This is a genomic window from Hyphomonas sp. J20-32 (genome assembly GCF_055808555.1).
Genome location: NZ_CM147873.1, coordinates 1,054,247 through 1,106,345, shown reverse-complemented (window position 1 = coordinate 1,106,345; position 52,099 = coordinate 1,054,247). Strand labels below are relative to the sequence as shown.

Genomic DNA, 52,099 nt, shown 5'->3' with positions numbered 1-52,099 from the left:
TTCCGCCCGATGCAAGGGCCATTATCGCCCCGTCGAGCCGAATCCGCCAGCCCCCCGGTCGGTTTCGTCAAGGCTTCCGACCGATTTCCAGTCGAGCTGCGTGACGGGCGCCAGCACGAGCTGGGCAATCCTTTCGCCCCGCGCGATGGTGAAAGGCGCATCGCCGAGATTGACCAGGATGACCTTGATCTCGCCGCGATAGTCACTGTCGATCGTGCCGGGCGTATTGAGGCAGGTAAGGCCATGCTTGGCAGCGAGGCCCGAGCGCGGACGCACCTGGATCTCATACCCTTCCGGAATCGCGACGCTGAGGCCCGTGGGCACCATGGCGCGGTGTCCGGGCATCAGGACCATGGGATCGGCCTCAGGAACGGCGGCGCGTACATCCATCCCGGCAGACCCGGTTGTCTCATAAGCGGGCAGGTCGAGTCCCTCGAAATGAGGCAACGGGCAGACATTTACGGCAACTTTTTTCATGACCGCAGGCGTGTTTGAGTCGCGCGGCCGAGTCAAGCCAGTGGGCGGGCTAGATACACGACTTCCTTCGTATCGTCAGCATAGCTTCGCCGGCCGATCTCCTGGAAACCGAGGCGCTGATGGAAGCGCAGCGAGCCGGGATTGGGCGGGCGCAAGTTCACTTCGCAGGTGATCCACGGCGTCTTGCCAGCATAGGCGTCGAAGGCAGCCGCATACAGCGCAGCGCCTACACCTTGGCCACGGCCCGTTTCAGCAATCGCGATCCGGTCGACATAGATGAAATCATCGCCCCAGGCTTCCAGCCAGCGCAGATTAGCGCTGGTATATTCCATCGTGCCGGGCGGAAGCAGGTTGATGAAGCCGAGCAGATTTCCCGCCTCGTCGACAGCGACGCGGGCATCGCTGAGGCCCAGCCATTTTCCGAGCGATTCCTGCGTCTCATCCCCCACGCCGGGCACGCCCGCCTGGTTGATGACATGGAGGGCCTGCAGGTCGGTCGGGTCATAGGGACGAATGATCATGGCGGGCGAGTGCGTCAGCCGCGCGCGCGAGTCAATGTGCGTTCCTACTCCGCCGCAAGGCGGACGCCGCCATCGTCGCCCGTCAGTTCGGCAGCGATCCTGCGCGCAAGGCGGCTGGCCACCTCGTCCTTGCCCATGCGGGGCCAGCGCTCAGCATCGTCATGCGAAATCAGCACGACTTCGTTTTCAGCGCCACCCATGACATCCCCGGACACGTCATTGGCGACAATCCAGTCGCAACCCTTACGGTCGAGCTTGGCACGAGCAAAGTCTTCAACATCGTGCGTCTCGGCGGCAAAGCCGATGACGAGACGCGGGCGATGCTTGCGCTTGTTGGACAGGGTTTTGAGAATGTCCGGATTTTCGGCGAGTTCCATGGAAGGCGCCTCGCTGCCGGCGCCCTTGATCTTGAGCTTCTTGGTGGCGGCTCGCGCCGGGCGCCAGTCCGCAACAGCCGCGACTGATACGAACACGTCGGCAGGCAAGGCCTCCTCGCAAGCCTTCAGCATCTGGCGCGCAGTCTCGACATTCAGCAGCGTCACACCACGCGGCGGCGAGAGCGAAACAGGGCCGGACACGAGCGTGACGCGAGCCCCCTGTGCAGCCAAGGCAGCGGCAATGGCATAGCCCTGACGGCCGGAGGAGTGATTTGAAAGAAAACGGACTGGATCGAGCGGCTCTCGCGTCGGCCCGGCTGTGACGAGCGCATGAAAGCCCGTCAGGGCGCCGTGGCCCTGGCCTTCAAGCTGCGCTTCGATGGCTGCAATGATGGCAGGCAGTTCCGGCAGGCGGCCGGGACCGAACTCGCCGCAGGCCATGGCGCCTTCGTCGGGCTCCATCACGGTAACGCCATCAGCGCGCAGCTGCGCGACATTGCGGATCGTTGCCGCATGCTGCCACATGCGCACATTCATGGCGGGCACCATGAGCACCGGCTTGTCGGTGGCCAGCAGCATGGTGGACGCTAGGTCATTGGCAAGGCCTGCATTGGCCTTTGCCATCAGGTCGGCCGTGGCCGGGCAGACAACGACAAGGTCGGCCGAACGCGAAAGCTGGATGTGGCCCATCTCGGCTTCCTCATCCAAGTCGAAGAGTTCGGTATAGGCCTTGTCGCCGGACAGGGCGGATACCGAGAGCGGTGTCACGAATTCCTGGCCTGCCCTCGTCACGATGCAGCGGCTGGCAATGCCACGCCGGCCCAGCTCGCGGATCAGCTCAAGGCTTTTGTAGGCGGCAATGCCGCCGCCGATGACAAGGAGGATGCGCTTCTGTTCCATGGACCTTCAAATAGGTTGCTGGCGCCTTCTTAGCGCAAAATCCTTGCACAAACCCGACAAAAGCCCGTGAAAGCGCAGCTACCGGTAAAGATTTGGGGCAATTCAGTCAGGATTCCGGTGTGCCCGGACCGCGCGGACCGACTGCGGCGCATAGACGATCACGGTCTTGTAGGGATTGCGCGGCGGCTTCTTGAGCCGGATCACGGTCTTTGCGGTGAGTGACGGATCAGCATTGTCGGTGCCTGCCCTGCCGGTTGGCGTGACTGAAGCGCCGCGGAACACGCGGATGCTGCTGGAGGCGCCTTCGCGCCGGGGTGAGACGGTAATGATCCGAGCCTGACTGGCCGCTGCCGGGTCCGTGCGGCCCGATCCGCCCTTCAGGTCTGGTGCTGACCAGACAGCTGATTGCGGGAACAGGCCGGCATGATCGACCGTCGGTCCAACGCGGATAAGGTCGCGCGCCAGCGCCTCTGGCGCCAGCAAGATGAGGCTCGCAGCGGCAAACAGGAATGGCTTCATGACGCGTCCCTTCCGACTCGGAAAGGCAAAGCCTACGGCATTCGTTAACGCGGATTAAGGACTTACACCCTGTGCGGGAGTGAAGCCTGCACATTACGCCATCGAAGGCCGGTCAGCTGAGGCTGGCGACACCGGCATAGGCGATCAATGCGAGGATGGTGACGAGGCCGAACCATCCCCACCAGGGGGCGAAGCGGTCGCGAGGGGGCGGTGCGGGCGTGGCAGGGCCGTCGAGCGAGGCCTCGAAACGGTCCATGACGTCTGGCAGCCGTTTCAGCCTGTTGGTCACTTCGCGCAGGTTGGCGCTGACAAGGCGCGCCGCACCCTCGGGCCCGAAACTGCGGCGCACCCACGCGCCGACCACAGGCTCAGACGCGTTCCAGATATTGTGTGACGGATCAATCGCCCGGGCGACGCCCTCGACCTGGACCATCGTCTTCTGGAGCAGGACGAGTTCCGGCCGCATCGCCATGCCGAACGTGTGCGTATAGTCGAACAGCTGCAGGAGCACGCGGCCCATGGAGACTTCTTCGGCCGGCTTGCCGTGAACCGGCTCGCCAATCGAGCGCAGGGCCTGGGCAAAGTCGCCGACGGACTGGCTGGGCGGCACATAACCCGCCTCAAAGTGGACTTCCGCGATACGCGTATAGTCGCGCTTCAGGAAACCCCACAGGATTTCGGCGAGGAAGCGTCGCTCGGTCATGCCGATGCGGCCGATAATGCCGAAATCGACAAGCGCGACCTTGCCTTCCGGCGTGATGATGATGTTGCCTTCGTGCATGTCTGCATGGAAGACGCCGTGCTCGATGGCATGGGTCAGGAACCCGCGCGTGATGTCATTGGCGAGCGCAGCCCGGTCGATGGCGGGATTGGCCAGCGCCTCAGGGTCAGTCAGCGGAATGCCTTCGACCCAGTCGGTCGTGAGCACGCGCCGGCCGGTGCGATCCCAGTCAACTTTGGGGACCTGGAAATAGCCGCTCTTCTCGCTGAGCTCGCGCATTTCGTCGGCCCCGCCTGCTTCGAGGCGAAGGTCGGTCTCGCGCATCATGGCCGCAGCGATCGTCTCGGTGAATGCGACCGGCTTCAGGCGGCGGCTGTCGACGGATACGCCTTCAATCGTGCGCGCCGCCCGCTTCATGGCGGACAGTTCGCGGATCAGCTGGCCTTCAATGCCGGGGCGCAGGATTTTCACCGCGCGGGATCCGCCCGCCGTCTCCATCCTGTGGACCTGCGCCAGCGACGCGGCGGCAATCGGCGGTCCGAGTTCCGGGAAGAGACGGTTTGCCTCCTCCAGCCCGAATTCCTCGACCAACGCTGCGCGGGCGAGCTTGTCCGAGAAAGGCGGCAGCTTGTCCTTGAGGCGGCTGAGATCGGTCGTCACGTCCGAACCGAACACGTCCGGGCGCGTCGCCAGGAACTGGCCGAGCTTGATATAGGCAGGCCCGAGTTTCTCTAGGGCGCGGGCGAGGCGTTCGCCGGGTCGTCCCCGCGCGCCACCACCGAATACGCGCAAAACGCCGCCCGCAATCCGCGCAGGAACCGGCAGGCGCGACTGGTACGCATCCGGGAGAATCACGTCATGCCGGGCAAGAGAGGTGCCCGCCCGCATCAGGCGCAGGTAGTCGGACAGGGCATTCGGCATCGCTAGACCGCCCAGCCGAAGTGAAGGGCTGCGATACCGCCGGAAAAATTGGTCACAGACACGCGGGAAAAACCCACGCCTTCCATTTCCGCACGGAATGTCTCCTGATCCGGGAACTGACGAATGGATTCTACGAGATACTGGTAGCTCTCCCTGTCGCCCGCAACGAGGCTGCCGAGGCGCGGGATCACATTATAGCTGTAGGTGTCATAGGCGGCCTGAAGGGCAGGCGCCGTCATATGGCTGAACTCGAGCACGCCGAGTCGGCCACCGGGCTTCAGCACGCGGCGGAATTCCCTGAGGCCAGCAACCCGGTCGGCGAAATTGCGGATGCCGAACGAGACGGTGACGGCATCAAACGTGCGGTCGGGGTATGGCAGGTTCTGGCCATCGGCGCAGACCCAGTCGAGCCGGCCTTCCCATTTCGCATTGTCGGCACGCGCCTTGCCGGCCTCCAGCATCGCATCATTGATGTCGCAGACAATGGCCGTGGCCTTGTCTGACACGCCACGCCGCTTGCCGGCCTTGTCGGCCAGTTCCAGGAAGGCCCGCGCAAGCTCGCCCGTGCCGCCCGCCACATCCAGGTGGCGCTCGCCCGGTTGCGGGTTCAGCTTGTTCATCGCGTCATGCTTCCAGAGGCGGTGCACGCCAGCCGACATGAGATCGTTCATCAGGTCGTAGCGCGAGGCGACCGAGCGGAACACGCCCTTGACCCGGGCGACCTTCTCGGCCTCCGTCACCTCTTCGAACCCGAAGGAGACCTTGCGCTCTGTTTTCGTCTCTGACATGCGCGCCACCATAGTTGCCCTGACTGCCATAGGCTATATGCGATAAGAATGCCTGAATTACCCGAAGTCGAGACAGTTCGCCGCGGACTTGCCCCTGTCATGGAGGGCCAGACGATCCTGTCCCTGCTGCAGAACCGGCCCGATCTCCGCTTCCCCTTCCCCGACCGCTTTGCCGAGCGCGTCAGCGGCGCGCGGATCGAACGGCTCGGGCGCCGCGCGAAATTCCTAACGGCCGATCTCTCGACAGGCGAAGTGCTGGTCATGCATCTTGGCATGACGGGGCGATTCACCGTCGGCGGCGGAACGACGGCGGACTTCCACCATGAGACCGGCGAGGATGCGCGCCACGACCATGTCGTCTTCCACATGGAGGACGGTCACACCGTTACCTACAATGACCCGCGCCGTTTCGGTTTCATGGAGCTGTGGCCCGCCGCGACGTTCGAATCCTATCCGCGCCTGAAGGCGATGGGCCCGGAGCCCCTGTCGAACGGGTTCTCGGCGGCTTACCTGGACGCCGCGCTGAAGGGCAAGGCGACTCCCATCAAGGCGGCCCTGCTGGACCAATCCATCATCGCGGGCCTCGGCAATATCTATGTCTGCGAGGCGCTTTACCGGGCGGGAATATCGCCGAAGCGAAAATCCTCCAGCATTCCAGGCCAGCGTGCCGCGCGGCTGGCGCCGGCGATCAACCAGGTGATTGCCGAAGCGATCGATGCGGGCGGATCGTCGATTTCCGACTTTGCCAGCGCCAGCGGCGAGCTCGGTTATTTCCAGCACCGGTTCGATGTTTATGACCGCGAACACAAGCCCTGCAAGACGTGCGGGGCCAATGTGAAACGGATCGTGCAGTCCGGGCGGTCGAGCTTTTACTGCAGCACCTGCCAGCGCTAGCGGCCCGGCTTCAGGCCCAGCCGCCAGAGCGGTGCGCCGAGCCCGCCTGAGACCATCGCCGCCAGAACCTGCGGGCCGGGCCAGATGCGGCTGACGGGCGCAGCCAGCCAGTCGCGCAGCCAGGGCAGGACACGTGAGTCCGACTGGTAGACCGGCGTGAACAGGAAACTCATCAATTGGAACAGGCGCACATGGCTCGCGCGCATGCGGGCATAGTCAGCCAGCGCCTCTCGGGCATCCGGCTTGCTGCCAATGGCCCGGGCGAGCGCACAGGCATCGAGCAGGGCCATGTTGGCGCCCTGCCCCAATTGCGGGCTGGCGGCGTGCCAGCTGTCGCCGAGGTGGACCAAGCGGCCCGACACGGCGGGCCAGTGCGTCCGGTGGCTGTAGCGGGCAAAGGTGAGGTCGGTGTGGGTCTTGAGGGGGGCCAGGAGGGGCTCGGTCTCCGGCCAGAGCGAGAGCGCGGCATCGCGCCAATGGTTGAGCGGAGCTGCCCGCCAGGCATCATGCCGGTCGCCACGAATGGACCAGAAATAGGTGACGGTCTTCGGCTGGCCGTCGGCAACGCTGCCAGACGGCATGACACCAGCCATGCGGCTGGCGGCCTCGTAGCGCTGTTCGAGCGCGTCGTTGCGGAACGGTCCGGACCTCGGCCAGGGCAGCGTGGCCCAGAGCGCGCCATAAGGCAGGTCCCGGCGCGGCGATGAGGCCAGAACCGACCGCACACCGAGGGCGTCGACGACCACATCGAACGGCCCGTGTACGCCGCCGCCGGAATCGATGAGTGTCGCATCGTTCGGATTGGCTGCCGTGATACGGGTCGATGGCACGAGGCGCGCGCCGGCGGCGAGCGCTGCGACATGGACGAGATTGAACAATGTTGGGCGCTGGATCGAAACGCCCATCAGGCCGGACCGGAGCGACCCGTAGCGCACATCCAGCACCGTGCGACCGGACGGATTCGAGCGGCCATAGAGGCGGCGGATGGGCGCGCCAAGCAATTCGGCCCCTGCCCGCAGGCCGAGTTCGTTCAAGACCGTGAGCCCTGTCTCCTGCAGGATCAGGCCCGAGCCGACTGGCCCGGCGGTCTCGAACTGGTCGAACACGGTGACGCGGTGGCCTTCCCGGGCAAGGAATGCCGCAGCTGCCAGCCCGCCAATGCCGGCGCCCGCAATTCCGATGCTGAGCGGCGTCGCCAAATCCTATCGCCTCCCTTTAGCGCCGCGCCCTTGGCATAGGTGCCACCCTAGGCGAGTGTTGCTGGCAGCAGCAAGAGGATGACAGGCCATGGCAGGTGCAGCACTAATAGTCGGCGCGGGCGATGCGACGGGCGGCGCGATTGCGCGGGCCTTCGCGAAAGAGGGCCTGACGGCTTGCGTGACACGCCGGGCACGGCGTCTCGACCAGCTGGAAGAATTGGTGGCGAGCATCGAAGCCGACGGCGGCAAGGGCCGGGCGTTCGGTGTCGATGCACGCGACGAGGACCAGACCGTCGCCCTGTTCGACCAGATCGAGGCGGAGGTCGGCCCGCTGGAAGTCTGCGTGTTCAATATCGGGGCGAATGTCCGCTTCCCGATCCGCGAGATGACGACGCGGGTCTACCAGAAGGTCTGGGAGATGGCGGCGTTTTCAGGATTCCTGGCCGGGCGCGAGGCGGCACGTGTGATGGTGCCGCGCGGGCGAGGCACGGTAATCTTCACAGGCGCGACAGCAGGCGTGCGCGGCGGCGCTGGGTTCTCGGCATTCGCAGGCGCCAAGCATGCGCTACGTGCGCTCGGCCAGAGCATGGCGCGCGAACTCGGCCCTCAGGGCATCCATGTCGCGCATGTCGTGATCGACGGTGCGATCGACAGCCAGTTCATTCGCGACAACCTGCCGGATGCGGCTGACCGCAAGGAACGCGACGGCCTGTTGCTGCCGGACGAGATCGCCAAGAACTATGTCTGGCTGCACGGCCAGCACCGGTCGGCCTGGACCCATGAAATGGATCTCAGGCCTTGGTGCGAGACTTGGTAGCGATAGCGGCCTAGAAGACCGCCTTCACTTCGGGCTCATCCATCATCTGCTGGCGCACCAGCGGGATCGGCGGACCGCCATAGGACAGGAATTCGTCGTGGAAGGCCTTCCAGCCCGAACGCGGATCGTCGGGGAAGTGTTTCGCCGTCCAGTCCTCGCGCAGCTTGCGGATCATGAGCTTGCCCATCGTATAGTTGAGATAGGCCGGGTCATAGGTACCGCGCGCGGCCTGCTGGGTAGAATTCCCTGCATCCTGATAGCATTCGTTGCGGAAGAGGTCGTAGCTCTCCTCGACCGTCATGCCCTCGGCATGGAGGCCGATGGCAGAGAGGTAGCGACAATCGCGCAAGAGGGCGTTGGAGAGCTGGCCGATATGAGTTTCCGGATCGCCGTCATGCAGGCCCGCATCGAACATCATCTCTTCGGTATAGTGCGCCCAACCCTCGGCGAAGGCATAGCCGACGAAGAGCTTGCCGAGTACGGACTCTGCCCGGTTCGAATGCAGGAAATTCAGGAAGTGGCCGGGCCAGACCTCGTGCACGCTGGTGCCGAGCAGGTCCATCTTGCCGGGGATGTAGGCGGCGCGGGTCGCCTCGTCCCAGGACGGGTCCGGCGGTGAGATATAATATACCGATGGCAGGCCGGTTTCGTAAGGCCCCGGGATATCGATATAGGCCGAGTTTTGCCGGTTATAGGGAGGCGACTCTTCGACGAGCGCCTGCTCGGTGCCCGGAATGGACACGATGTCGTTCTCAACGAGGAAAGCGCGCAGTTCAGGCAATTGTTCGCGAGCTTCCTCCACCGGGCCGATTGCAGGCTTGTTGGCACCCATCTTGGCCATGCAATCGCCGAGGCCGAGTCCCGGCGCATAGACGGTGCAAGCGGCCTTCAGCGCGTCCTGGTTGCGCTTCAGGTCAGCCTGGCCGATGGCCTTCAATTCTGCGAGCGGAACGTCGACCGCTTCGGTGAGGCGGACCATGTCGGAGAACTTCTCGGCGCCCAGGGCAAAGCCGTCCGGCGTGGCCGGGACAGAGCCGATATGATCGGAAAGGTGCTGCATGGCGCTGGCCGCCTTGGCAGCGGCGACGTCGAACTCGGCCTGCAGGGATTCATCTGTCACCTCGGCAAAAGCGGCCTTGGCATCGCCGGAATAATAGTCGGCAAAGCCGCTGAACCCGGCCTGGCCATATTTCAGGTAGGTTTCCGGCAGCGGCAGTCCGAGGTTCGCCTCGATCTGCGCGGCGGCGGCCGGCACGTTCTTCGCGTATTTGATGAAGGCTTTCATTCGCGTTTCTGCGTCGGCATAGGGCCGGGCGATGTAGACGTTCGGGTCGAGCGCGCCGACATAAAAGTCGGGGTTCCTGTGCGGCCAGTCGGCCTCGGTCAGCCAGAACAGCTCCCCCTGCAGGACGTGGATCAGGTAGGTGCGCTCGTACTTGTCGCTGTCGGAAAGGGCATCTGCGTCAAGCGCTTCGGCCGCTTCGATCGCCTGCTGGCGCTGGTCGATGGCGAGTTTCAGCCCGGCGGGCGACCAGTCGGGCAGCTGGCCGTCGAATTCGTGCCGGCCCTGGTAGATGGCGAAATCCGGATTGATCGGGAAATAGGACTCGAGAAAGTCGGACAGGTAGGCGCCCCAGGCCGTGCTCGTGTCGATGGCCATGGGGTCGGCATCAATGCGGGGCGGGGTCGGCGGCGTGTCCGGCGGTCCGGGCAGCTCGACATAGAGGTCCGGTTCCTGGCCCAGTTGCGCGCTCGTGCAGCCTGTCGCAGCGAGCGCCGCGAGCGAGACCGCCATCATCAATCCGTGAATTTTCATGGGACTTCCCTTTGAAAGGCAACGCACGATATGCGTGATGTTGTTACATTGGCACGGTCCCGCCGGGGCCCGCCAGTCACAATTTTAAATATTCTGCAGCCTGCCTGAGCCTGCCTGCGCGCGCCTAGACCATGCCGCCATCGGTCGGCAGGCCGAACAGGATGCGGCCGGTCAGTTCCCACGTCGAAGGGGCCGTCACGATATGCTGTGTCATGGCGTGAGCATCGCGGAAACGGCGTTGCAGGTCCGAGGATTCAAACAAGGCGGCGCCGCCGCCAAGGTCGTACAGCGTGCGACAGATATCGGCGCCTGTGCGCGTCATGTGGGTGCAGGCCATGCGCAGGGCTGCGCGCCGTTCCATCGGGATGGCGCCCTCCCCTGTCGCGACCGTCCATGTCTGGTCGATCTCATCGAAGAGATAGGCGCGGGCCGCGCGCCAGGCAGCTTCGCACTTGGCGAAATCGGCCTGCATGGTCTGGCGTTCGGCGAGGGTCTTGGACGAGCCCTGCGATTTCTTGGCCGTGGCAAGCGCGGCGAAGGCATCCAGCGAGCCGCGCGCATTGCCGAGAGCAACCGCGCAGACGCCAAGCGACAGGAGTCCAAAGGCCGGGAACTTGAACAGGGGGCCCTTTTCATGTGGCTGGTCAGCCACCAGCGAAACCGACCGGCCTTTGGGCACAAGGATGTCCTTCACTTCGAAGTCGCCCGAACCCGTGCCCTTCAGGCCCATGACATGCCACGTGTCGAGCAGGGTCGCATCTGATGCTGGGAAAACCATCATGCGCGCATCCGGCGCGCCGGAAGGCAGGCGCTTCATTTCGCCATTTTCCCAGATCGTGCAGCCGCCGCAGAGCCAGGTGCAATTGGCCGAGCCCGAGCCCCACTGCCAGCGGCCGGTCACGCGATAATGGTCGCCTTCCATCACCGCCTTGCCCATGGGCGCGAAGACGCCGCCGGTGATGATGCCCGGATCGGAATAGATCTCGCCTGCCATGGCCGGGTCCATATAGGCGGCGTTCATGGCGGTCGTGGCCCCGATCATGGCGCACCAGCCAGCGCTGGCATTGGCAGTCGCCACCGCTTCAACGGTTTCAACAAAATCGTGCGGTGCCAGCTCCAGCCCGCCAAGGCTTTTCGGCGTGATCATGCGGAACATGCCAGCCGCCGCCATTTTCGCGGCAAGGTCTGCCGGCAGACGGCGGACCTCCTCCATCTCGGCGGCGCGCGCCGCGAGTTCCGGCGCGAGGGAACGGACGTTGGCGAGGAGGCTGGCAGGCATGTGTGTATCAAGCATGCGTGAAGCCTAGACCGGAAACCCGGCGCGTCAAAGCGTCAGTTCGTCGTGGTATTTTGTCGGAGCTGCATGACGCCAGGACAGGGTCAGCGCGGAGCGGAGCGTGGCTTCATCGCATGCCGAAAGCCGGATCGACGTTGCGCCCTTGTCGCCCCATTTGTTCGCCACCTTGAAAAAGATATCCGGTTCGGCGCCGACCAGCATGGCCTGTTCCTCGGGCGTCAGGAAGACGTTGCAAGTCTCCGTGTCACCCGCCAGCGTGCAGAACATCTTGCCCTTCGGAACGTCGACGCGGAAGCCCGCCCGGTCGAAGTGCGGTTTCTCGAGGGCATGCGGGAAGCTGAGTGTGACAGCTCGGAACTGATCGATCGTGATCATTTGCTTGCTCCCCGCTCCCAGACATAACGCACGTCGGGTTCAGCTTCTTCATTGCGGGTGCCGTCGGTCAATTCCACCGCGCGGAATCCGTGCCGCTCGTAGAAATCACGGGCCACGGCGTTGCGCTGGAATGCCCACAATTGCAGGGCTGGCGCGCTGTCCATGGCCCGGAACAGCAAGACTGACCCCAGGCCGGACCGCCATGCATCTGGCGCGACATAGAGGTGATCGAGCCAGTCGCCCTTGCCTGCGCTGAAGGCAACTGGGGTGGAATTGATCAACACAACTTCGGTATGACAGGTTGGCAGGACCTGATCGCGAAAGAAAGCGAGGTCTTCCTCAGGCGAGTGCACGACGGCCAGCCAGGGCATCGCCTTTGCCCTCGCTTCCCTGTGAATGCGGGCTATGGCCGATACATGTTCTGGCATGGCCGACCGAATGTCAGGGTCGCCAGTCATATGCGCACCTCACAGCGACAAGGCCCCGAGGACGACAGCCGTCAGGAGCGCCGCCATTAGGATCACAAAATAGATGCTGTCGAGCGTCAGCGTTCGCACGACAGAGCCGAACTGGCCGCGCCCATAGACCACGCGGTTCAGGCGATAGAGGTAGACATTCGAGTAAACCAGCAGCCCAAGGAAGACCCAGCCGAAGCCGATAAAGGGTGCCAGCAGCGCGCCTATGGCCATCGCGAAGAACATCGCCGAGTGGAAATGCAGCGAGACGACCAGATGGTCAAAGAACAGGAATTGCCGCCGCCAAGCATAGAGCAGGGCCAGCAGGCAGGCATAGACCGGCAACAGAACGAACATCATCCGGGGAATCCAGCGCTGGGTCTGCTCGGCAAGCCGGCCCGGCTCGTCCATGACTTCGGCAAAGCGTGCGGCCTCCGGGTCGCCGTTCTCTCCGGCCTCCCGGATTGCGTCGAGCGCCTCTTGCGGCATGAAGCCAGCCCGTTCTTCTGCCGGGGCTGACGGGGCGCCGTCCTCCCCTTCCGGTACCGGAGGCGTGACAAGGCCCGGAACGTCGCCGCGCAACAGGTCCTCAGCCTTCCCGAGACCCTGGATCGAAGACTGGTATTGCTCCTCGGTCATGTCGCCGTCCTTGTAGGACTGCTCTATCCCTGCACGGGCTTCCTCAAAACTCTGCGCGGCCTTCGGGGAAAACGCGATGCGCTGGCCCATCAAGAGCGGCAGGAGCACGAAAAAGACCAGTGATGCGAAGACATAGAGGCGGAAGGGCGGAATGAAGCGCGCGCGCTGGCCGTCAAGATAGGCGCGCGTCATCCGGCCAGGGTGGAGCAGGAGGTCGGGCAGTGTGCGCGCAACGCGGCCATCGAGCGAGAACAGCGTTTCAACGCTTTCCCCGAGCAACGCCCAGAAGGGTCGCCTGAGGCTCTGGGTGCTCTGCCCGCAATTCGGGCAATAATTGCCTTCAAGCGCCTTGCCGCAATTCAGGCAGTTTGTGTCGTGCGGGCCACCCTTCCCGTCCGCGAGTCCAGCGGCGGCGTCTGCGGCGGCGTGCGCCATGGCCCCGTCGACGGCCTCCCCCAGCGAATCGCTCATGTTCGTCCCTCCAAAGCCTATCGAAAGACCAGCGGCTTCTTTGCCATGAACCGGCGTGTAGCTGCATCATATCGCAGGGTCTGGCCGAGGGGAGCAAGCCCGTAGGTTTGCGCGCGGAGGAATGTCATGAGGCCCTTGCGCCTGCCGGCATCCTTCAGGGCCTCCGGGTTGAGCGTCTCGCCGATGACAACAGGCAGGGCCGTACCCATGCGGCGTTTCACTTCGCGGAAAACGAGCGCAAGGCGCAGTTCCAGCGACATATGGCTCGCCAGCTGGAACAGGCGGGAATTCTGGCCCTCGAAATAGACTGGCGTCACGCTCGCGCCGGAATGCGTGATGAGCTTGGCGGTGAACGGCTTCCATTCATCGTCGACCGCGGTGCGGTCGAACGGGCGCGGGGTGGTGGCGACGCCGCCGCCGGGAAAGACGATGACGCAGCCGCCCGCCTTCACATGATCGAGCGCCGCCTTGCGCATGGTGACATTGGCGGCGAGGGCCTCTTTCGTGCCGGAGAAATCAACGGGCAAGATGTAGGGCCGCGCCTCGGGCACGCCGTCGAGCGCGGAATTGGTGAGGACCTTGAAATCCATCCGGCGCAGGCTGGTGAGCCAGCAGATGACCAGGCCATCGAGTACGCCGAAGGGGTGGTTGGCTACGATCACCAGCGGGCCCGTGCGCGGGATTTCGGCCAGGCGCGAGGCGGAGAACTGCACGTCGAGATCGAGCAGGCGCATGGCGGCCTCGAAGAAGGGCACGTCATGGGCGAGATGATCGCGATAGTGTTCGTAGAGTTTCTTGATCTTTGGCTGGCCGGACATGCGCTCAACCGTGCGGATGAGGCGCCGTTTCAGCGGATCGTCGAAATAGGAAGCGTAGGAGAGTTCGGGAGACGTCTGGGTCGGCGCCTGTGTCATTCTGTATTCTTTCGCCTGCTGAGCTGCTCAAGCTCCCACTTTTCCTTTTCCTCCCAGCGGCGGCGCCTGACGACGTGAACCTCCCATGCGGCGCGCACGATAAACACCCCGCCCGTCAGCACTAGTGCAACAACGAAGACGAATAAAACGATGCCAATCATACCTGTCCCCTACAGCCTCAGCATCCGCGCCAGATTGTTCTTCTGGATATCCGATGACCCGCCGACGATGGGCATGCCGAGGAGGTCGCGGACATTGCGTTCGATGTCATAGGCATCCGACAGGCCATAGGCGCCGATGACCTGTTGGCAGGCGAGGCCGATCTCGACGCCGGTATCGGCGACGAAGAGCTTGGCCATGGCGGTTTCGACGCTGCATGGCTGGTGCTCGCTGGCGAGCCAAGCGGCGTGGTAGAGCATGTGGCGGCAGGCCGCGAGCCTGGTGCGCGCGGTGACGAGCTTGTGGGCAATCGCCTGGTGCTTCGAGATCGGCTTGCCGAACTGGGTGCGTTCCTGCGCATAGACCCAGGCTTCTTCCAGCGCGGCGCGGGCGATGCCAAAAGCGACGGCGGTAATCTCGATCTTCTCGACATCGAGCGCGCGGCCAGCGAGGGCCTCCCAACCCTTGTTCCATTTCTCGGGGCCACCGACGATGGCGCTGGCCGGCAGGCGCACGTCATCAAGGAAGACATCCATGGACGCCGTGTAGCGCAGGTTCACGTGCTCGATGGGCTGCATCGAGACGCCCGGCGCATTGGTCGGCACAAGGACGAAGGTGAGATTGCCGTGACGGTCTTCCGGTCCGCCGGAGCGGCAGAGGCAGTAGATATAATCCGACCAGTCGGCGCCCGTGCACCAGCGTTTGGCACCATTGATGACGATATCGTCACCATCATGCTCGACACGCGTCTCGACGCTCGGCAGGTCGCCGCCAACATTGGGTTCCGACAGGCCGTAGCAAAGGAACATCTCGCCGCGCGCCAGCTTGGGCAGCAGCGCTTCCTTCTGCTCCTTCGACCCGTTCTCGGAGATGTTGAGGCCACCATAGAAGGCGGCATGGATGAACGGGCCTGCCATGCTGGGACCGCCCTGGCAAAGCTCATCGATCACGGCGGCAGCGGCATAGATGTCCTCGCCCTGCCCGCCATATTCTTCCGGGATGGTGAGGCCGATCAGGCCCATGGCCGCGAGTTCCTTGAACAGGCTCCGGTCCCACGTATGAGCCTTGTCCCATTCGCGGCGCTTCTCGCGCGGCATCTTGTCGGCCACCCAGCGCGAGAGCTGGCGGCGCAGTTCGGTGACGTGGTCCGGCTCGGGGGAAAAACTGTTCATGTCGGAATCCTAGAATGATTGTCCCGCGCGCGGAAGCCCGCTCAGCATTCGCTATCCGTGCCGATCAGCGCCGCGTCAAACGGCGTCGTCTGGTAAACCTGGTTGATCCAGTTGCCGAACAGGAGATGGGCGTGGCTGCGCCAGCGGTTGAGTGGCCGGGCGCTCGGGTCGTCATTCGGGAAATAGGCATGTGGCAGCCTGACAGGCTTTCCGGCGGATAGATCGCGTTCATACTCTTCTTTCAGCGAGGTGGAATCGTATTCGATATGGTTGAAGCAATAGAGATTGCGCTGGGCCGGTTCCGACAGGAGGCACGGCCCGGTCACGTCTGATTCCATCAGCAGCTTCAATTCCGGGGCATTTGCGATGTCCTCTGCGCGCACTTCGGTCCAGCGGCTGACCGGAATCTGGAAATCGTCGGAGAAGCCGGAGAGGAAGGGTGAGGCGGGCTCAAGATTGCGATGACGGTAGACGCCGAACGCCTTCTCGGCCAGCACGTGCTTGGGCACGCCGTGCAGGTGCCAGGCCGCCGCCATGGCGCCCCAACAGATGAAGAAGCTGGAATGGACGTTGGTGCGTGTCCAGTCGAGTATCTCGGTGAGCTCATCCCAATAGCCGACCTGCTCAAACGGCAGGGTCTCGATCGGGGCGCCGGTGACGATGAAGCCGTCGAACTTTCGATCGCGCACGTCGGCCCAATCCTGGTAGAAACTGATCAGGTGTTCTTCCGGCGTGTTCTTCGGCGTGTGGCCGCCGACCATCACGAGGGTCAGCTCCACTTGCAGCGGCGAGGCCCCGATCAGGCGTGCGATTTGCGCCTCGGTACGGATCTTGTTCGGCATCAGGTTCAACAGGCCGATCTGCAGCGGGCGGATGTCCTGACGGATGGCATCCGTCTCACTCATGACAGACACGCCTTCGCGCACCAGCACGTCGCGGGCGGGCAGTGTATCGGGAATCCTGATAGGCATCGCCGTTCTCCAATCCTACTCACATCGCATGAAAGGGAGGCGGCGGCAGGAACCTGCTGGCATGTCCGCGCGGCCTTTTAGCGACTTGTTTAACGTGGCTGCAAGCCGACCGGCCAAATCACCACGAAAACGCAGATAGCGCCGCAAAAGCGGCGCGTCAATTTCCCTCTGCTCAGTCGCCTGTCAGCTTGGGCGCGCGTTTGTCCTTGAAAGCCGCCACGGCCTCGCGCCTGTCACCCAGGTAATTGGACACGCTTTCCCAGCCGATGCTGGCATCCATGAGCTGGGCGGCCAGCGCGCGCAACGGGATATTTGCGGTCGTCTTGGTCCAGCGCACGGCCCATTTGGGGTTCGCCTGCAGCTTGGCGACGAGTTCTGCGACCTTGGCGTCGAGCTCGGCAGCCGGCACGGCATAGTTGATGAGGCCGAGGCGTTCGGCCTCCTTCGCGCTCAGGAGATCGCCCGTCATCAGCAATTCCTTGGCCTTGGCAAAACCGATCAGCTGCGGCCAGATCAGCGCGCCGCCGTCACCGGCGACAAGGCCGACCTTCACATGCGGATCACCGATTTTCGCAGTCTCGTCGGCAATGATGATATCGCAGAGAAGCGCGATGGTCGCGCCGAGGCCGGCCGCCGCGCCGTTCATTCGGCAGAGGATGGGCTTTTCCATGTTCAGCAGCGTGGTGACGATCTGCTTGGCGTCCCAGCCAATGGCGCGGAAGCGTTCAGGATGATTGATCTGCTCCTCGAACCAATCGAAATCCCCGCCTGCACAGAAGGCGCGGCCCTTGGCGGTGAGGATGATGATGTCGCTCTCGCTGTCGCGCTGCAGGCAGTTGAACACGAGCGCAAGTTCGGTGTGCATCTGCTCGTCAACGCCGTTGACCGGATGGTCCGACGTGATGGCAGCAGTCAGGACGCGTCCGTCACGGGAAAAGGTGAAGCGCTCCCATTTATCCTGCGTGATGTCATATGGCGTGCTCATGTGTCGTCTCCCACTTTCACCACGCGGCGCCCGAGATTTTCGCCCCGGAACAGGCCGCAAAAGGCTTCCGGCATTTTGTCGATGCCTTCGAAGCGTTCTTCATTGCTCTTCAAGTTCCCGCTCGCCAGCAGGCCCGCCATGGTCTGCAGCGCTTCGGGAAATTCGCGGGCGAAATCGAACACGACGAGGCCCTGCATGTTTACGCGGTGGGTGATGAAGGGCTTGGTATTGACGATGCCCGGCGTCTGTTCCGGCGTCAGGTTATAGTCGGCAACCTGGCCGGAAATGCAGATGCGTCCGTTCATGGCCATCAGCGGCAACACGCGGTTGACCATGTCATTGCCGACATTGTCGAAAAGGACATCGACACCCTTGGGAAACTGTTCGGCGATGGCAGTGGTGAGGTCGGCTGCCGTCTTGTAATTGATCGCGGCATCGAAGCCTGCCTCATCCGTCAGGAAGGCACACTTGGCATCGGAGCCAGCAATGCCCACCACTTTCGACGCGCCCCAGGCCTTGGCGAGCTGGCCTGCCGTCGCGCCGACCGGCCCTGCCGCCGATGTGACCAGCACGGCGTCGCCTTCCTTGAACTTCGCGACCGTCTTCATCCCGAACCAGGCCGTCAGGCCGGGTACGCCGAGCACGCCGATCCAGGCGCTGAGCGGCACAGGCGCATCCGGCACCTTGCCAATGAAGCCCCTGCCCGACTGGATCGAATGCGTCTTCCAGCCACCGGCACAGAACACTTTCGTGCCGACCGGGAACGCCTCGTTCTGGCTGGCATCCACAATGCCGACGCTGAAACCGTCAATCGGTTTGCCGAGCGGCAGGGCCATCGCATAGGAATCGCCACCCGACAGGCGCGAGCGCGTGCCGGGATCGACCGAACACCAGACATGCGCCACGCGGAACTGGCCTTCCTTCGGCTCTGGCAGCGGCGCACTCTCGAGCCTGAAATCTTCCGGAACCGGGGGGCCGTCGCAATAGCGGGCCAGCACGATCTGCTGCATCTCGGTCATGGGTGTCTGGTCCTCCGGCATTTTTCCCGCACTCTAGGGCGCGCCGCGCGCAAGTCACGCGCTGACGCTGCGCAAGCCCTTGCCCTTCCCGGCAATCAGCCGTCTTCTGGGAAAAACTCCGGAGGAAACATCATGGCCGCAAAGCCCGTTCGCACCCGTATCACCGACATGCTGGGGATCGAGAAACCGATCATCCAGGCCGCCATGGGCTGGATTGCCCGTTCGCACCTATCGTCTGCCGTCTCCAATGCCGGCGGCATGGGCATCATCGAAACCTCGTCGGGCGAACTGGATGCGATCCGCGAGGAAATCCTCAAGATGCGCGACCTCACCGACAAGCCGTTCGGCGTGAACGTGGCGCAAGCCTTCGTGCGCGATCCGAACATTGTCGATTTCATCATCCAGCAGGGCATCAAGTTCGTCACCACGTCTGCGGGCGACCCGATGAAGTATACAAGCTTGCTGAAGGAGGCAGGCCTCACCGTGTTCCACGTCGTGCCAAGCCTGCAGGGCGCGCTGCGTGCCATTGAGGCCGGCGTTGACGGCCTGATCGTGGAAGGCGGCGAAGGCGGCGGGTTCAAGAACCCGAAGGATGTCGCCTCCATGGTGCTGATCCCGCTCGTCTGCGAGCAGGTGAACGTGCCGGTCGTGGCCGCTGGCGGCATCACCGATGGCCGCACGATGGCCGCAGCCTTTGCGCTCGGCGCGGAAGGCGTTCTGATGGGCACGCGCATCCTGTCATCGGCCGAAAGCCCGGTTCACCAGAACTGGAAGGACGCCATCGTCGAGGCCGAGGCCACCGATACGGTGTTCCTCAACCGGTCAGGCCCGGGCCCTGCCCTGCGCGCCTTGCGAACGGAGCGCACGACCCGACTCGAGACGGAAGGCAGCCCGAATATATTCGGAGAATTCGCCGATACGCAGGCGGTTTATTTCGGCGGCAATCTCGAAGCCGGGATCGCCCTGACGGGCCAGGTCGCCGGGCGCATCCATTCGGTCAAACCCGTCGCGCAGATCTTCGAGGAAACGATTGCGGAATATCACGAAACGATTGCGCGGCTCGCGCGCTGAGTGGTTTCGAATGTCGCCCGAAAGCTGGTTTTTGCCCCGTATCCACGTTAGACGGGGTTAAATCCAGCCTGAGGACCCTTCATGACCACAAAACATTTCCTGCTCGGCACCGCTGCCGCGCTCGCCCTTACCTTGTCGGCCTGCGGCAAGAAACCAGCGGATGACTCGGGTAAAGCCGAAGTGACCCAGCCCGCCACTGCCGAACTGCCGGAAATCCTGGTCAGCGATGCCGAGCTCGTCGGCAACCCGTTCCGGAGCGACTGGACGTCCGAATATGGCGTGCCGCCGTTCAGCCAGATCACCGACGCGCACTACCTGCCCGCCACGAAAAAGGCCCTGCTGGAACTGCGCGAAGAAATTGCAGGCATCGTCAACAATCCTGACGCCCCGACCTTCGACAATACGATCGTTGCGCTCGACCAGGCCGGCGGCTCGCTCAACAAGGTATTTCTGACCTTCAACAACATCACCAATACTGACACGAACGACACGCTCAGCGATCTGGAAGCTGAAATCTATCCGATGCTGACGCGCGAAACCGACGCGATCAATTTCAATCCCGATCTCTTCAAGCGCGTTCAGGCCGTCTATGCCGAGCGTGACCGGCTGGGTCTCGACGAGCAGGACGCGCGCTTGCTGGAACTCACCAATCGCAACTTCGTGCGCAATGGCGCGGCGCTCAGCCCGGACGTCAAAGCGGAAGTGGCCAGGATCAATGAGGAACTGTCCGCGCTGACAACCGCGTTCGGCAAGAACCTTCTCCTGTCGACCAAGGCGTTCAAACTGGAAATCACCGACGAGGCCCAACTCGCCGGCCTGCCGGATGATTTCAAGAACGCGATCAAGGTCGAGGGTGAAAACAAATGGGTCCTGACAGTCGACCGCGCTGTCTACGAGACCTTCATGACGCAAGGCGAGAACCGCGACCTGCGCAAGCAGATGTTCGATGGCTACCGCCTGCGGGCGTCGTCCGGCGAATATGACAACGGCCCGATCCTCATCAAGATCGCCCAGCTGCGCGCCAAACGGGCCGAACTGATGGGCTATGCGTCCCACGCGGCCTACCAGCTCGAAACACGCATGGCGAAGACTCCGGCACAGGCCGAAGAATTCCTCGCACGCGTCCTCAAGCCCGGCCTTGAACGCGCCACCGAAGAGCGCGCCGACATGCAGGCCATGATCGGCGACGAATTCACGCTCGAGGGCCAGGACTGGTGGTTCTATGCCGAGAAGGTGCGTCAGGCGAAATACGCCTTCGATGGCGAAGTGCTGAAGCCGTATTTCGAATTGGGCGCGGTGCGTCAGGGCGCATTCGATGTGGCCACGAAACTGTTCAATATCAGCTTCACCCCCGTCGAAGCCGAAAAATGGAATCCGGTCGTCCAGTCATTTGACGTGAAGGACCTGGAGACGGGCGAACATCTCGGCCTGTTCATGACCGACATGTATTCGCGTGATTCCAAACGCGGCGGTGCGTGGATGTCGTCGTTCCGCGACACGTCGAATGTCGGCGAGAATATCCGCCCGATCATCACCAACAACCTGAACGTGACCCCGCCGGCCAAGGGTGAACCGACGCTGATGTCGTACGACCAGGTCGAGACCCTGTTCCACGAATTCGGCCATGGCCTGCATGGACTGCTGACGCAGATCAAGTATTCGACCTTTTCTGGTGTCGACGGCCCGCGCGATTACACTGAATTCCCGGCCCAGCTGCTGGAACATTGGGCCGGCGATCCGGAAGTGTTGGGCCAGTATGCCAGGCACTACAAGACGGGCGAGATCATCCCGCAGGACCTTGTCGACAAGATGAACGCGGCCTCGAACTTCAACCAGGGTTTCAAGACGACCGAATTCATCGCCGCCTCCCTGCTCGACCTGCGCTGGCACATGTTGTCGTCGGAAGAAGCCGCGAAGATTACCGATGCGCGCGCCTTCGAACAAAAGGTTCTGGAAGAATATGGAGTCCTGCCGGAGATCGAACCGCGCTATCGGTCGCAATATTTCAGCCATATCTTTGCCGGTGGATACTCGGCCGGTTATTATGCCTATCTCTGGTCCGAAATTCTGGATGCGGATGGCTTTATGGCGTTCAAGCAGACCGGCGACATCTACAACCCCGAACTCTCGGCCAAGCTCAAGAAATGGGTGTACGAATCCGGCGGCCTGCGCGAGGCTGACGAACTCTATCGAAATTTCAGGGGGGCCGACCCGACGATCGAGCCACTGCTCGAGAACCGCGGGTTCGCAGAGGAAAAACCCAGCGAGGGCTGATCCGCTCACGCCGCAAACAAAAAAAGCCCGCCGGCGAGACCGGCGGGCTTTTTTATTCAGTATAAAGCGGTCTCAGATCGGGGATTCGACCGATTCCTTGCAGATGATCGCCTTGACTGCCTCAACCGTATCGGCTTCGCGCAACGCGTCCCGCACCGGGGCCTGACGGAAGACCCGGCTGACTTGCGCCAGGGCTCGCAAATGGTCGGCTCCGGCTGACAATGGCGCCAGCAGCATGAAGATCAGATCACAGGGCCGGTCGTCGATGGCCTCGAAGTCCACGCCTGTTGCAAGGCGCATGAACCCGCCGATGGGGGCGTGAATACCCGCCACCCGCGCATGCGGGATCGCGACGCCTTCACCCACGCCGGTCGAGCCGAGGCGTTCACGCTCCATCACCGAGTCTTCAATGTCGCGTGCCGATATTCCCGTCACGCGACTGAGTTCTTCAGACATCGCATGTAGCGCCTGCTTCCGGCTTGTCGCCTCGTAACAAGGGATGATGATCCCACCTTTTAGCAGGGAGCTCAGATCGGTTGCCATATACGCTGCTTCCGTGTGCGGGCTTCAGTTCCTGGGTGAATCGGCCGGATCGACCCAGCCGATATGCCCGTCCGGGCGGCGGTAGACCATATTCAGGCCATCATGGCCAGCATTCCTGAACATCAAAGCCGGGACATCCTGTAGTTCCAGCTGCATGACAGCTTCGGATACCGACATCTTGCGAATGTTAACGGAGGTTTCTGCCACCGTGAGCGGCACGTCCGACACGTCGACAATTTCGTCATCAAGTTCATCCACATCCGCCGCCTGTCCATTCAGCGTCAGTACCGCGCCGGTCGCGATTTCAGACGGCAGTGGCGCAACCGGATTGGCGTGATGGTCCTTCAGGCGGCGCTTGTACCGGCGCACCCGCTTTTCCATCTTGTCGAGACTGTCTTCCAGGGCGGCGTAAGGATCTGTCGCCTTTCCAGTGGATTGCAGCACGATGCCGGATGGGAGGTGCACGTTGCAGTCAACTTCGACGAGATGACCGTGCTGCGAGACGAACACGCTCGCCTCCCCTGTTCGATTGAAGTATTTACTGACCGCCGCCTCGAGCCCGTCTTCGATGCGGCTCCTGAGAGCCTCGCCGAGATCCATATGCTTGCCAGTAATTTGTATCTGCACGAGCGGTCTCCTTTGCTATTCGAGATTTCCGAGTATGGCGCAGAATTGCCCGGGACGCGAATCGATTTCCCGGATCTGTCACAAGCTTAACAGTGAGCGCTCACCTGATCGGTGCCTCAGGCATCTGGCTTTCCGGGCCTTTTGCCATAGCCGTGCTTTTTCAGAAGGCCCCGGAACTGGTGATAGGTCAGGCCCAGCGTCTCGGCCGCCCGGCCCTGATGGCCTTGGCTGGCCGCAAGGGCTTCATCAACGAGGCGCAGTTCGAGCCGATTGATCTCGGCATTGAAATCGATCGGCCCATGCAGGGCGGATGTTTCAGTGGTCAGGGGCTCGCGGAGGTCGGCTTCCGCAGGCTTGGCAGCGCCCGGCCGCCAGGGTGAGGCGAACGGATCAAGCGCGGCCGGGTCAAACCTGACAGGCTCGTCCGGCGCCGCCAGCATGGAGCGGTGCGCAAGCCGCTGGGCAAAATTGCGCAACTCGCGCACGTTTCCCGGCCAGTCATGCCCCTCGATGGCAGCAATGGTCGAGGGGGCAAAACCGGGGAAATCCTGCGCCATCTCGATGGCGATCCGGCGGGCGAAGAAATCTGCCAGCAAGCTGGCATCGCCCGGCCGCGCCCGCAGCGGGGGCAGCGTGATGACATCAAAGGCCAACCGGTCCAGCAGGTCGGCGCGGAATTCACCCCGCTCCACCATATCGGGCAAGTGCATGTTGGTGGCCGCGACGATGCGCACGTTTGTCGTCAGCACGCGCGATCCGCCCAGGCGCTGGAATTCGCCATACTCGACAATGCGGAGAAGCTTTTCCTGCACCTGCTGGCTCGCCGTCGCGATCTCATCGAGGAAGATGGTGCCACCATCGGCTAGCTCAAACCGTCCCTTGCGTTGCTCGGTCGCTCCAGTGAACGCCCCGCGCTCATGCCCGAACAGTTCGGAATCCAACAATTGCTCTGAAAGCGCTGCACAATTGACCTTCACAAACGGCCCCTCCCAGCGCTTCGACAGGAAGTGCAGGCGCTCGCCGATCAATTCCTTGCCGGTGCCGCGCTCGCCAATCACGAGGATGGGGCGCTCAAGCGGTGCCACACGGGAAACGTGTTCCTGCGCGCTAAGCCAGGCCGGAGCCTCTCCGATAAGCTGTGTGGATTCGCCAATCATAAGGTCATTTTAGCCAATCAGACTTGTTAAATCGACTAATTTATTAGTGCAAATCACCACTAATTATCTACCACATCTCATAGAAATTCTTTTATTTTGAATAATTACAACGCTGTATAAAATTAATTTTCACTTGGCACGGTCCTTGAAATGATACTGGCACTCAGAGCGACGGGGCGTCGCAACCAACAAGAAGGACAAGGCCCAAGATGGACGACCGCAACTACCGAACAGAAGCTCGCAGTGACGCAGGCCGTTTTGGCCGCTGGCTGTCGACCCGCCCTGCCGAGAGCTGGATGTTTTTCGGCTTCGGCGTCCTCCTCGGCGGCCTCTTCTTTTAATCCTCCTCCCAGACAAACACGAAAGGATACCCCATGGGTCTCTTCTCCCGCCTCGGTGACATCATCAACTCCAACATCAACGCGATGCTGGACGGTGCTGAAAACCCCGAAAAAATCGCCCGCCTGATCATCCAGGAAATGGAAGACACGCTGGTCGAAGTCCGCACAGCCGCCGCCCGCGCCATGGCCGACAAGAAAGAAATGGAACGCGAAATCGTTCATTTCTCGCAAGCCCGTGATGAATGGGCCGCCAAGGCCGAGCTCGCCATCGACAAGGGTCGTGAAGACCTCGCTCGCGGCGCCCTGATCGCCAAGCAGAAGGCCGATGGTGAAATCACCCACCGCAAGGCCGCGATGGACGCTGCCGAAGAAGCCTTCGAAAAGCGCCAGGAAGATCTCGCCAAGCTGCAAGCCAAGCTCGACGAGGCAAAAGCCAAGCACCGCTCGCTGATGATGCGCCGGGAAGCCGCCGAGCAACGCATCCGCGTCCGCAGCCAGGTCTATGACGGCCGGGTCGATGATGCGCTTGCCCGCTACAACACGATCGAACGCAAGGTCGACGAAATGGAAGCCTATGCCGACACGATCAAGGGCCGTGAGCCGACCCTCGAAGCCGAGTTCGCAGCACTGGAGCGCAACGAGAGCGTCGAGAAGGAACTCGAAGCCCTCAAGGCCAAGCGTTCGAAATCGTCTTCGAAATCCTCGAAATCGGAGGCCTGATCCATGTTATTCTCGATTATCTGCCTCTTCGGCTTCCTGGCGGTCATCTGTACGCCCGGACTGATCGCACAGGCCCGCGCCGAACGTCAGGAGACCTAATTCATGGACGAAAGCATCATCGCCTTGATGGCCATCCTCAGTATCTTCGTCATCCTGCCTGGCATGACGTTCCACTATATTTCCCAGTGGAGACGCCAGAAAACACTCCAGCCAGATGACGAACGGATGATGGAAGACCTCTGGCGATCAGCAAAGGCAATGGAACGCCGTCTCGCAACGCTCGAGGCCCTCCTCGACCACAACGACGACACCAGGGAGCGCGCCGCGCCACCGCGCCGCTCTCGCTCAACTTTTGACGATTAAGGACACAATGCCCATGACCCGCTCCTATTCTGACCATGACAGCGCGGAATACCGGTCGCCCAACCCGAAACGCTACTATCGCTCACGCAATGACAAGGTCATTGCCGGCGTCTGCGGCGGCCTCGCCGAACGCTTCGGCTGGGAACCCATCCTCGTCCGCATCCTGTTCGTGCTGGCCACCCTGTTCATGTTCGGCCCGGTTTCGATCATCATTTACCTGACGATCTGGATCATCACGCCGCGCACGCCGTTTGGCGGCCACCCGATGACGCCCGAGGAAGACGCTTTCTGGCGGGGCGTGTCAGACCGGCCCCGCGCCACGTTCGGACACCTGAAATACACGTTCATGGACCTCGACGAACGCCTGCAATCCATCGAGCGCAAGGTCACGTCCGACGAGTGGCGCTTGCGCAAGGAATTCCGCGATCTCGAACGCGGCAATTAGAACCCTCAACTGAAACCACGATCAAACCCGACAAAGGAACGGACCGATGAGCAAGGGGACACTGCTTTACAACAATTGGCTACTCGGAGGCGTAGCCGTCCTGATCGTCCTGGCGATCGTCGCGATCGCCAGCCTGCAAGGCGGCATGGCACTGGAAATGGGCGGGCTGGAAATGACACTCGCACCGCACGAGAATGGCGGCCTGCAGCTGTCCTTCGTGAGAGCGGCCTAGGCCTCGCCGCGCTTCAGGGCCCGCAAGATCAGGCGCATCGGGCTGACCGCCGCAAGGGCGGCAGCTTCTGCCGGGGCCGGGCCGCCAAGCATCTGGGTCGCCAGGATACCGCCCGCCCAGGGCCCCCAGGTGAAACCCCGCGCGCCAAACCCGTTCACCATGTAAATGCCCGGTATGACAGGGGCGTCCGCATCCGCAGGGCGCCCTTTTTTGACTCCGTCGAACCGGCCGAGGGCTGCCGCATGGTCTGGCACCGCCCCGATCAGGGGCAGGCGGTCAGCCGTGGTCGCCCGCAGGGCCGCCCGCGAAAGGGGCGTATATTCGCGGGCGTCCCGCACCCACCAGGGCGACAGTCTGTCGAGGCCTTCGGCATTCTCGGCGCTGGCGCCAGCGGAAGTTTCCGGCAGGCCGCCGTCGAATCGCGCGAACGTGGCGCCCCACAGGCGATCCGGACCGTCGGCGAGCGCGTAGGTTCCGCGCGTCACGGCATCGGGGTCGGCAATGGCGGCGCCGCCTATCCATTCCACCTGCCCCAGCCGCGCCTCCAGGCCCAGCCATGGCAACGGGTCCATGGTCGCCATGGCAGTTGCCAGGATGACGGCATCAAACACCTCGCCGTTCACTTCGCGCTTTGAGAGGTCGATTTTCGCCTTTTCCCCCAGCCGCAAGGTGGCGCCCGCGAGCAGGGCCGGAATCAGCTCGGCCGGTCGCAGGATCAGGGCCTGCTTGTGTAGCAGGCCGCCTCCGCTCATCGCCTCGAGGTCTTCCAGCGGCAGTGGTGGATCGGCGAGGAGTTTGGTGAAACGGTCCGTTTCGGCCGGGTCTTTCGGAAGCTGGCGCACATCTGTTTCGGTGACGCCGGGCAGGCCGCGATAGGTGTCACGAGCCGCGATATAGGCATCGACCAGCAGGCGGGCCTGAACCGTGTCGGCCGCGTCCAGGCGTGGCATCAACAGGGCCAGCGGGTTTCCGCTGGCCCCGGACGCGGGGTCTGGCGCGGTGTCGAATACGGTGACGTCCGCCCCGGCATCAATCAGGGCGCGGGCGGCCCCGGCGCCGGCAATGCCTGCACCGATGACGGCGACGCGGCGCACGCCGGGTGCGGCAGGAGTGATGGCATGGGGGTCGGGCGCAGGTGGCAAGGGTGTGGTCAGGGTGGCCTCGAGCCGTTCCCGCTTGCGGCCATGGCCCGGCAGGCGGCTCACCTCGAACCCGGCCCCGGCGAGGCCGCGGCGGACGGCGCCTGCCACGGTGAACGTGCCCAGCCGGGCGCCGGGCACAGACCGCGCGGCGATTTCAGGATAGATCCAGTCGCCCCACATCTCCTCGTTCTTGGCGGGGCTGAATCCGTCGAGGAACCAGGCGTCGGCCCGGAAATGCGCGGCGGGAAGCGTTTCGCGAATGTTTCCGTGATGCAGGGTCAGCGAGATGCCGGCATCGGGCCAGACCATGCGGCGCACACCTTTGGCCGGGCCGGACCAACGTGCGATCATGAGCGCGGCGATCTCTTCCAGTTCAGGCCAGCTGTCGAGCGCGCGCACCGCGTCTTCCGGCAGGAGCGGAAAGGCTTCGAAACTGACAAAGTGCAGCCGCGCCGTCGGCGAAGGTCGATGGGTTTCCCACATTTGCCAGAGGGCGAGGAAGTTGAGGCCTGTACCAAAACCCGTTTCGCCAACGGTGAACACTTCCCTGCCCTGCCAGGCATCAGGCAGTCCGCAGCCCGCGAGGAAGACCGCACGCGATTCCGCGAGCCCGTCGCCGGCAGTGAAATAGACATCGTCATGGGCTCGGGCAACGGGGGTGCCGTCCTCGCGCCAGTCGATATCGGGAGGAGTCAGCAGGCGGGCCATTTTTGTTTACTCGCGGGCGTTCGGCGGCGGGATGCCTGTCAGCGGCGACGTGAATTGCCGATCAGGTCGCCAAGCGCCATGATTGTGGCCCGGCCGACTTGCGTCACGGTCGGCTTGCGCCGGTGCACATGGCCGACAAAGTCGCCGCAATTGGAGCCTGCCAGGCGGTAAGATGCGCCGAGCGCGCGCCGGGCGCGAGCTTCCGCCGCGATCGGATGATCGGCTTCGCTATTCCGGTGAACCTTGATCGACCGGCCATCCGCGAACGCATCCAGGGACTGTTCGGTCACGCCGTCATGCTTGCGCGAATTCGAGATCACCGTGCCGCTGGTCGTGGCCACGCCATAATGCCTCAATACGCCGCCAAACCGTATGGATACGACGTCGCCGGGCGAGACATGCCCGTGGGGTCCAAGATGCTTTTTCATATGCCCAGCCTAACCGATTTGCGGGCCTTGGGCCAAGGGAATTCCCTGCGGCAGGGCGGTCAGCTTTTTACGGCTATAAAAGCAGGCCCCACCTCACTATATCAGCCTGACGGAGTAGTCCCATGACCGACATTACGATCACCCTTGAAGACCGCCCGACGGGCGGCCGCTATGTGGCCATTGTGAACGGGCATGAGGCCGAGATGACGTTCTCCAAGGCCGGCACGAGCAAGATCATTATCGACCATACCGGCGTTCCGAAGGAATTGGCTGGCATGGGTGTCGGCGTGGCACTGGTGAAACGCGCGGTGGAAGACGCGCGCAGGAACGGCGTCAGGATCATCCCCCTCTGCCCCTTCGCCAAGGCCCAGATCGAAAAACACAAGGAATGGCAGGACGTACTGGCATGAACAACGGAATGATCCATCATGACGCCGCCAAGCGCCGATACAGTCTCGTGATTGAGGGCATGGAGGCCTACCTGACTTATGAAAGGCCCCGCAACGGGCTCATCCACATCACCCACACGATCGTTCCCGACAAAATCGGCGGGCGCGGGATCGGCAAACGACTGGTCAAGCGTGCGGTGGAGGACGCAATTGCATTCGGCGACAAGGTGTCGTCGTCCTGCTGGTACGCAACCGCGCTGATCGAGAAGACCCCCGCCTGGGCGGCGCTACTCGTATGACCGAGCCGTTCTGGAAGACCATCCCGCTCGACAAGATGAATGTAGCGCAATGGGAATCCCTTTGCGATGGCTGCGCAAAATGCTGCCTGCTCAAGCTGGAAGACGAAGACACCGGCGAGATCGCCTATACGAAACTGCATTGCACGCTTCTGGATGCCGGCACGTGCCAGTGTTCGGACTATGCCAATCGCAAGGCCAAGGTGCCAGATTGCGTGAAATTGACCCCGGCGGGCATCGAGGAAATCAACTGGATGCCGAAGACCTGCGCCTACCGGCTGGTCATGGACGGCAAAGACCTGCCCGACTGGCACCATCTTGTCTGCGGCGACCGGGAGCGCGTACACGAGAGTGGCAATTCTGTGCGTGGACGAACGGTTTCGGAAGACACCATATTCGAAGACGACATGGAAGACTTCATCGTCGACTGGGACGAGGACGCGGCCTAGGTGCGCCGCCCGGCTCCGGCGGGCGCTGGCATGACAGGCGCGGTCACCCAGCGCACGATGGCAATCGCGCCGTCATCGACAATTGCCCGATAGAGCCTTGCCGCCCAATGATCCGCCTTCAGCATCCTTGCCTCGCGGAACAAGGCGTAGACCAGCGACATCGCCATGATGGTCGCGACACTGCTGATCAGCAGCGCCAGGTTTCCCGGCGCCGACCGGTCTTCGATGTGGACCAGGTAGAGGAATGTATTGCCGAACGCGAAGGTGAAGAGGCTGGTCCGCCCGAACACCATCCAGATCGAGTTCGACGCGATCTTTGCCTTGCGGCGGATCCAGCCGAACACGTCGATGAACACGATCGTCGCCGCCACGCCGGTGAGCAGGTAGAGCGGGTGGTTCGCATTGCGCAGGTAGGCCCGCACGTCGGGCAACGCGATATTGTAATCCCCGGCCCACAGCCAGGCTGCGCACACCAGGACCAGCGCAATGAACACGCTGCGCACGCCCCAACCAGGGCCAGACAGCATCAGTTCCCGGCCCTGCCTGGCTGCCATCACCTTTCCCATCACCATGCCGGCCACGACGAAGCCGAAGCCATGCAGGATGGAGGGCGCGCTGTGATTGATCATGTTGCCGCCATAAAGGAAGGACGAGAAATTCTCAGCGCCGGTGAACGTGCCCATCGGGCCAAGGTTCGAAAAGATCGGGAAGGCCGCGTGAATGGCGCCGGCAACAAGCACAAGTGGCCACAGGCCGATCCGCACGCTGACAAGGATCATAAGGGGCGCAAGCACCAGCATGACCGCGTAGAAACGCAGGATGTCGGTGTAATAGGTATCGGTGAAGAAGATCGAGCAGCGCACCCAATAGGCGAAAGACAATTGCCAGGCGATGCACATCACGGCGCAGGACAGGGCATAGAGGGCCCAACACTGCAATGCGCGCGACCAGAGCCGTTGTGTGATCGCAACGCTTTGGCCCGCTGCGAATTTCCGCGCATAGACCAATTGGAGCATGGTGCCAAAGAGGCAGAAAAAGACCGGCGCAGAGACCGCAAGGAACATCCTGAGGCCGACAATCGCCGGGCCCGCGTCGCGCAGGTTGGATGCCGTGAGGGCGTGTCCGACCATGACGAAGAAAATGGCAATCGACCGCGCCAGATCTATTCCAAGATACCGCATTAACCCTGCCCCGCCCTGATTTTGCAAGCCTCGCACCCATTGCAAGTTCCGGGCCTGCGCGCCTGCAACGCGTCCTTAAGAGGTCGGTGCCAGACTTGGTGGATGGAAACCCTGGCCGCCTTCCTCGCGCACCTGACGCATGAACGCCGCATGGCGGCCAAAACTGTCGAGGCCTATGGCTCTGATCTCAGCGGTTTTTTCAATTTCCTGCGCGTGCACCTCGGCGAGGAGCCGACGCCGAAAGCGCTGGGCCGCCTGAAAGCGAGAGACATCCGCGCGCACCTCGCCCAGCGCCGCCGCGACGGCCTGTCGGACGCGTCGATTGCGCGGCTGATGTCGTCGATCAAGGCGCTGTATCGCTGGCTGGGCCGTGCCCACGATATCGAAAATGCGGAGATCGCCTACCTGCAGGGGCCCAAACGCAAGGCCCGCCTGCCCCGGCCGGTGTCCATTGAGGCGGCGAAGGACATGATCTTCGAAGCAGAAACAGACCCGGATTCGCCCGCTTGGATCGGCGCGCGCGATGCGGCCGTGCTGAGCCTGCTCTATGGCAGCGGCCTGCGGATTTCCGAGGCGCTGGGCCTGACGGGCGCCGACCTGCCGGCGCCCGAGCGCCTGCGCATCAGCGGCAAGGGCGGCAAGGTGCGGATCGTGCCCCTGATCCCGGCCGTGCGAGAGGCAATGGATGCCTATGGCGCGCTCTGTCCTTATGCGCTGACAAAATCAGGGCCCTTGTTCCGGGGGGCCAAGGGCGGCGCGCTGAACCCGCGCCTGATCCAGGGGCTGGTGCAGAAGCTGCGCGGCGTGCTTGGCCTGCCCGACACGGCGACACCCCACGCCCTGCGCCATGCCTTTGCCACGCATCTTCTGGCGGCCGGGGCCGACCTGCGTGCCATCCAGACTTTGCTCGGGCACGCCTCATTGTCGACGACCCAGGTCTACACAGGTGTCGATGCGAGCCGATTGCGCGAAGTTCATGCCGCCGCGCACCCACGGGCCTAGACAGGGTTAATCAGGGGGCCAGCTGGGCGGTCAGGGCGTCGGCCAGCAGCCAGCCTGACGGGGTCAGCGACAGGGTCGTGCCATCGAAGCGCACCCAGCCTTCGGCGATGAAGGCGTCGATCTTGTCGCGTGGCACGGGCTGGCTGGAAAGCGCCTCGATGCGTTGCACATCGATGCCCTCGATCGAACGCAGCCCCATGGCGATCAGCTCGCGCGCGATATCCAGCGGATACAGCGTGGACGCACCGCCCCAGCCGGACCCGAGCGCGACGACATTGGCAATATAGGCTTCCGGCCGCCGCTCCGCTTCGCTCGCATAGCGCTTGCCGCCAACGCTGACCCGGCCATGCGCGCCGGGGCCGACGCCGATCCAGTCGCCGCCATGCCAGTAAATCTGGTTGTGGCGCGACCGGAATTCCGGCCCGGCAGCATGGTTGGACACTTCGTAAGCAGGCAGGCCGGCCTTGCCGGTGATCTCTTGTGTCAGCTCATAAAGGTCTGCCTGCGCGTCCGGGTCCATCGGGATGAGTTCGTTGCGTTCGACCGCCTTGCCGAACGCCGTGCGCTGCTCAATCGTCAGTTCGTAGAGCGAAAGGTGCGGCGCGCCGAGCGCGAGCGCATCGCCGAGTTCGTCGCCCCATTCATCGATGGACTGGCTTGGGCGGGCATAGATGAAATCGATCGAGACATTCGGGAAAACATGCAGGGCCCGCGCAACGGCGGCACGTGCCGCGACAGCGTCATGGTCGCGTCCGAGAAAGGCCAGCGCATTGTCGCGCAGGGACTGGACGCCGATGGACAGACGGTTGACGCCGGCCGCCTCCAGGCCGCGCAAGTCAGCCCGCAACACGTCGTTCGGGTTGGCTTCCAGCGTGATCTCAGCCCCCGGCTTGATGCCAAAAACCTCGTCGGCAGTCTCCAGGAGGCCCGCTATCTCGTCCGGCTTCAGCAGCGAGGGCGTGCCGCCCCCGAAATAGACCGTATCGAGCGCGCCATGCTCCGGCATGCGTGGGCGGTGAATGCGAATGTCGTCCGAGATCGCCTTGAGCAGCGGTTCGGTCGACCGGGTCTTGGCTGCGTACACATTGAAATCGCAGTAGGGACATATTTTCGAACAGTACGGCCAATGGACGTAGAGCCCGAATCCATATTGTGGACCGAAGGGTGCCATTTGCTCTGCCATCAAAGCAGGGCCGCCTTGAGCTTGGCGACGGCTGCAGCCCGGTGGCTCATGCCATGCTTTCTGGCCGGGTCCATTTCGCCGAACGTGATTGTCTCGCCGTCGGCGACAAACATCGGGTCATAGCCAAACCCCTTGTCTCCACGCGGCGGCCAGACCAGCTGGCCATGCACTTCGCCTTCGAAAACTTCCTCATGCCCGTCGGGCCAGACGACCGCCAATGCGCAGACAAATTTCGCGGACCGGTCCGCGGCGCCAATCTCCTGCAATTCCGCTTCGACCTTTTCCATGGCGCGGTAAAAATCGCGGGGTTCGCCGGCCCAGCGGGCCGAATAGATGCCCGGTGCGCCGCCCAGCGCGGTGACCGACAGGCCACTATCATCCGACAGGGCCGGCGCTCCGGTCGCCTGCATGGCCGCGCGCGCCTTCAGCAACGCATTTCCCGAAAACGTGTGTTCTGTCTCCTCGGGTTCATCGAGATCCAGCTCCAGCGCCGAAACAACAGTGAATCCAAGGGGTTCAAACAGGTCTTTCAGTTCGACAACCTTGCCCTTGTTATGGGTTGCGGCAACGAGTCGACCGGGCGTGAGCGTGCGAGCTGTAATTTTTTTCACCTGTTTCTGAAATGGTTCCATTCTTGCTTTACCTGCAAATACCTATATCGTTAAACGGTAAGGGTATGCGATTTTGCGGTACGCGTACCTAGCCCATAGACCATGAGTGCAACACGGTGAAGAGACAGGCATGAGCAAACAGGCAAGAAACTCGGTGGCTGCGATCATGACGGTGCTTGTGACCATCGTCATGTGGATGACAGCGATCATCGGGATCGTGTTCCTCGCCAGCGTCGGCGCAGCCATCTTCGCTCATCACAATGGTGGCTCAATCGACGCGCTGAACATTTCCGTCACCGATGGCACCGACAGCCTGCCCGCCCTGATCGCCGGCCTGATTGGCGGCCTCGTCGTGATCCCGGCCATCATCTATGTCTGCGTCCTGCTGCGCCGCATCCTGGCGACGCTGGCCGACGGCGACCCGTTCGTGCCCGAAAACGCCACCCGCCTCAGCCGCGTGGCAGCAACCATTGCCGTCACCCAGCTGCTGCGCATTGCCGTGGCGGTCGTCGTCGGATTGAGCTTCGACCACGCCAGTTTCGGACTCAATCTGGACCTGATCCCCTGGGCGTCGGTCGCGGCACTTTTCATTCTGTCCCAAGTCTTCCGCGAAGGCACACGCCTGCGCGACGAAGAAAAAATGACCATATAGGAGGGTAGAAGATGTCTATTCGTGTAACCCTCGACCGTGTGCTTCTGGACCGCCGCATGTCCCTGACAGAGCTGTCGGAACGTGTCGGCGTCACGTTGGCCAACCTGTCCATCCTGAAAACCGGCAAGGCCAAGGCCGTGCGCTTTTCGACACTTGAGGCCCTGTGCCGCGAACTCGACTGCCAGCCGGGCGACCTGCTCGTGTTCGACGAGGAAGGCGAGGAAGGCCGACGACGGGTTGCCGCCGAATAGGCTCCGCAACGGGAACCAGCCACCTGCCCCCACGTAGAGGCCGTATGAAACTTGCTCCTGTCGCTCTCGCCGCCTGTCTCAGCCTGCTCGCCGCATGCGGAGGCAGCAATTCGGAAGTCGGCGAATTCAAGAACGACTGGCTCGGCAACGAGATCAAGGTCAAGTCGCTGACCGACCCGAAAATCGACGGCGTGATCTGCCATCTCGCCTTTTTTGATCGCGGCGTCTGGGACCGGATCGGCAAGGGCAACTGGTTCGAAAATCCGTCCAACTCCTCGATATCGTGCCTGCAGACCGGGCCGGTGACAATCCGCGATATCGACCTCGACCGGTCCGGCGAAGAAGTCTTCGACCAGAACCAGAGCCTCGTCTTCAAGCAGCTCGCCGTGCGGCGCATCTATGATGCCGACAGCGACAGCCTGATCTATGTCTCGTTCAGCCGGAAACCCATAGACGGTTCAGCCAAGATGAGCCTGTCTACCGTGCCGCTCTTCGATCGCGACGTGACGTGGGAACACGGCAAGCCGGCCGAATAGGTCCACCTGTGCAGCCGTTGGGCTGCGTCAATTTATAACATGCATATGATATGCATGTTTTGTTGATCGACGGGCGCAAACCGCCTATATGTGCCGCGCGGTCGCCGGCACCCCCGGTCCGGCGCGTTGAAAGGCAGCTACCATGACGAAACCCAGTTTTGCAGCAAAGCTCATTGGCGGCCTTGCTGTCGGCGCCGTGTTTGCCACATTCGTCGTGATGGGGCTGGTATGGCTGCTCAGCCGGTCCTCCATGGGCGCTGACATGTCCGGTCATGGCTGGGTCGCCCTGCTTGCCGGAACCGCGGTTTCATTCATCGTAGCAGGCGTCCTGACAACCGTACTCGTCCTTGGGCGGAGGAATGGATTCGATGAAGGCGCTCACGAAATTACGTGGGACACGCGACACTCCGATGAGGCCTAGGCACCATGCGTCTCAATATGCAGACCGATTTTGCGCTGCGGACGCTGATGCATTTGGCCGTCAACACTGATCGCCGTGTCACGATTGCCGACATTTCGGATACGTTCGGCGTTTCGAAGAACCATTTGATGAAAGTGGTGCAGGCCCTCGGCCATGAAGGCGTCATCGCGACCGAGCGCGGACGCAAAGGCGGCCTCAGCCTGGCCCGCCCGGCCTCCGATATCAGCATTGGCGACGTGGTGCGCCGCATGGAAGGCCGCACAGCGCTCGTGGAGTGTTTTCCCGGCGGAGCGGGTGGATGCCGAATTTCGCCGGCCTGCCGACTTCGCAGCGCGCTGGCCGAAGCCCTTGAAGCCTTCTTCCGTGCTCTGGATTCCTATTCCATCGCCGATCTGGTGAACGGCAATGCCTCGCTGCACGAAATGATTGCGATTGGAGAAACAGCATGAACCATGTCTTGCGAACCGCTGAGGAACGCCGCCGCGAGATCCAGCAAAATGCCCAACGCATGGGCATCAATGACGCATACATTTCCGAACTGGTCGAAACCTTCTACACCCGTGTCCGCAGCGACGAGACGCTTGGCCCGATCTTCGACACCGAGATCGGCGACAATTGGGGACCGCACCTCGCCCGCATGAAGGATTTCTGGGCGTCGGTGGCGATGAATGCCGGGCGCTATAATGGCAAGCCGGTGCCCGCGCACCAGAAGCTGGCCAACGTGACGCCTGCTCATTTCCAGATATGGCTGGGCCTGTTCCGGCAGACCCTCGAAGAGACTGCGCCGACGCCTGAAGCCGTTCCTTTTTTCCTGGAGCGCGCGACACGCATCGCGCAGAGCCTGCAGCTGGCCATGTTCAGCCTGCCAGGCCTGCCGCCCCGCAACTAGGCCAGCGCGGCGCGCTGTGCAGCGAACAATTCGTTGCAGCCCTGCTCGGCAAGGCGCAGCATCTCGTCGAGCTCCTTGCGGCTGAGCGGGCGTTCCTCGCCGGTGCCCTGCACTTCGATGAATCCGCCATCGGAACTCATCACGACATTCATGTCGGCTTCGCCTTCGCTGTCTTCTGGATAATCGACATCCAGAACCGGGAAGTCCTGGTAGACGCCGACGGAAATGGCGGCGGCCTGCTTCTGGATCGGATCCGCCTTGATGACGCCTTCCGACTTCAGGTAGTTGCAGGCCATCGCCAGGGCGACAAAGCCGCCCGTGATCGAGGCCGTGCGCGTGCCGCCATCGGCCTGCAGCACGTCGCAGTCGATGGTGATCTGGTTTTCGCCAAGTGCGGTAAGGTCCATGACCGAGCGCAGGCTGCGCCCGATCAGGCGCTGGATTTCCTGCGTCCGGCCGGACTGCTTTCCGGCAGCCGCTTCTCGGCGGCCCCGTGTATGCGTTGCGCGCGGCAGCATGCCGTATTCCGCTGTCACCCAACCGGCGCCCTTGCCCTTCATCCAGCCCGGCACGCTCTTCTCCCAGCTGGCCGTGCACAGGACATGTGTGTTGCCGAATTTCGCGAGGCACGAGCCTTCGGCATAGCGCGTTACGCTGGTCTCGAGCGTTATCTCACGCAACTGGTCGAACGCGCGTCCGGATGGGCGGATAAGCTGGGTCATGGCGGGGTCCTCTTTTCTGCCCCGCCTGATTGCGGGTTTTGACGGCGCTGTCTACACCAGAGGGACATCAGGGAACCAAGAGGGGGCCTCATGGCCAGTGATATCGAGATCGCCCGGGCGGCGACAAAGAAGCCTGTTACCGAAATTGGCGCGAAGCTCGGCATCTCTTCAGGCGACCTCATCCCCTATGGTCATGACAAGGCGAAGATCGCCGGGCGCTACCTCGCCAACCTCGGCACGAAACCGGATGGCAAGCTCGTGTTGGTGACCGCGATCAGCCCGACAGCCGCCGGCGAAGGCAAGACCACGACCAGCGTCGGCCTCGCCGATGCGATGAACCGGATCGGGTCCGATACCTTGCTCTGCCTGCGCGAGCCTTCGCTCGGTCCCTGTTTCGGCATGAAGGGCGGGGCTGCCGGCGGCGGCTACGCGCAAGTCGTGCCGATGGAGGACATCAACCTCCACTTCACCGGCGACTTCCATGCCATCACGTCAGCGCACAACCTCTTGGCCGCCATGATCGACAACCATATCCATTGGGGCAGTCCCAGCGGGCTTGAACCCTCGCGTGTCACCTGGCGCCGCGCGCTCGACATGAATGACCGCAACCTACGCGAGATCGTGACCGGCCTTGGCGGACCGGGCAATGGCGCGGCGATGGAGAGCGGCTTCGACATCACCGTCGCCTCCGAGATCATGGCGATCCTCTGCCTCGCGACCGATGCGACCGATCTTGAGCAACGCCTCGACCGCATCATCGTCGGCTATCGCCGCGACCGCACCGCCGTCACCTGCGCAGACATCAAGGCAACAGGCGCGATGATGGCTTTGCTCAAGGACGCGCTGTTGCCCAACCTCGTCCAGACGCTGGAGAACAATCCCTGCCTCATCCATGGCGGCCCGTTCGCCAATATCGCGCATGGCTGCAATTCGGTGATTGCGACGAAGGCCGCCCTCAAGATGGCCGACTATGTCGTGACCGAAGCCGGGTTTGGCGCAGACCTTGGTGCGGAAAAATTCTTCGACATCAAATGCCGTCAGTCGGGCCTCCAGCCTGATGCGGCCGTGCTCGTCGCCACGGTCAAGGCGCTCAAGATGCATGGCGGCCTCGCCAAGGACCAACTCGGTATCGAAAACCTCGATGCCCTCAAGGCGGGCTTTTCAAATCTCGGGCGTCACATCGAAAACCTGCAGCAATTCGGCCTGCCGGTAGTCGTCGCCATCAACCGGTTCACCCAGGATACGCCTGCCGAGATCGCCGCGATCGAAGCCTTCTGCGCCAAGGCCGGCGTGCCCGTCGCGCTCTGCACGCATTGGGCCGATGGCGGCGCCGGCGCCGAAGCCCTCGCCCGGATCGTGACGGCGACGCTTGCGGAGAAACCCTCAGACTTCCGAACGCTCTATCCGGATGCGACACCCCTCTTCGACAAGATCGAGACCGTCGCCAAGCGGATCTATCGCGCCGATCATGTCGAAGCGCCGCGCGCCGTGCGCGACCAGCTGGCGCGCTGGGAGGCCGACGGCTTCGGCCACCTGCCCGTCTGCATCGCCAAGACGCAGTACAGTTTTTCCACGGATCCCGCCCTGACCGGCGCTCCTGAGGGCCATACTGTGCGCCTGCGCGAAGTGCGCCTGTCGGCCGGGGCAGGCTTTGTAGTCGCAATTTGCGGGGACATCATGACCATGCCCGGCCTGCCCCGCCACCCGGCTGCCGAGACCATCCATCTCAATGCCGACGGCCTGATCGAAGGCCTGTTCTGAGCACCCACCCCAACGGGCTAGTCCTTCGACTTCGCTTAGGATGAGCGCTTCAGACAGGCGTTGACTCATATTAGCAAAAACGCTAATTAGCGTATATGCAAAACACCATCTTCAAGGCCCTGGCTCATCCGGCGCGCCGACAGGTCCTCGCCCTCCTGCGCAAGGGTCCGCGCCTGGCGGGTGACCTTGCGGCGGAATTCGAGTTCGAGCTGGCCGACCATGAGCCGGCATCTGGCCGTGCTGAAGGATGCCGACCTGATCACGGCCGAGCGCCAGGGCAACCAGATCCTCTACCGTGTGAACACGAGTGTGCTCGAAGATGCCGCCACGGCCCTGCTTGGCCTGATCGGCAGCGACAATGGCGACGACGAGCTGAAGGAGGCCGCAGAATGAAACCCTATATCCGTACCGGACTGGCTTGGGCCGCGGTCATGGTCGCCGTGTCGTGCGGCATTGTCATATATGCAAGCGGTTTGCTGCCCGAGAGCAACCAGATTCCGCTTCATTTCGGCGCTGATGGCATGCCGGACCGGTTCGGCAACAAGTCTGACGCCCTGATGGTCCTGTGGCTGTTGCCCTGCGTGACAGCGGCGATTTCCGCGATCCTGGCGGTAGCGCCCTTTCTGGATCCGCGAAAACAGAACGTGGCGGTCGGACGCAAGGCCTATCTCGTCACCTGGATCGCCGTGACGACGCTGATGACCCTGGTGACCGCAGGCGTTGCCTTCGGCATGGTGAAAGGCGCCGGTCAGCCTTTTGACACATCGGGCATGGTGCGCTGGATCATTGCGGGCACCGCTATCCTGTTCATCGTCATGGGCAATTACCTGCCCAAGACGCGGTCGAGTTTCATCTTCGGTGTGCGCACGCCCTGGACCCTGTCATCTGATATCGCATGGGAAAAAACCCACCGCCTTGCCGGTCCGCTTTTCATCATTGCAGGCGTCCTGGGCCTGATTGGCGCGTTCGTCTTCAGCGGCCTCTTCCTCGCCCTGCAATTGACCGCGCTGGTACTGAGCGTCGTGCTCGTCCTGTTCGTCTACTCCTATTTCGCCTGGCGCAGCGCTGATGACCGCGACGATGGGACGAACCTCACTGTCTGAACCCCTATTGTACAGGGGCCACGGCGCCCCTAATCAATACACATGCCCCTGACGCCCGACAGCCAGTCCCTGATGCAGCGCCTCGACCAGCGCTCGCGCGACATCTTCAAGCAGATCGTCGAAGGCTACCTGACGACCGGCGAACCGGTCGGCTCGCGCACCCTGTCGAAGGGCGTGATCGCGCTCTCGCCGGCGTCTATCCGCAATGTCATGGCCGACCTGACCGATCTCGGCCTGCTCGATGCCCCGCATGTTTCTGCGGGCCGCGCTCCCACCCATCGCGGCCTTCGCCTGTTCGTCGACGGCTTCCTAGAAATCGGCGAGCCGTCCAGCAGCGACAAGCGCGAGATCGACGAGCGCCTGCGCGGCGCAGGCGGCGACCTGCAGGCCGTGCTCGGCGAAGCATCGAACATCCTGTCCGGCCTGACCGGCGGGGCAGGGCTCGTGGCCTCGCCTTCGCGCGAAACAGCGGTCCGCCACGTTGAATTCGTGCCTTTGGCCAGCGGCGAAGCGCTGTGCGTTCTGGTCACCGAGGATGGCGACATCGAGAACCGGCTGGTCAAGGTTCCGGACGGCCTGCCTGCCACGACACTGATCGAGGCCGGCAACTATCTCTCCACCCGCATGAAAGGCCGCACGCTGGCCGAAGCCGCCGTCGACGTGCGCGAGGAGATCAGGTCGCACAGGGCCGCACTGGATGCGACGGCGGCGTCCCTTGTCGAAGCCGGCCTCGTCCAGTGGAGCGGAGACGCACCGGGGCGGGGCCGCTCGCTGATCATACGCGGCCGCGCCAACCTGCTCGAAGACGCCAAGGCAGCCGAAGACCTGGATCGTGTACGCCAACTGTTCAACGAGCTTGAACGCCAGCAAAGCCTGCTCGATATCCTCGATACGACACGTGAGGCCGATGGCGTGCGCCTGTTCATCGGTGCGGAGAACCAGCTTTTTCCGCTCTCGGGTTCAAGTGTGATCGTGGCCCCCTATATGGGCGGGGCGAAACATGTCATTGGCGCGCTTGGCGTGATCGGCCCGACACGGCTGAACTATGCCCGCGTCATACCGATGGTGGATTATACCGCAAAGGTGATCGGCGAAATCCTCGCCGCCCGGCGCGCAAAGGATGGGAAGTGATGAACGACGAGACCAAGACCGGCCAGAACGCCGACATCGATCCAAACGCCTCACGGGCAGAGCTGAAATCAGCCGCCGACGAGATGCTCAAGAACGCCCGCGCCCAGGCGGCCGAAAGCATGGAAGCCGAGGCTGACTCGGAAATCTCGCCGGAACAGGAAGCGATGCGCCTGAAGATCGAGGCCGAGGAACTGCGCGAGCAGTTGCTGCGCACACTGGCCGATCTCGACAATACGCGCAAACGCGCCGAACGGCAGGTCTCCGATGCCCGCGTCTACGCCATCGAACGTTTCGCCGGTGACCTGCTCAGCGTCTCCGACAACCTGGCCCGCGCCCTTGCCGCCCTGCCGGATGACGACCGCGCCAACCTGTCTGATGCCGGCAACAACCTGCTCAGCGGCATCGAGATGACCGCCAAGGAACTGGAAACCGCGCTCGGCCGCCATGGCGTCAAACCCATCGACGCCGCGCCCGGATCGGCCTTCGACCCGAACCTGCACCAAGCCGTGGCCCAAGTGCCGTCAGAGCATCCATCCGGCACCATCGCCTCGCTGTTCCAGCCCGGCTGGAAAATCGGCGACCGCACATTGCGCGCCGCGATGGTGGCGGTGAGCGCGGGGAACGCGAACTAAAATAGTTGCCGGCGGCACCTACGCCTTGACGAAAACGTCGCTGCCGATCCGTGTGGCAGCCCAGAGGAATTCGGCTTCGTTTTCCTCCTTCACGTCAGCGCCGTGCAGGAATTGCGCCTCGATCCGGGGATTGCCTTTCTCGCCCGTCATCTGGCCGACCCATGCGATGACCGTTCCGTACTTTTCGTAGCTGCACGTGAACGCGATCCGGTCGCCATTGGCCCAGCCGACAACCGGCACTTTCATCACGCCCTCGTCGGCAACACCGGAATTGAAGGTTCCCGATAGCGACGCGCCATCCTGTTTCAGTTCAAGCACCGATTTGCGCGCGCTGACCCATTTTCCCGAAAATCCCACCACGTATCCTCCCGATTGAAACAAACGCATCGCGCCCGCATGGCGCGGGCCGTTGCAACCTGCTTCAACTATCGGGCATCCGCCGCCAGCCGGGCTTGACCTCAATCAACCTGGCCCGGACGCACCAGTTTCCACGCCGTCACCGTGCCCGGCTGCCAGTTCGGGACAATCACGGTGTCGCCGAATATCTTGAGGTCGTTCTGGAAGGTTGGCGTTTCGTCGCCTGTCGTATCAAGCAGGGTCGTCACGGCGCCGTCGTCAGCCACATAATGGACCTGCCCGGGCCATGACGAGACAAGGTATCCCCCGCCCGGCACGAGGCCGATACCATCCGCATTGCTCATGCCGGTCGCGATCTCGGCGATGGTTCCGTCGGAGGTGACGCTGAACAGCGACCCTGTCTCCATGGTCGAAACCAGCAGTCGGTCGCCATCCCCCAGAACGCCATTGATGCCGCCGAAGCGCGCGTCCTCGAGCCAGAGCGTGGCCACTCCATCCTTGATGCGGTGAATACGACCCGTGCCGGAATCGGAAACATAGACAGCGCCATTCCATGCGGTAACGCCATTGAGGAAGACGGCGCCGTCGACCGGAATCTTCTTCCCAAGGCCGCCCTTCCCGGCATCGAACACCATCACGGCGTCGATGTCGGAGGCATAAAGCTTGCCGCCCTGGATCGCGAGGCCCTTCGGCCCGTTGGTCTTCGATGCCCAATACATCTCGATCAGCTCGCCGTCGGGCGATATCATGGAGATGAAACCGTCGCCGTTCTTCGCGTCGCCGTCATCAATCCCGACATTCGAGACGAGATAGTTCCCGTCCGGCGCGCGGACCACGCTTTCCGGCGCCGAGAACCCGTCAGCGATCCAGAGCGGTTCAAGCGTCGGGACAGCCGCAATCCTTGCCGGTGCCGCCGCGCAGGCGGCCAGGATGGCGAAAGCAGGAAAGGCGAGAAAGCGCAGCATAGGTCATGTCTCCCTGGATGGTCGTGTCCGCCATCTGGTGGGCGGTTGGGTCCACTATGCCGATATCCGTCTACAGGACCAGCCCGGCCGCCTCCGCCTGGTCAATATCGTCGATACGCAGGAGCACGCCGCAGGCATCGTCGCGGGCCTTGATCCGGTTCATGTCCCGTTTGGGCGTGCTTTCAAATGCGCGAAGCGCGTCCACCGCGCCGCAGAGGCCCTTGCCTTCAACCAGTGCCATGAAGCGCTCCGGCGTATGCGTGCCATAGGGCGAAATCAGCCGGTACAGGCCGTCGCTCATCAAGCAGATCATGTCCCCCGCTTCCACGGCCATTTCCAGCGTCTTAAGGTTCGCGGCCGCGCGCGGGTCAAGACCGAAACAGGTGCGATTGCCATTTGAGCGCCGCCGGTCGTTCTGCAGGTGCGCAAGCCGTTCTTCCGGAGACACGGCCAGCAGGCGACGGGCCGTCACGGTTTCATCGTCCGCCTTGCCCGGCGACCCGATCACCGTCACGCCAGCGCCGCGCCGCAACAGCGCCATGCAGTCGCCAAGCCAGGCAAACTCGGCCCGGCCATTGGCAACATGCATCCACATGCCGGATGCAATGGGCCGGGCTTCGCCGGGCAGGTCGTCAAGCGGGATGCGGGTTTCCTTTTCCGCACGGGCGCGAACGTCTGTCAGGACTTCCGCAAAATGGGTTTCCGGCGTGTCGCCGGGAGACGGCGGCGCCATCAGGCGCGTGCTGAGCGCTGCGGCGATCCATGCCGCGCCGCTCTCGGCCTCCGGGAAGGGCTTCAGGTCTGTGACATCGGTTGCCCCGTCGAGCGCCCATGCTGTCCCGGCAGCCTCGTCAAAGCCGAACCGGTCGTCGCCCGTCCTGCCAGGCGTGCCGGGATCGTTCACGGTCTCCAAAACCGACACGCGCGAGGCAATGAGTCCCGAGACTCCGGACATTTCATCACCCATGGGGACGCCCTCGCAGCTGTGTCGTTTGGGTGATGATGCTCCGATGGCGCCACTGCGGCAACCGGCAGGCCCCGTCAAATCGCCCATTTCGGGTTGCAATTCGGTAATGGCTGCGAGAATGGCTTTCACGACTGTGTTGATACTGGTTAAACCCCGTGTAAAAGCGCCGCATCACCCCTTGAGCGGGGGGATCGGCTCACCATATCGCATCTGAACAGGCGAACGGCTTTAAATTCCGTCCCCGCCGTCTCATATGAACCCTTGAGAGCCACTGGCTTCCGGGGCTGCTGAGCAGACCGAACCCAAACAAGGCCCGTGGCGGCTAACAGAAGAGAGACATGCAATGAGCAAGATTATCGGTATCGACCTTGGGACCACGAACTCCTGCGTCGCCGTCATGGAAGGCGGAACGGCGAAAGTCATCGAAAACGCCGAAGGCCAGCGCACCACGCCGTCCGTCGTCGCCTTTACGGAAAGCGGCGAACGCCTGATCGGGCAGCCTGCCAAGCGCCAGGCTGTCACCAACCCCGATTTCACCTATTACGCCATCAAGCGCCTGATCGGCCGCACGTACAACGATCCCACCGCCCAGAAAGACAAGGCCATGTCGCCCTTCGGCATCGTCGAAGGCAAGGCAGGCGATGCCTGGGTCAAGGGTCGCGACCAGGACTATTCCCCGCAGGAAATTTCCGCCTTCATTCTCACCAAGATGAAGGAAACGGCTGAAGACTATCTCGGCACGCCGGTGACACAGGCCGTCATCACGGTGCCTGCCTACTTCAACGACGCCCAGCGTCAGGCCACGAAAGACGCCGGCAAGATTGCCGGCCTTGAAGTCCTGCGCATCATCAACGAGCCGACGGCTGCAGCCCTCGCCTACGGTCTCGACAAGGGTGAGAACAAGACAATCGCCGTGTACGACCTTGGTGGTGGTACATTCGACGTCTCGCTGCTCGAAATCGGTGACGGCGTGTTCGAAGTGCTCTCGACCAATGGTGACACGTTCCTCGGCGGTGAAGACTTCGATCTTCGCATCGTCGACTTCCTCGCTGGCGAGTTCAAGAAGGATCAGGGCATCGACCTGAAGGCCGACAAGCTCGCGCTCCAGCGCCTCAAGGAAGAAGCCGAGAAAGCCAAGAAGGAACTGTCGTCTGCCAACCAGTACGAGGTGAACCTGCCCTTCATCACCGCTGATGCGACCGGCCCGAAACACCTCAATATCAAACTGACCCGCGCCAAGCTGGAAAGCCTTGTCGAAGACCTCGTCAAGCGCACCATCGATCCGTGCCAGAAGGCCCTGAAAGATGCCGGCAAGACCGCGTCTGACATTGATGAAGTCGTCCTCGTCGGCGGCATGACCCGCATGCCCGCCGTGCAGGAAGCGGTGAAGAAATTCTTCAATCGCGAGCCCCACAAGGGCGTGAACCCGGATGAAGTCGTGGCGCTTGGCGCAGCGATCCAGGGCGGCGTGCTGCAAGGCGACGTGAAGGACGTGGTCCTGCTCGACGTGACCCCGCTCTCGCTCGGCATCGAAACGCTGGGCGGCGTGTTCACGCGTCTCATCGACCGCAACACGACGATCCCGACCAAGAAAAGCCAGATCTTCTCGACCGCTGACGACAATCAGGGTGCTGTGACGATCAAGGTCGCCCAGGGCGAGCGCGAAATGGCCGCTGACAACAAGCAGCTCGGCCAGTTCAATCTCGAAGGCATCCCGCCGGCCCCGCGCGGCCTGCCGCAAATCGAGGTCACGTTCGACATCGACGCCAACGGCATCGTGTCAGTCTCGGCCAAGGACAAGGCCACCGGCAAGGAACAGCAGATCACCATCCAGGCGGATGGCGGCCTGACGGACGAGGACATCAAGAAAATGATGGCCGACGCCGAAGCCAATGCCGGCGCCGACAAGGCCCGTCGTGAGCTCGTCGAAGCCAAGAACAATTCCGAAGCGCTGATTCACCAGACTGAAAAGCAGGTGGAAGAGCATGGCGACAAGGTCTCTGCTGAAGTGAAAGCCGAAATCGAAAAAGCCGTTGAAGAGCTGAAAGCCGCGCGTGAAACCGACAATGTCGGTGACATACAGGCCAAGCACCAGGCCCTGATGACCGCCGCCATGAAGCTTGGCGAGGCGATCTATGCCAACCAGCAGGAAGCTGAGGCCCATGCGGATGCATCCGCTGATGCGGCAGCCGACAGCGACGATGTCGTCGATGCCGACTTCGAGGAAGTCGACGACGCCAAGAGCGCCTGACCCCTTTGAATCCCCCAGAATCGAAAAACCCGCCGGAGCGATCCGGCGGGTTTTTTATTGTTCGTTGGCGTCAATTGGCGCGGCGGGCCGGCAGAACGGCGTCGCAGAAGCGCGCGCCCAGATAGTTGCCACGCTGCCAGCGCTTCTCGCAGGCGCGCGTCACCGGCACCCCCGTATTGGAATTGGTGATCACAAGATGAAACCTGTCCGGTACCCGCCAGGCCTCCTGCACTTGCAGCTTCACACCCAGCTCGGACATGTCGCGGATCATCGCATCGAACGAGCTGGACTTCTCGTTGATGACGATGCGGCCCGCCTTGAGCACGCGTTGACGGCGGACGCGCCGCTGCTCTTCACCCGTCGGAGGCCCGGCAAAATCAGCTCTGGATGCAAACTTGTCGGCCATAGGCAAACCAATCCACGCGGCCGCCGGACGATTCCGGCGGGACACGCTTCTTGTCGATGCCGCATGGTTAACAGATCGCGAAAGCGACTGCCTACATCGTCACCACGACCTTGCCCATCGCCTTGCGATCCATCAGCTCGCGGATCGCGTCTGCGGCCTTGTCGATCGGGTAGGAACTCGAGACGTGCGGGCGGATCTTGCCCTCGGCATACAGCTTGAACATGTCGGCGCAATTGGCGGCATGGCCTTTCGGGTTTCGTGCCACGGCAGCGCCCCAGAAAACGCCGCGAATGTCGCAGCTTTTCAGCAGGGTCAGGTTCAGCGGGATTTTCGGGATACCGGCCGGGAAGCCGATCACGAGATAGCGCCCCTCCCAGTTCATCGCGCGAACGCTTGGCTCGGCATAGTCGCCGCCGACCGCATCATAGATGATGTCCACGCCGCCGCCACCGGCTTCCTTGATGTCTTCGGAGAGTTGTTTCTGCTGGGCCCGGTCCAGGCTGCCCGTCGGATAGATCAGGCCCTTGTCAGCGCCCTTGGACAGGCAGAAATCCACCTTTTCCTGTGTTGAGCAGGCCGCGATGACCGTGAGGCCCATCGCCTTGCCCAGCTCGACGGCAGCAATGCCGACGCCGCCAGCTGCGCCAAGCACAAGCAGGGTCTCGCCCGGTTTCGGATCGCCCCGGTCCTTCAGGGCATAATAGCTCGTGCCATAGGTCAGGATGAACGCCGAGGCCTCGTCGAAGGGCATGGTGTCCGGAATTTTCATCACGCCGTGCGCGGCGGCCACCGCATATTCGGCCATGCCGCCACTGCCGGTCGATCCCAGCACCCGGTCACCCGGTTTCACATGGGTCACGCCCTCGCCGACGGCCTTGACGATGCCAGCCACTTCGCCGCCCGGGCTGAACGGCCGTGGCGGCTTGAACTGGTAGAGATCCTGGATCATCAGCACGTCGGGAAAGTTCACCCCGCAGGCCTTCACCTCGATCAGGACCTGATTCTTGCCGGCTTCCGGCATGGCGACATCCTCGACCACGAGTGTTTCCGGCCCGCCCACTTCTTTTGACAGCACAGCTTTCATGTTCCGGCTTTCCTTACCTTGTTGTTTCTTCTGCCAGAAGGTAGCGGTGTGGCTGGCATAATCCAAGTGTGACGTAAGGGAGATCGGCAGAATGGCGAGCAAATGGGCCCTCGTCCTGCACGGCGGCGCCGGGCCAATCTTCGGCCAGGACTATTCGGCGCAGGAAAAACACATCGCAAGCCTCCTGAAGGATGGCGGCAAGCGGCTCGCCAATGGTGACGCGGCCCTTGATGTGGTCGAATCCCTGGTCGCAGCGATGGAGGCATCCGGCCTCTACCTTGCCGGCAAGGGCGCCGCCCCGAACACGGCGGACGAATATGAACTCGATGCCGCAATCATGGATGGTCGCACGCGCAATGCCGGGGCTGTCGGGGCCATTCAAGGCGTGCGCAGCCCGATTGCGGCCGCCCGGCTTGTCATGGAACGCACCCCCAATGTCTTCCTCGTGGGCGCAGGCGCCAAACGCCTGACCGATGCGGCCGGTCTTGCCACAATCGACGACCCGGATGCCTATTATGAGCCGATCGACGAGCGCACCCGCCAGGTCGGGGCGCCGGATGTCGGCACGGTCGGCGCCGTCGCCCTCGACCTTTATGGTGATATGTCCGCCGCGACCTCGACCGCCGGGATCATGAACAAGACGCCGGGCCGCGTCGGCGACACGCCGGTGATCGGCGCCGGCACCTGGGCCGATGAACGTTGCGCCATTTCCTGCACCGGGCTCGGCGAATATTTCATCCGCGCCAATGCCGCCGCTGACGTTTCCGCCCGCATCCGCTATGGCGGGTCCGGTCTCGAGCCTGCCGTTCAGGGCGCTCTGAACGACGTCAAACGCCTCGGCGGCGAAGGCGGCATGATCGCCGTCTCGGCCAATGGCGACATGACCGCCTTGTTCAATTCAGGCGGCATGAAGCGCGGCATGACCGATTCCGATGGCCGGTTCGAGGTCGCGACGTTCCTGTGACACCGCTGTTCTGGATATTGCTGGGGCTCGGCCTCTTCGCCTTCGTTCTGGCTGTGCAGATGCGGATGATCATTTCGGTCGCCCTGCGCCGCGCGCTTGCGGCCAGGTTCGGCGGCCTGCCGACTGACACGGCCTATCGCCTCGCCGTGGTCGACGCGGCCGCGCCCACACCTGTCAGCGAAGCCGCCCTGCACCTCGCCCAAACCTATCCCAATCCCCTCTCGCACCTGCGCCTCGCCCGGCGCACCTGCCTCATCGCGCCGCTCTTCATCCTGCTTGTCCTCGCAGCGGGGCGGCTCGTTCTCGGAGTAGTCTGACATGCGTGGATATTTCTCGATCGGTTCGGAACGCATTTCGAAGCCGATGAACCTCGGGGCCCTGATGCGCACGGCCAATGCCTTCGGAGCCAGTTACGTCTTCTCGATCGATGCAGACCACCGCCTGCGAGACGCCTATCAGGCCGACACATCGAAGTCCGCCGGACAGATCCCGTATTACCAATGGGAAACGATCGACGAGATGCAGATGCCAAGGGGCTGCCAACTGGTCGGGATCGAACTTACTGACGACGCAGTCATGCTGCCGACCTTCCGCCACCCGCCCCAGGCCGCCTACATTCTCGGCCCGGAAAAGGGAAACCTGTCAGACGAGACTCTCGCGCGTTGCGCCCATGTCGTGAAAATCCCCACCAAGTTCTGCATCAATGTCAGCCTGGCCGGGGCGCTCGTGATGTATGACCGCCACCTATCGATGGGCGGCTATGCGCCACGACCGATCATGCCCGGCGGCGTTGGCGGGGATGGAAAGCCTGCCGACCACGGGCGGGGCTGAATCTCAAGTTACAGGACAAGTCGCCACACTTCTGATACCGTTCCGGCCCGAAACCTATTCGGGGGGGGGCAGTCCAATGCCTAACGAGATCACTTGGCCGGTGAAGGCACGTGAGCTTCACAGTCATCATTTCGATTCAACCATCTGGAACGATTTCAAGTTCCGCGATGACGACATCGTCATATCAACCTATGGCAAGGCCGGCACGAGCTGGACCCAGCAGATGATTGCCCAGATGATGTTCGGCGGCGACCCGGAACTGGCGGTTGCCGAAATGTCGCCCTGGCTCGACCTGCGCGTGCCTCCCAAGCAGGTGAAACTTCCGGAAGTCGAAGCCCAGACCCATCGCCGGTTCATGAAGACCCACCTGCCTGTCGATGCGCTCGTCTTCTCGCCGAAGGCCAAATATATCTATATCGGCCGCGATGGCCGGGATGTTGTCTGGAGCCTCTACAATCATCACGCCAATGCCAATGACCTCTGGTATGATGCGCTGAACAACACGCCGGGCCGCGTCGGCCCGCCGATCGACCGGCCACCCGAAGACATCCACCAGTACTGGCGGGACTGGATGGACAAGGACGGTTTCCCATTCTGGTCGTACTGGGAGAATGTTCGTAGCTGGTGGGCGATCCGTGACCTGCCGAATGTCATGATGATCCACTTCGCCGACCTGAAACGCGACATGCCGGGCGAAATGCGCAAGATTGCCGCCTTTCTCGATATCGAAATCGACGAGACGCGCTGGGACACGATTGTGGAATATTGCTCATTCGACTGGATGAAGGCGAATGCCACAAAGAGCGTTCCCCTCGGCGGCGCCTTCTGGGATGCGGGCGCCGAAGTCTTCATCAACAAGGGCGTCAATGGACGCTGGAAAGATACGCTGACGGCCGACGACAATGCCCGGTACGAAGCCATGGCGAGATCGGAACTCGGCAACGCCTGTGCGCGATGGCTGGAGACCGGACAGCTGGCCTGACGGGGTTCCGGCGCGCCGGTTACCGTCCGAGCAGGCGCTGGACCACGCCTAGGACGCCGGTCAGGCGAATGGCCCCGCTGCGAACAATCAGGGCGAAGCAGACCTCCCCTGAATCGCCAACCGGCCTGTGGGTATCTTCAGGTCCTTTCACCGCCAGGTCGCCCGGACCAAAACTGCCCGACGCGTCTGAGTACCCGCCAGTGACGATCAGGGTGAATTCCTGTCCGCCGTGCGTATGGCGCGGAATGGCAGCGTCAGGCTGGATACGATAGAGCTCCACCTCCATCTGGCTGCCGACATCCAGGGAAATACGGCGAATGCCGGGCGCCGCCCTGCTCCACTCCGCACGGCCCCCGGAGACGTCGATTGCTTGCCGCAACGGTGCGGGTAGCCGGTCCATCTCATCGTCCTCGTCCGGCGCAGTCACGGGTTCCGCTGCGGCGGATGCCTCCAGCATATCTATTTGTGCCATCGCACTTTCCAATGCGCCGGCGCGCATCGGCACCGGACCCGTCATTTCAAGAAAGGCGCCTGACAGGGCCTCGCTCTGCGCCACAGCGTCTCGTGAATCGGCGCGCAACGCGCCTTGTGTTTCGACAAGCAAGGCAAGGCCTGCATCAAGCGTGCCCGCCGCATAGGCGCTGTAGAGTTCGCTGAACGGGAAGTCATCATTCCGACGGGTCATGCGGCAGCTCCAGATGATGGCGCGAGGGTGTTATTCAGTGTCATCAAGGCCTCCCCGAAGGCGGGCCAGCGCCAGCCGTATGCGGCTTTTTACCGTTCCGAGCGGAAGGCCATGGGACCGGGCGATTTCCGAATGCGAGAGGCCGTCATAGAAGGCTGCCTGCAACAGCACCAGCTGTTCATCGGGCAGCACAGCGAGCTGGGCGCGCACCCGCTCTTCCATCTGCATCCGGGACACGGCACTGTCGGGTTGCTCGGCTTCGGCCGGGCGCAGCATCGGGTCGTCCGGCTCCAGCGGCGGCTTCGACGTGCGCCTCTGGACATCGATCCGGCGGTTTCGGGCAACCCGGAAGATCCAGGTCGACACAGATGCCTGCGTGCGGTCATACATTCCGGCCTTGCGCCAGACCGTCATCATCACGTCCTGCGTCAGTTCTTCCGCCTCTGACTCAGCAGCTCCCAGACGCAACATGTAGGCTTTCAGGCGCGGGGCGAAAAACGCGAACAGTTCAGCGAAGGCCTCACGCGATTTTTTTGCCGCGATACGCTCCATGCAGTCAGCGTGGCGTTCACGCTGCGCCACATCAGCTGTGCGGGAAATCGTTGCGCTCAAGTCTGGTCCCCTCGGCCCATCCGGCAAACACTATCCGTTGTGGATTGTCAGGGCGCAACCACACGGTCTGCGATTCCGCTTGAATGCGATCGCTGCAATACCGTCGTAGTTTGGCCTTAACTCTGATGGCATAAGAACGAGCCTGAAGCTGCCACGGGGATTACGTAAGAACTATGCGATATCAAATGCTGCGCCACAATCGATTCGCCGCACTGGCCGCACTGGCTGCCATCACGATCCCGTGTGCCTACGCCGAACCCACGGCCATAGGGCGCTATAATGACTGGTCGGTCTTCACCGATTCCAGCGGCGGCGAAACGGTTTGCTA

65 protein-coding genes and 1 riboswitch (1 of these 66 only partly in view) are annotated in these 52,099 nt (G+C 62.8%); of the genes, 30 read left to right on the top strand and 35 right to left on the bottom strand.

The genetic code is table 11. From position 1 onward, the window contains the following. Nucleotides 1-21 precede the first annotated feature (21 nt). The 6 genes from dut to AC0L7I_RS05555 all read right to left on the bottom strand — a co-directional run bounded on the left by dut (nucleotide 22) and on the right by AC0L7I_RS05555 (nucleotide 5,224). Entirely contained in the window at nucleotides 22-477 is a 456-nt protein-coding gene (gene dut / locus AC0L7I_RS05580) for a dUTP diphosphatase (RefSeq protein WP_473398556.1), read from the bottom strand. A 32-nt stretch (nucleotides 478-509) separates the two neighbouring features. Then, nucleotides 510-998 (bottom strand): GNAT family N-acetyltransferase, encoded by a 489-nt coding sequence (locus AC0L7I_RS05575; RefSeq protein ID WP_473398555.1) that lies wholly within the window; start codon nucleotides 996-998, stop codon nucleotides 510-512. A gap of 44 nt (nucleotides 999-1,042) precedes the next feature. After that, nucleotides 1,043-2,275 (bottom strand): bifunctional phosphopantothenoylcysteine decarboxylase/phosphopantothenate--cysteine ligase CoaBC, encoded by a 1,233-nt coding sequence (gene coaBC / locus AC0L7I_RS05570; RefSeq protein ID WP_473398554.1) that lies wholly within the window; start codon nucleotides 2,273-2,275, stop codon nucleotides 1,043-1,045. Nucleotides 2,276-2,377: 102 nt separating this feature from the next. Next, nucleotides 2,378-2,794, bottom strand: a complete 417-nt coding sequence (locus AC0L7I_RS05565) for a hypothetical protein (protein WP_473398553.1) — start codon at nucleotides 2,792-2,794, stop codon at nucleotides 2,378-2,380. A gap of 112 nt (nucleotides 2,795-2,906) precedes the next feature. Further along, on the bottom strand, nucleotides 2,907-4,436 hold the full coding sequence (locus AC0L7I_RS05560; protein ID WP_473398552.1) for an AarF/UbiB family protein: 1,530 nt from the start codon (nucleotides 4,434-4,436) through the stop codon (nucleotides 2,907-2,909). 2 nt (nucleotides 4,437-4,438) lie between these two features. Next, nucleotides 4,439-5,224: a class I SAM-dependent methyltransferase gene (locus tag AC0L7I_RS05555; RefSeq protein ID WP_473398551.1), complete on the bottom strand. Its 786-nt coding sequence runs from the start codon at nucleotides 5,222-5,224 to the stop codon at nucleotides 4,439-4,441. Between the two features lie 48 nt (nucleotides 5,225-5,272). On the opposite strand from AC0L7I_RS05555, the gene mutM reads away from it, so the two are divergent. Beyond that, complete coding sequence (gene mutM, locus AC0L7I_RS05550) at nucleotides 5,273-6,118, top strand: bifunctional DNA-formamidopyrimidine glycosylase/DNA-(apurinic or apyrimidinic site) lyase (RefSeq protein ID WP_473398550.1); 846 nt, start codon at nucleotides 5,273-5,275, stop codon at nucleotides 6,116-6,118. Here mutM and AC0L7I_RS05545 read toward each other — a convergent pair. Continuing rightward, nucleotides 6,115-7,317, bottom strand: a complete 1,203-nt coding sequence (locus tag AC0L7I_RS05545) for an FAD-dependent oxidoreductase (protein WP_473398549.1) — start codon at nucleotides 7,315-7,317, stop codon at nucleotides 6,115-6,117. The two genes, mutM and AC0L7I_RS05545, sit on opposite strands and share 4 nt — an antisense overlap. An 88-nt stretch (nucleotides 7,318-7,405) precedes the next feature. Here AC0L7I_RS05545 and AC0L7I_RS05540 point away from each other — a divergent pair, with 88 nt between their 5' ends. Beyond that, nucleotides 7,406-8,134: an SDR family oxidoreductase gene (locus AC0L7I_RS05540; RefSeq protein WP_473398548.1), complete on the top strand. Its 729-nt coding sequence runs from the start codon at nucleotides 7,406-7,408 to the stop codon at nucleotides 8,132-8,134. Between the two features lie 10 nt (nucleotides 8,135-8,144). Here the strand turns inward: AC0L7I_RS05540 and AC0L7I_RS05535 are convergent, their stop codons facing one another. From AC0L7I_RS05535 to AC0L7I_RS05485, 11 genes are all read right to left on the bottom strand, one after another. Further along, nucleotides 8,145-9,950, bottom strand: a complete 1,806-nt coding sequence (locus AC0L7I_RS05535; RefSeq protein ID WP_473398547.1) for a DUF885 domain-containing protein — start codon at nucleotides 9,948-9,950, stop codon at nucleotides 8,145-8,147. Between the two features lie 124 nt (nucleotides 9,951-10,074). Next, on the bottom strand, nucleotides 10,075-11,244 hold the full coding sequence (locus tag AC0L7I_RS05530) for an acyl-CoA dehydrogenase family protein (protein WP_473398546.1): 1,170 nt from the start codon (nucleotides 11,242-11,244) through the stop codon (nucleotides 10,075-10,077). 30 nt (nucleotides 11,245-11,274) lie between these two features. Next, nucleotides 11,275-11,622, bottom strand: a complete 348-nt coding sequence (locus AC0L7I_RS05525) for an MmcQ/YjbR family DNA-binding protein (protein ID WP_473398545.1) — start codon at nucleotides 11,620-11,622, stop codon at nucleotides 11,275-11,277. Further along, entirely contained in the window at nucleotides 11,619-12,080 is a 462-nt protein-coding gene (locus AC0L7I_RS05520) for a GNAT family N-acetyltransferase (RefSeq protein WP_473398544.1), read from the bottom strand. The genes AC0L7I_RS05525 and AC0L7I_RS05520 overlap by 4 nt, the downstream gene beginning before the upstream one ends. A 9-nt stretch (nucleotides 12,081-12,089) precedes the next feature. Next, nucleotides 12,090-13,187: a DUF3667 domain-containing protein gene (locus AC0L7I_RS05515; protein WP_473398543.1), complete on the bottom strand. Its 1,098-nt coding sequence runs from the start codon at nucleotides 13,185-13,187 to the stop codon at nucleotides 12,090-12,092. A 17-nt stretch (nucleotides 13,188-13,204) separates the two neighbouring features. After that, complete coding sequence (locus AC0L7I_RS05510; RefSeq protein WP_473398542.1) at nucleotides 13,205-14,101, bottom strand: lysophospholipid acyltransferase family protein; 897 nt, start codon at nucleotides 14,099-14,101, stop codon at nucleotides 13,205-13,207. Beyond that, nucleotides 14,098-14,262: a hypothetical protein gene (locus tag AC0L7I_RS05505; RefSeq protein ID WP_473398541.1), complete on the bottom strand. Its 165-nt coding sequence runs from the start codon at nucleotides 14,260-14,262 to the stop codon at nucleotides 14,098-14,100. Before AC0L7I_RS05505 ends, AC0L7I_RS05510 begins: the two co-directional genes overlap by 4 nt. A 9-nt stretch (nucleotides 14,263-14,271) precedes the next feature. Further along, on the bottom strand, nucleotides 14,272-15,432 hold the full coding sequence (locus AC0L7I_RS05500; RefSeq protein WP_473398540.1) for an acyl-CoA dehydrogenase family protein: 1,161 nt from the start codon (nucleotides 15,430-15,432) through the stop codon (nucleotides 14,272-14,274). A 41-nt stretch (nucleotides 15,433-15,473) separates the two neighbouring features. Next, on the bottom strand, nucleotides 15,474-16,403 hold the full coding sequence (locus AC0L7I_RS05495; protein ID WP_473398539.1) for a homoserine O-succinyltransferase: 930 nt from the start codon (nucleotides 16,401-16,403) through the stop codon (nucleotides 15,474-15,476). 57 nt (nucleotides 16,404-16,460) lie between these two features. After that, nucleotides 16,461-16,538: riboswitch (SAM riboswitch) on the bottom strand. Nucleotides 16,539-16,575: 37 nt separating this feature from the next. Further along, the gene (locus AC0L7I_RS05490; RefSeq protein WP_473398538.1) at nucleotides 16,576-17,388 is read right to left on the bottom strand and encodes an enoyl-CoA hydratase/isomerase family protein; all 813 of its coding nucleotides are present in this window, start codon (nucleotides 17,386-17,388) and stop codon (nucleotides 16,576-16,578) included. Next, nucleotides 17,385-18,407, bottom strand: coding sequence for an NADP-dependent oxidoreductase (locus tag AC0L7I_RS05485; protein WP_473398537.1), 1,023 nt, complete (start codon nucleotides 18,405-18,407; stop codon nucleotides 17,385-17,387). The genes AC0L7I_RS05490 and AC0L7I_RS05485 overlap by 4 nt, the downstream gene beginning before the upstream one ends. Nucleotides 18,408-18,539: 132 nt before the next feature. On the opposite strand from AC0L7I_RS05485, the gene AC0L7I_RS05480 reads away from it, so the two are divergent. Together AC0L7I_RS05480 and AC0L7I_RS05475 are read left to right on the top strand one after the other, a co-directional pair. Next, nucleotides 18,540-19,478 carry an NAD(P)H-dependent flavin oxidoreductase gene (locus tag AC0L7I_RS05480; protein WP_473398536.1) on the top strand — a complete coding sequence of 313 codons (939 nt, stop codon included), beginning with the start codon at nucleotides 18,540-18,542 and terminating at the stop codon, nucleotides 19,476-19,478. Between the two features lie 81 nt (nucleotides 19,479-19,559). Continuing rightward, entirely contained in the window at nucleotides 19,560-21,752 is a 2,193-nt protein-coding gene (locus tag AC0L7I_RS05475; protein ID WP_473398535.1) for a M3 family metallopeptidase, read from the top strand. Nucleotides 21,753-21,824: 72 nt separating this feature from the next. On the opposite strand, the gene AC0L7I_RS05470 is transcribed toward AC0L7I_RS05475, so the two are convergent. The 3 genes from AC0L7I_RS05470 to pspF form a co-directional block, all read right to left on the bottom strand. Next, nucleotides 21,825-22,295 (bottom strand): PTS sugar transporter subunit IIA, encoded by a 471-nt coding sequence (locus tag AC0L7I_RS05470; protein WP_473398534.1) that lies wholly within the window; start codon nucleotides 22,293-22,295, stop codon nucleotides 21,825-21,827. A 24-nt stretch (nucleotides 22,296-22,319) separates the two neighbouring features. After that, complete coding sequence (gene hpf, locus AC0L7I_RS05465; protein ID WP_473398533.1) at nucleotides 22,320-22,922, bottom strand: ribosome hibernation-promoting factor, HPF/YfiA family; 603 nt, start codon at nucleotides 22,920-22,922, stop codon at nucleotides 22,320-22,322. 116 nt (nucleotides 22,923-23,038) lie between these two features. After that, on the bottom strand, nucleotides 23,039-24,079 hold the full coding sequence (gene pspF / locus AC0L7I_RS05460) for a phage shock protein operon transcriptional activator (protein WP_473398532.1): 1,041 nt from the start codon (nucleotides 24,077-24,079) through the stop codon (nucleotides 23,039-23,041). A gap of 209 nt (nucleotides 24,080-24,288) precedes the next feature. Between pspF and AC0L7I_RS05455 the strand changes: the two genes are divergently transcribed. The 5 genes from AC0L7I_RS05455 to AC0L7I_RS05435 all read left to right on the top strand — a co-directional run bounded on the left by AC0L7I_RS05455 (nucleotide 24,289) and on the right by AC0L7I_RS05435 (nucleotide 26,180). Further along, nucleotides 24,289-24,420 carry a hypothetical protein gene (locus AC0L7I_RS05455; RefSeq protein ID WP_473398531.1) on the top strand — a complete coding sequence of 44 codons (132 nt, stop codon included), beginning with the start codon at nucleotides 24,289-24,291 and terminating at the stop codon, nucleotides 24,418-24,420. Nucleotides 24,421-24,453: 33 nt separating this feature from the next. Then, nucleotides 24,454-25,140, top strand: a complete 687-nt coding sequence (gene pspA, locus AC0L7I_RS05450) for a phage shock protein PspA (protein WP_473398530.1) — start codon at nucleotides 24,454-24,456, stop codon at nucleotides 25,138-25,140. 102 nt (nucleotides 25,141-25,242) lie between these two features. Then, entirely contained in the window at nucleotides 25,243-25,503 is a 261-nt protein-coding gene (gene pspB, locus AC0L7I_RS05445) for an envelope stress response membrane protein PspB (RefSeq protein WP_473398529.1), read from the top strand. Nucleotides 25,504-25,516: 13 nt separating this feature from the next. Beyond that, the gene (pspC, locus tag AC0L7I_RS05440) at nucleotides 25,517-25,948 is read left to right on the top strand and encodes an envelope stress response membrane protein PspC (RefSeq protein ID WP_473398528.1); all 432 of its coding nucleotides are present in this window, start codon (nucleotides 25,517-25,519) and stop codon (nucleotides 25,946-25,948) included. A gap of 46 nt (nucleotides 25,949-25,994) precedes the next feature. Further along, nucleotides 25,995-26,180 (top strand): hypothetical protein, encoded by a 186-nt coding sequence (locus AC0L7I_RS05435; RefSeq protein ID WP_473398527.1) that lies wholly within the window; start codon nucleotides 25,995-25,997, stop codon nucleotides 26,178-26,180. On the opposite strand, the gene mnmC1 is transcribed toward AC0L7I_RS05435, so the two are convergent. Together mnmC1 and AC0L7I_RS05425 are read right to left on the bottom strand one after the other, a co-directional pair. After that, on the bottom strand, nucleotides 26,177-28,030 hold the full coding sequence (gene mnmC1 / locus AC0L7I_RS05430) for an FAD-dependent 5-carboxymethylaminomethyl-2-thiouridine(34) oxidoreductase MnmC1 (RefSeq protein WP_473398526.1): 1,854 nt from the start codon (nucleotides 28,028-28,030) through the stop codon (nucleotides 26,177-26,179). The two genes, AC0L7I_RS05435 and mnmC1, sit on opposite strands and share 4 nt — an antisense overlap. 38 nt (nucleotides 28,031-28,068) lie before the next feature. Further along, nucleotides 28,069-28,458: a hypothetical protein gene (locus AC0L7I_RS05425; RefSeq protein WP_473398525.1), complete on the bottom strand. Its 390-nt coding sequence runs from the start codon at nucleotides 28,456-28,458 to the stop codon at nucleotides 28,069-28,071. 122 nt (nucleotides 28,459-28,580) lie between these two features. Between AC0L7I_RS05425 and AC0L7I_RS05420 the strand changes: the two genes are divergently transcribed. Genes AC0L7I_RS05420 through AC0L7I_RS05410 form a run of 3 tightly spaced genes read left to right on the top strand, consistent with a single transcriptional unit; the run spans nucleotide 28,581 to nucleotide 29,592 of the window. Then, the gene (locus AC0L7I_RS05420; protein ID WP_473398524.1) at nucleotides 28,581-28,868 is read left to right on the top strand and encodes a GNAT family N-acetyltransferase; all 288 of its coding nucleotides are present in this window, start codon (nucleotides 28,581-28,583) and stop codon (nucleotides 28,866-28,868) included. Then, nucleotides 28,865-29,146, top strand: coding sequence for a GNAT family N-acetyltransferase (locus AC0L7I_RS05415; protein WP_473398523.1), 282 nt, complete (start codon nucleotides 28,865-28,867; stop codon nucleotides 29,144-29,146). Before AC0L7I_RS05420 ends, AC0L7I_RS05415 begins: the two co-directional genes overlap by 4 nt. Next, nucleotides 29,143-29,592 (top strand): YcgN family cysteine cluster protein, encoded by a 450-nt coding sequence (locus tag AC0L7I_RS05410; RefSeq protein ID WP_473398522.1) that lies wholly within the window; start codon nucleotides 29,143-29,145, stop codon nucleotides 29,590-29,592. Before AC0L7I_RS05415 ends, AC0L7I_RS05410 begins: the two co-directional genes overlap by 4 nt. Here AC0L7I_RS05410 and opgC read toward each other — a convergent pair. After that, nucleotides 29,589-30,773 (bottom strand): OpgC domain-containing protein, encoded by a 1,185-nt coding sequence (gene opgC, locus AC0L7I_RS05405; protein WP_473398521.1) that lies wholly within the window; start codon nucleotides 30,771-30,773, stop codon nucleotides 29,589-29,591. The genes AC0L7I_RS05410 and opgC overlap by 4 nt on opposite strands. Nucleotides 30,774-30,875: 102 nt before the next feature. On the opposite strand from opgC, the gene AC0L7I_RS05400 reads away from it, so the two are divergent. Continuing rightward, entirely contained in the window at nucleotides 30,876-31,775 is a 900-nt protein-coding gene (locus AC0L7I_RS05400; RefSeq protein WP_473398520.1) for a tyrosine recombinase XerC, read from the top strand. Between the two features lie 10 nt (nucleotides 31,776-31,785). Here AC0L7I_RS05400 and hemW read toward each other — a convergent pair whose 3' ends face one another. Together hemW and rdgB are read right to left on the bottom strand one after the other, a co-directional pair. Continuing rightward, a complete protein-coding gene (gene hemW / locus AC0L7I_RS05395; RefSeq protein WP_473398519.1) occupies nucleotides 31,786-32,958 on the bottom strand; it encodes a radical SAM family heme chaperone HemW in 1,173 nt (390 codons plus the stop codon). Continuing rightward, nucleotides 32,958-33,590 (bottom strand): RdgB/HAM1 family non-canonical purine NTP pyrophosphatase, encoded by a 633-nt coding sequence (rdgB, locus tag AC0L7I_RS05390; protein ID WP_473398518.1) that lies wholly within the window; start codon nucleotides 33,588-33,590, stop codon nucleotides 32,958-32,960. The genes hemW and rdgB overlap by 1 nt, the downstream gene beginning before the upstream one ends. 109 nt (nucleotides 33,591-33,699) lie before the next feature. On the opposite strand from rdgB, the gene AC0L7I_RS05385 reads away from it, so the two are divergent. The 6 genes from AC0L7I_RS05385 to AC0L7I_RS05360 all read left to right on the top strand — a co-directional run bounded on the left by AC0L7I_RS05385 (nucleotide 33,700) and on the right by AC0L7I_RS05360 (nucleotide 36,318). Then, complete coding sequence (locus AC0L7I_RS05385; RefSeq protein ID WP_473398517.1) at nucleotides 33,700-34,221, top strand: DUF2975 domain-containing protein; 522 nt, start codon at nucleotides 33,700-33,702, stop codon at nucleotides 34,219-34,221. Nucleotides 34,222-34,232: 11 nt separating this feature from the next. Beyond that, entirely contained in the window at nucleotides 34,233-34,472 is a 240-nt protein-coding gene (locus tag AC0L7I_RS05380; protein WP_045695373.1) for a helix-turn-helix domain-containing protein, read from the top strand. A 44-nt stretch (nucleotides 34,473-34,516) separates the two neighbouring features. Beyond that, nucleotides 34,517-35,008, top strand: coding sequence for a CreA family protein (locus tag AC0L7I_RS05375; protein ID WP_473398516.1), 492 nt, complete (start codon nucleotides 34,517-34,519; stop codon nucleotides 35,006-35,008). A 142-nt stretch (nucleotides 35,009-35,150) separates the two neighbouring features. Then, the gene (locus AC0L7I_RS05370; RefSeq protein ID WP_473398515.1) at nucleotides 35,151-35,429 is read left to right on the top strand and encodes a hypothetical protein; all 279 of its coding nucleotides are present in this window, start codon (nucleotides 35,151-35,153) and stop codon (nucleotides 35,427-35,429) included. A gap of 5 nt (nucleotides 35,430-35,434) precedes the next feature. Next, nucleotides 35,435-35,878 carry an RrF2 family transcriptional regulator gene (locus AC0L7I_RS05365; protein WP_473398514.1) on the top strand — a complete coding sequence of 148 codons (444 nt, stop codon included), beginning with the start codon at nucleotides 35,435-35,437 and terminating at the stop codon, nucleotides 35,876-35,878. Next, nucleotides 35,875-36,318: a group III truncated hemoglobin gene (locus AC0L7I_RS05360; RefSeq protein WP_473398513.1), complete on the top strand. Its 444-nt coding sequence runs from the start codon at nucleotides 35,875-35,877 to the stop codon at nucleotides 36,316-36,318. Before AC0L7I_RS05365 ends, AC0L7I_RS05360 begins: the two co-directional genes overlap by 4 nt. On the opposite strand, the gene rph is transcribed toward AC0L7I_RS05360, so the two are convergent. Further along, complete coding sequence (gene rph, locus AC0L7I_RS05355; RefSeq protein WP_473398512.1) at nucleotides 36,315-37,040, bottom strand: ribonuclease PH; 726 nt, start codon at nucleotides 37,038-37,040, stop codon at nucleotides 36,315-36,317. The two genes, AC0L7I_RS05360 and rph, sit on opposite strands and share 4 nt — an antisense overlap. 90 nt (nucleotides 37,041-37,130) lie before the next feature. On the opposite strand from rph, the gene AC0L7I_RS05350 reads away from it, so the two are divergent. Further along, complete coding sequence (locus tag AC0L7I_RS05350) at nucleotides 37,131-38,801, top strand: formate--tetrahydrofolate ligase (protein ID WP_473398511.1); 1,671 nt, start codon at nucleotides 37,131-37,133, stop codon at nucleotides 38,799-38,801. Nucleotides 38,802-38,887: 86 nt separating this feature from the next. Here AC0L7I_RS05350 and AC0L7I_RS05345 read toward each other — a convergent pair whose 3' ends face one another. Beyond that, the gene (locus AC0L7I_RS05345; protein WP_473398510.1) at nucleotides 38,888-39,022 is read right to left on the bottom strand and encodes a hypothetical protein; all 135 of its coding nucleotides are present in this window, start codon (nucleotides 39,020-39,022) and stop codon (nucleotides 38,888-38,890) included. Here AC0L7I_RS05345 and AC0L7I_RS05340 point away from each other — a divergent pair. The 4 genes from AC0L7I_RS05340 to AC0L7I_RS05325 are packed head-to-tail and all read left to right on the top strand — an operon-like array spanning nucleotide 39,021 to nucleotide 41,667. Further along, on the top strand, nucleotides 39,021-39,194 hold the full coding sequence (locus AC0L7I_RS05340; protein ID WP_473398509.1) for a hypothetical protein: 174 nt from the start codon (nucleotides 39,021-39,023) through the stop codon (nucleotides 39,192-39,194). The genes AC0L7I_RS05345 and AC0L7I_RS05340 overlap by 2 nt on opposite strands. After that, nucleotides 39,191-39,904, top strand: a complete 714-nt coding sequence (locus tag AC0L7I_RS05335) for an SdpI family protein (protein WP_473398508.1) — start codon at nucleotides 39,191-39,193, stop codon at nucleotides 39,902-39,904. Before AC0L7I_RS05340 ends, AC0L7I_RS05335 begins: the two co-directional genes overlap by 4 nt. Before the next feature lie 42 nt (nucleotides 39,905-39,946). Continuing rightward, entirely contained in the window at nucleotides 39,947-41,035 is a 1,089-nt protein-coding gene (gene hrcA / locus AC0L7I_RS05330) for a heat-inducible transcriptional repressor HrcA (protein WP_473398507.1), read from the top strand. Beyond that, nucleotides 41,035-41,667: a nucleotide exchange factor GrpE gene (locus AC0L7I_RS05325; RefSeq protein WP_473398506.1), complete on the top strand. Its 633-nt coding sequence runs from the start codon at nucleotides 41,035-41,037 to the stop codon at nucleotides 41,665-41,667. The genes hrcA and AC0L7I_RS05325 overlap by 1 nt, the downstream gene beginning before the upstream one ends. Before the next feature lie 18 nt (nucleotides 41,668-41,685). Here AC0L7I_RS05325 and AC0L7I_RS05320 read toward each other — a convergent pair whose 3' ends face one another. The 3 genes from AC0L7I_RS05320 to AC0L7I_RS05310 all read right to left on the bottom strand — a co-directional run bounded on the left by AC0L7I_RS05320 (nucleotide 41,686) and on the right by AC0L7I_RS05310 (nucleotide 43,956). Beyond that, complete coding sequence (locus AC0L7I_RS05320; RefSeq protein WP_473398505.1) at nucleotides 41,686-42,024, bottom strand: avidin/streptavidin family protein; 339 nt, start codon at nucleotides 42,022-42,024, stop codon at nucleotides 41,686-41,688. Nucleotides 42,025-42,125: 101 nt separating this feature from the next. Beyond that, on the bottom strand, nucleotides 42,126-42,989 hold the full coding sequence (locus AC0L7I_RS05315; protein ID WP_473398504.1) for an SMP-30/gluconolactonase/LRE family protein: 864 nt from the start codon (nucleotides 42,987-42,989) through the stop codon (nucleotides 42,126-42,128). 70 nt (nucleotides 42,990-43,059) lie between these two features. After that, a complete protein-coding gene (locus AC0L7I_RS05310; RefSeq protein ID WP_473398503.1) occupies nucleotides 43,060-43,956 on the bottom strand; it encodes a protein phosphatase 2C domain-containing protein in 897 nt (298 codons plus the stop codon). A gap of 343 nt (nucleotides 43,957-44,299) precedes the next feature. Here AC0L7I_RS05310 and dnaK point away from each other — a divergent pair, with 343 nt between their 5' ends. Further along, a complete protein-coding gene (gene dnaK, locus AC0L7I_RS05305; RefSeq protein WP_473398502.1) occupies nucleotides 44,300-46,207 on the top strand; it encodes a molecular chaperone DnaK in 1,908 nt (635 codons plus the stop codon). 70 nt (nucleotides 46,208-46,277) lie between these two features. Here dnaK and AC0L7I_RS05300 read toward each other — a convergent pair whose 3' ends face one another. After that, nucleotides 46,278-46,613: a PilZ domain-containing protein gene (locus AC0L7I_RS05300; RefSeq protein WP_473398501.1), complete on the bottom strand. Its 336-nt coding sequence runs from the start codon at nucleotides 46,611-46,613 to the stop codon at nucleotides 46,278-46,280. 91 nt (nucleotides 46,614-46,704) lie between these two features. Next, entirely contained in the window at nucleotides 46,705-47,697 is a 993-nt protein-coding gene (locus AC0L7I_RS05295) for an NADPH:quinone oxidoreductase family protein (RefSeq protein ID WP_473398500.1), read from the bottom strand. Nucleotides 47,698-47,788: 91 nt separating this feature from the next. Here AC0L7I_RS05295 and AC0L7I_RS05290 point away from each other — a divergent pair, with 91 nt between their 5' ends. The 4 genes from AC0L7I_RS05290 to AC0L7I_RS05275 all read left to right on the top strand — a co-directional run bounded on the left by AC0L7I_RS05290 (nucleotide 47,789) and on the right by AC0L7I_RS05275 (nucleotide 50,474). Then, nucleotides 47,789-48,661 carry an isoaspartyl peptidase/L-asparaginase family protein gene (locus tag AC0L7I_RS05290; protein WP_473398499.1) on the top strand — a complete coding sequence of 291 codons (873 nt, stop codon included), beginning with the start codon at nucleotides 47,789-47,791 and terminating at the stop codon, nucleotides 48,659-48,661. Then, entirely contained in the window at nucleotides 48,658-48,978 is a 321-nt protein-coding gene (locus AC0L7I_RS05285; protein WP_473398498.1) for a hypothetical protein, read from the top strand. Before AC0L7I_RS05290 ends, AC0L7I_RS05285 begins: the two co-directional genes overlap by 4 nt. A 1-nt stretch (nucleotide 48,979) precedes the next feature. Then, the gene (locus AC0L7I_RS05280; RefSeq protein ID WP_473398497.1) at nucleotides 48,980-49,492 is read left to right on the top strand and encodes an RNA methyltransferase; all 513 of its coding nucleotides are present in this window, start codon (nucleotides 48,980-48,982) and stop codon (nucleotides 49,490-49,492) included. A 76-nt stretch (nucleotides 49,493-49,568) separates the two neighbouring features. Continuing rightward, nucleotides 49,569-50,474, top strand: a complete 906-nt coding sequence (locus tag AC0L7I_RS05275; protein WP_473398496.1) for a sulfotransferase domain-containing protein — start codon at nucleotides 49,569-49,571, stop codon at nucleotides 50,472-50,474. Between the two features lie 19 nt (nucleotides 50,475-50,493). Here AC0L7I_RS05275 and AC0L7I_RS05270 read toward each other — a convergent pair whose 3' ends face one another. Both AC0L7I_RS05270 and AC0L7I_RS05265 read right to left on the bottom strand, forming a co-directional pair. Next, nucleotides 50,494-51,159: a ChrR family anti-sigma-E factor gene (locus AC0L7I_RS05270; protein ID WP_473398495.1), complete on the bottom strand. Its 666-nt coding sequence runs from the start codon at nucleotides 51,157-51,159 to the stop codon at nucleotides 50,494-50,496. Nucleotides 51,160-51,189: 30 nt separating this feature from the next. Continuing rightward, complete coding sequence (locus AC0L7I_RS05265; protein ID WP_473398494.1) at nucleotides 51,190-51,771, bottom strand: sigma-70 family RNA polymerase sigma factor; 582 nt, start codon at nucleotides 51,769-51,771, stop codon at nucleotides 51,190-51,192. A 173-nt stretch (nucleotides 51,772-51,944) separates the two neighbouring features. Between AC0L7I_RS05265 and AC0L7I_RS05260 the strand changes: the two genes are divergently transcribed. Beyond that, nucleotides 51,945-52,099, top strand: the beginning of a protein-coding gene (locus tag AC0L7I_RS05260; RefSeq protein ID WP_473398493.1) for an invasion associated locus B family protein. Its footprint extends 361 nt past the window's final position; the window shows 155 of its 516 coding nt (coding positions 1-155); its start codon is at nucleotides 51,945-51,947; the stop codon falls past the right edge of the window.

Bases quoted from the DNA above. Each gene is read 5' to 3' on its own strand.
- dut (WP_473398556.1), bottom strand. From the start codon at position 477: ATGAAAAAAGTTGCCGTAAATGTCTGCCCGTTGCCTCATTTCGAGGGA.
- AC0L7I_RS05575 (WP_473398555.1), bottom strand. From the start codon at position 998: ATGATCATTCGTCCCTATGACCCGACCGACCTGCAGGCCCTCCATGTC.
- coaBC (WP_473398554.1), bottom strand. From the start codon at position 2,275: ATGGAACAGAAGCGCATCCTCCTTGTCATCGGCGGCGGCATTGCCGCC.
- AC0L7I_RS05565 (WP_473398553.1), bottom strand. From the start codon at position 2,794: ATGAAGCCATTCCTGTTTGCCGCTGCGAGCCTCATCTTGCTGGCGCCA.
- AC0L7I_RS05560 (WP_473398552.1), bottom strand. From the start codon at position 4,436: ATGCCGAATGCCCTGTCCGACTACCTGCGCCTGATGCGGGCGGGCACC.
- AC0L7I_RS05555 (WP_473398551.1), bottom strand. From the start codon at position 5,224: ATGTCAGAGACGAAAACAGAGCGCAAGGTCTCCTTCGGGTTCGAAGAG.
- mutM (WP_473398550.1), top strand. From the start codon at position 5,273: ATGCCTGAATTACCCGAAGTCGAGACAGTTCGCCGCGGACTTGCCCCT.
- AC0L7I_RS05540 (WP_473398548.1), top strand. From the start codon at position 7,406: ATGGCAGGTGCAGCACTAATAGTCGGCGCGGGCGATGCGACGGGCGGC.
- AC0L7I_RS05535 (WP_473398547.1), bottom strand. From the start codon at position 9,950: ATGAAAATTCACGGATTGATGATGGCGGTCTCGCTCGCGGCGCTCGCT.
- AC0L7I_RS05530 (WP_473398546.1), bottom strand. From the start codon at position 11,244: ATGCTTGATACACACATGCCTGCCAGCCTCCTCGCCAACGTCCGTTCC.
- AC0L7I_RS05525 (WP_473398545.1), bottom strand. From the start codon at position 11,622: ATGATCACGATCGATCAGTTCCGAGCTGTCACACTCAGCTTCCCGCAT.
- AC0L7I_RS05520 (WP_473398544.1), bottom strand. From the start codon at position 12,080: ATGACTGGCGACCCTGACATTCGGTCGGCCATGCCAGAACATGTATCG.
- AC0L7I_RS05515 (WP_473398543.1), bottom strand. From the start codon at position 13,187: ATGAGCGATTCGCTGGGGGAGGCCGTCGACGGGGCCATGGCGCACGCC.
- AC0L7I_RS05510 (WP_473398542.1), bottom strand. From the start codon at position 14,101: ATGACACAGGCGCCGACCCAGACGTCTCCCGAACTCTCCTACGCTTCC.
- AC0L7I_RS05505 (WP_473398541.1), bottom strand. From the start codon at position 14,262: ATGATTGGCATCGTTTTATTCGTCTTCGTTGTTGCACTAGTGCTGACG.
- AC0L7I_RS05500 (WP_473398540.1), bottom strand. From the start codon at position 15,432: ATGAACAGTTTTTCCCCCGAGCCGGACCACGTCACCGAACTGCGCCGC.
- AC0L7I_RS05495 (WP_473398539.1), bottom strand. From the start codon at position 16,403: ATGCCTATCAGGATTCCCGATACACTGCCCGCCCGCGACGTGCTGGTG.
- AC0L7I_RS05490 (WP_473398538.1), bottom strand. From the start codon at position 17,388: ATGAGCACGCCATATGACATCACGCAGGATAAATGGGAGCGCTTCACC.
- AC0L7I_RS05485 (WP_473398537.1), bottom strand. From the start codon at position 18,407: ATGACCGAGATGCAGCAGATCGTGCTGGCCCGCTATTGCGACGGCCCC.
- AC0L7I_RS05480 (WP_473398536.1), top strand. From the start codon at position 18,540: ATGGCCGCAAAGCCCGTTCGCACCCGTATCACCGACATGCTGGGGATC.
- AC0L7I_RS05475 (WP_473398535.1), top strand. From the start codon at position 19,560: ATGACCACAAAACATTTCCTGCTCGGCACCGCTGCCGCGCTCGCCCTT.
- AC0L7I_RS05470 (WP_473398534.1), bottom strand. From the start codon at position 22,295: ATGGCAACCGATCTGAGCTCCCTGCTAAAAGGTGGGATCATCATCCCT.
- pspF (WP_473398532.1), bottom strand. From the start codon at position 24,079: ATGATTGGCGAATCCACACAGCTTATCGGAGAGGCTCCGGCCTGGCTT.
- AC0L7I_RS05455 (WP_473398531.1), top strand. From the start codon at position 24,289: ATGGACGACCGCAACTACCGAACAGAAGCTCGCAGTGACGCAGGCCGT.
- pspA (WP_473398530.1), top strand. From the start codon at position 24,454: ATGGGTCTCTTCTCCCGCCTCGGTGACATCATCAACTCCAACATCAAC.
- pspB (WP_473398529.1), top strand. From the start codon at position 25,243: ATGGACGAAAGCATCATCGCCTTGATGGCCATCCTCAGTATCTTCGTC.
- pspC (WP_473398528.1), top strand. From the start codon at position 25,517: ATGACCCGCTCCTATTCTGACCATGACAGCGCGGAATACCGGTCGCCC.
- AC0L7I_RS05435 (WP_473398527.1), top strand. From the start codon at position 25,995: ATGAGCAAGGGGACACTGCTTTACAACAATTGGCTACTCGGAGGCGTA.
- mnmC1 (WP_473398526.1), bottom strand. From the start codon at position 28,030: ATGGCCCGCCTGCTGACTCCTCCCGATATCGACTGGCGCGAGGACGGC.
- AC0L7I_RS05425 (WP_473398525.1), bottom strand. From the start codon at position 28,458: ATGAAAAAGCATCTTGGACCCCACGGGCATGTCTCGCCCGGCGACGTC.
- AC0L7I_RS05420 (WP_473398524.1), top strand. From the start codon at position 28,581: ATGACCGACATTACGATCACCCTTGAAGACCGCCCGACGGGCGGCCGC.
- AC0L7I_RS05415 (WP_473398523.1), top strand. From the start codon at position 28,865: ATGAACAACGGAATGATCCATCATGACGCCGCCAAGCGCCGATACAGT.
- AC0L7I_RS05410 (WP_473398522.1), top strand. From the start codon at position 29,143: ATGACCGAGCCGTTCTGGAAGACCATCCCGCTCGACAAGATGAATGTA.
- opgC (WP_473398521.1), bottom strand. From the start codon at position 30,773: ATGCGGTATCTTGGAATAGATCTGGCGCGGTCGATTGCCATTTTCTTC.
- AC0L7I_RS05400 (WP_473398520.1), top strand. From the start codon at position 30,876: ATGGAAACCCTGGCCGCCTTCCTCGCGCACCTGACGCATGAACGCCGC.
- hemW (WP_473398519.1), bottom strand. From the start codon at position 32,958: ATGGCAGAGCAAATGGCACCCTTCGGTCCACAATATGGATTCGGGCTC.
- rdgB (WP_473398518.1), bottom strand. From the start codon at position 33,590: ATGGAACCATTTCAGAAACAGGTGAAAAAAATTACAGCTCGCACGCTC.
- AC0L7I_RS05385 (WP_473398517.1), top strand. From the start codon at position 33,700: ATGAGCAAACAGGCAAGAAACTCGGTGGCTGCGATCATGACGGTGCTT.
- AC0L7I_RS05380 (WP_045695373.1), top strand. From the start codon at position 34,233: ATGTCTATTCGTGTAACCCTCGACCGTGTGCTTCTGGACCGCCGCATG.
- AC0L7I_RS05375 (WP_473398516.1), top strand. From the start codon at position 34,517: ATGAAACTTGCTCCTGTCGCTCTCGCCGCCTGTCTCAGCCTGCTCGCC.
- AC0L7I_RS05370 (WP_473398515.1), top strand. From the start codon at position 35,151: ATGACGAAACCCAGTTTTGCAGCAAAGCTCATTGGCGGCCTTGCTGTC.
- AC0L7I_RS05365 (WP_473398514.1), top strand. From the start codon at position 35,435: ATGCGTCTCAATATGCAGACCGATTTTGCGCTGCGGACGCTGATGCAT.
- AC0L7I_RS05360 (WP_473398513.1), top strand. From the start codon at position 35,875: ATGAACCATGTCTTGCGAACCGCTGAGGAACGCCGCCGCGAGATCCAG.
- rph (WP_473398512.1), bottom strand. From the start codon at position 37,040: ATGACCCAGCTTATCCGCCCATCCGGACGCGCGTTCGACCAGTTGCGT.
- AC0L7I_RS05350 (WP_473398511.1), top strand. From the start codon at position 37,131: ATGGCCAGTGATATCGAGATCGCCCGGGCGGCGACAAAGAAGCCTGTT.
- AC0L7I_RS05340 (WP_473398509.1), top strand. From the start codon at position 39,021: ATGAGCCGGCATCTGGCCGTGCTGAAGGATGCCGACCTGATCACGGCC.
- AC0L7I_RS05345 (WP_473398510.1), bottom strand. From the start codon at position 39,022: ATGGTCGGCCAGCTCGAACTCGAATTCCGCCGCAAGGTCACCCGCCAG.
- AC0L7I_RS05335 (WP_473398508.1), top strand. From the start codon at position 39,191: ATGAAACCCTATATCCGTACCGGACTGGCTTGGGCCGCGGTCATGGTC.
- hrcA (WP_473398507.1), top strand. From the start codon at position 39,947: ATGCCCCTGACGCCCGACAGCCAGTCCCTGATGCAGCGCCTCGACCAG.
- AC0L7I_RS05325 (WP_473398506.1), top strand. From the start codon at position 41,035: ATGAACGACGAGACCAAGACCGGCCAGAACGCCGACATCGATCCAAAC.
- AC0L7I_RS05315 (WP_473398504.1), bottom strand. From the start codon at position 42,989: ATGCTGCGCTTTCTCGCCTTTCCTGCTTTCGCCATCCTGGCCGCCTGC.
- AC0L7I_RS05310 (WP_473398503.1), bottom strand. From the start codon at position 43,956: ATGGGTGATGAAATGTCCGGAGTCTCGGGACTCATTGCCTCGCGCGTG.
- dnaK (WP_473398502.1), top strand. From the start codon at position 44,300: ATGAGCAAGATTATCGGTATCGACCTTGGGACCACGAACTCCTGCGTC.
- AC0L7I_RS05300 (WP_473398501.1), bottom strand. From the start codon at position 46,613: ATGGCCGACAAGTTTGCATCCAGAGCTGATTTTGCCGGGCCTCCGACG.
- AC0L7I_RS05295 (WP_473398500.1), bottom strand. From the start codon at position 47,697: ATGAAAGCTGTGCTGTCAAAAGAAGTGGGCGGGCCGGAAACACTCGTG.
- AC0L7I_RS05290 (WP_473398499.1), top strand. From the start codon at position 47,789: ATGGCGAGCAAATGGGCCCTCGTCCTGCACGGCGGCGCCGGGCCAATC.
- AC0L7I_RS05280 (WP_473398497.1), top strand. From the start codon at position 48,980: ATGCGTGGATATTTCTCGATCGGTTCGGAACGCATTTCGAAGCCGATG.
- AC0L7I_RS05275 (WP_473398496.1), top strand. From the start codon at position 49,569: ATGCCTAACGAGATCACTTGGCCGGTGAAGGCACGTGAGCTTCACAGT.
- AC0L7I_RS05270 (WP_473398495.1), bottom strand. From the start codon at position 51,159: ATGACCCGTCGGAATGATGACTTCCCGTTCAGCGAACTCTACAGCGCC.